This window comes from Janthinobacterium goodfellowi (assembly GCF_051380695.1).
Classification (GTDB): Bacteria; Pseudomonadota; Gammaproteobacteria; order Burkholderiales; family Burkholderiaceae_D; genus Janthinobacterium.
The window spans coordinates 1-55157 of the sequence record NZ_JBNYXN010000008.1; the positions used below are offsets into that span (position 1 = coordinate 1).

The 55157-nt window shown below is 63.2% G+C and carries 55 protein-coding genes and 1 rRNA gene; 34 read left to right on the forward strand and 22 right to left on the reverse strand.

Annotated elements, in window-relative coordinates:
- Positions 1-109, forward strand: a 5S ribosomal RNA gene (rrf, locus tag ACQ4WQ_RS24905); the annotation flags it as partial.
- Between the two features lie 61 nt (positions 110-170).
- Here rrf and ACQ4WQ_RS24910 read toward each other — a convergent pair.
- From ACQ4WQ_RS24910 to ACQ4WQ_RS24925, 4 genes are all read right to left on the reverse strand, one after another.
- Positions 171-515, reverse strand: a complete 345-nt coding sequence (locus ACQ4WQ_RS24910) for a DUF1840 domain-containing protein (protein ID WP_034749443.1) — start codon at positions 513-515, stop codon at positions 171-173.
- A 180-nt stretch (positions 516-695) separates the two neighbouring features.
- A complete protein-coding gene (locus tag ACQ4WQ_RS24915; RefSeq protein ID WP_436500777.1) occupies positions 696-1241 on the reverse strand; it encodes a hypothetical protein in 546 nt (181 codons plus the stop codon).
- Positions 1242-1305: 64 nt separating this feature from the next.
- Positions 1306-2826: a YifB family Mg chelatase-like AAA ATPase gene (locus ACQ4WQ_RS24920; protein WP_436500779.1), complete on the reverse strand. Its 1521-nt coding sequence runs from the start codon at positions 2824-2826 to the stop codon at positions 1306-1308.
- A gap of 120 nt (positions 2827-2946) precedes the next feature.
- Positions 2947-3201: an accessory factor UbiK family protein gene (locus ACQ4WQ_RS24925; protein WP_070289926.1), complete on the reverse strand. Its 255-nt coding sequence runs from the start codon at positions 3199-3201 to the stop codon at positions 2947-2949.
- Positions 3202-3470: 269 nt separating this feature from the next.
- Here ACQ4WQ_RS24925 and ACQ4WQ_RS24930 point away from each other — a divergent pair, with 269 nt between their 5' ends.
- From ACQ4WQ_RS24930 to ACQ4WQ_RS24990, 13 genes are all read left to right on the forward strand, one after another.
- A complete protein-coding gene (locus ACQ4WQ_RS24930; RefSeq protein WP_326458117.1) occupies positions 3471-4238 on the forward strand; it encodes a TorF family putative porin in 768 nt (255 codons plus the stop codon).
- A gap of 11 nt (positions 4239-4249) precedes the next feature.
- Positions 4250-4588, forward strand: coding sequence for a P-II family nitrogen regulator (locus ACQ4WQ_RS24935; protein ID WP_010393464.1), 339 nt, complete (start codon positions 4250-4252; stop codon positions 4586-4588).
- A gap of 11 nt (positions 4589-4599) precedes the next feature.
- On the forward strand, positions 4600-6138 hold the full coding sequence (locus tag ACQ4WQ_RS24940; protein WP_326458118.1) for an ammonium transporter: 1539 nt from the start codon (positions 4600-4602) through the stop codon (positions 6136-6138).
- A gap of 204 nt (positions 6139-6342) precedes the next feature.
- Positions 6343-7641 carry a glutamate--cysteine ligase gene (gene gshA, locus ACQ4WQ_RS24945; protein WP_077399358.1) on the forward strand — a complete coding sequence of 433 codons (1299 nt, stop codon included), beginning with the start codon at positions 6343-6345 and terminating at the stop codon, positions 7639-7641.
- Between the two features lie 96 nt (positions 7642-7737).
- Complete coding sequence (gshB, locus tag ACQ4WQ_RS24950; RefSeq protein ID WP_326458119.1) at positions 7738-8694, forward strand: glutathione synthase; 957 nt, start codon at positions 7738-7740, stop codon at positions 8692-8694.
- Between the two features lie 14 nt (positions 8695-8708).
- A complete protein-coding gene (locus ACQ4WQ_RS24955; RefSeq protein ID WP_035824452.1) occupies positions 8709-9113 on the forward strand; it encodes a PTS sugar transporter subunit IIA in 405 nt (134 codons plus the stop codon).
- A 92-nt stretch (positions 9114-9205) separates the two neighbouring features.
- A complete protein-coding gene (locus tag ACQ4WQ_RS24960; RefSeq protein WP_010393142.1) occupies positions 9206-9475 on the forward strand; it encodes an HPr family phosphocarrier protein in 270 nt (89 codons plus the stop codon).
- Between the two features lie 44 nt (positions 9476-9519).
- Complete coding sequence (gene ptsP, locus ACQ4WQ_RS24965; RefSeq protein ID WP_436500783.1) at positions 9520-11262, forward strand: phosphoenolpyruvate--protein phosphotransferase; 1743 nt, start codon at positions 9520-9522, stop codon at positions 11260-11262.
- 135 nt (positions 11263-11397) lie between these two features.
- On the forward strand, positions 11398-12597 hold the full coding sequence (gene metX / locus ACQ4WQ_RS24970) for a homoserine O-succinyltransferase MetX (protein WP_436500785.1): 1200 nt from the start codon (positions 11398-11400) through the stop codon (positions 12595-12597).
- Positions 12594-13205 (forward strand): methionine biosynthesis protein MetW, encoded by a 612-nt coding sequence (metW, locus tag ACQ4WQ_RS24975; protein WP_326458122.1) that lies wholly within the window; start codon positions 12594-12596, stop codon positions 13203-13205. The genes metX and metW overlap by 4 nt, the downstream gene beginning before the upstream one ends.
- Positions 13205-14464 carry an AmpG family muropeptide MFS transporter gene (locus tag ACQ4WQ_RS24980; protein ID WP_436500787.1) on the forward strand — a complete coding sequence of 420 codons (1260 nt, stop codon included), beginning with the start codon at positions 13205-13207 and terminating at the stop codon, positions 14462-14464. Before metW ends, ACQ4WQ_RS24980 begins: the two co-directional genes overlap by 1 nt.
- Complete coding sequence (locus tag ACQ4WQ_RS24985) at positions 14445-15347, forward strand: M48 family metallopeptidase (RefSeq protein ID WP_230506400.1); 903 nt, start codon at positions 14445-14447, stop codon at positions 15345-15347. The genes ACQ4WQ_RS24980 and ACQ4WQ_RS24985 overlap by 20 nt, the downstream gene beginning before the upstream one ends.
- A gap of 1 nt (position 15348) precedes the next feature.
- On the forward strand, positions 15349-16251 hold the full coding sequence (locus ACQ4WQ_RS24990) for an RluA family pseudouridine synthase (RefSeq protein ID WP_436500789.1): 903 nt from the start codon (positions 15349-15351) through the stop codon (positions 16249-16251).
- A 28-nt stretch (positions 16252-16279) separates the two neighbouring features.
- On the opposite strand, the gene ACQ4WQ_RS24995 is transcribed toward ACQ4WQ_RS24990, so the two are convergent.
- Positions 16280-17056, reverse strand: a complete 777-nt coding sequence (locus ACQ4WQ_RS24995) for an exodeoxyribonuclease III (protein WP_070222814.1) — start codon at positions 17054-17056, stop codon at positions 16280-16282.
- Between the two features lie 109 nt (positions 17057-17165).
- Between ACQ4WQ_RS24995 and pyrE the strand changes: the two genes are divergently transcribed.
- Entirely contained in the window at positions 17166-17828 is a 663-nt protein-coding gene (gene pyrE, locus ACQ4WQ_RS25000; RefSeq protein WP_076568256.1) for an orotate phosphoribosyltransferase, read from the forward strand.
- Between the two features lie 85 nt (positions 17829-17913).
- Here the strand turns inward: pyrE and ACQ4WQ_RS25005 are convergent, their stop codons facing one another.
- A complete protein-coding gene (locus tag ACQ4WQ_RS25005; RefSeq protein WP_436500792.1) occupies positions 17914-18162 on the reverse strand; it encodes a GNAT family N-acetyltransferase in 249 nt (82 codons plus the stop codon).
- The gene (locus tag ACQ4WQ_RS25010) at positions 18150-18893 is read right to left on the reverse strand and encodes a sulfite exporter TauE/SafE family protein (RefSeq protein WP_326458126.1); all 744 of its coding nucleotides are present in this window, start codon (positions 18891-18893) and stop codon (positions 18150-18152) included. Before ACQ4WQ_RS25010 ends, ACQ4WQ_RS25005 begins: the two co-directional genes overlap by 13 nt.
- A 125-nt stretch (positions 18894-19018) precedes the next feature.
- Here ACQ4WQ_RS25010 and ACQ4WQ_RS25015 point away from each other — a divergent pair, with 125 nt between their 5' ends.
- From ACQ4WQ_RS25015 to ACQ4WQ_RS25035, 5 genes are all read left to right on the forward strand, one after another.
- Positions 19019-19912 carry a LysR family transcriptional regulator gene (locus ACQ4WQ_RS25015; RefSeq protein ID WP_070222806.1) on the forward strand — a complete coding sequence of 298 codons (894 nt, stop codon included), beginning with the start codon at positions 19019-19021 and terminating at the stop codon, positions 19910-19912.
- A 21-nt stretch (positions 19913-19933) separates the two neighbouring features.
- Entirely contained in the window at positions 19934-20800 is an 867-nt protein-coding gene (locus ACQ4WQ_RS25020) for an alpha/beta fold hydrolase (RefSeq protein WP_436500794.1), read from the forward strand.
- A gap of 95 nt (positions 20801-20895) precedes the next feature.
- Complete coding sequence (locus tag ACQ4WQ_RS25025) at positions 20896-21087, forward strand: YqaE/Pmp3 family membrane protein (RefSeq protein WP_326458128.1); 192 nt, start codon at positions 20896-20898, stop codon at positions 21085-21087.
- 65 nt (positions 21088-21152) lie between these two features.
- Positions 21153-21617, forward strand: a complete 465-nt coding sequence (locus tag ACQ4WQ_RS25030; protein WP_436500797.1) for a carboxypeptidase regulatory-like domain-containing protein — start codon at positions 21153-21155, stop codon at positions 21615-21617.
- The gene (locus ACQ4WQ_RS25035) at positions 21617-21946 is read left to right on the forward strand and encodes a hypothetical protein (RefSeq protein ID WP_436501067.1); all 330 of its coding nucleotides are present in this window, start codon (positions 21617-21619) and stop codon (positions 21944-21946) included. Before ACQ4WQ_RS25030 ends, ACQ4WQ_RS25035 begins: the two co-directional genes overlap by 1 nt.
- Here the strand turns inward: ACQ4WQ_RS25035 and ACQ4WQ_RS25040 are convergent.
- From ACQ4WQ_RS25040 to gatC, 6 genes are all read right to left on the reverse strand, one after another.
- Positions 21939-22976 (reverse strand): oxidoreductase, encoded by a 1038-nt coding sequence (locus ACQ4WQ_RS25040; protein ID WP_436500799.1) that lies wholly within the window; start codon positions 22974-22976, stop codon positions 21939-21941. The genes ACQ4WQ_RS25035 and ACQ4WQ_RS25040 overlap by 8 nt on opposite strands.
- Before the next feature lie 86 nt (positions 22977-23062).
- Positions 23063-24310, reverse strand: coding sequence for a TonB family protein (locus ACQ4WQ_RS25045; RefSeq protein ID WP_436500801.1), 1248 nt, complete (start codon positions 24308-24310; stop codon positions 23063-23065).
- Entirely contained in the window at positions 24307-24690 is a 384-nt protein-coding gene (locus tag ACQ4WQ_RS25050; RefSeq protein ID WP_326458132.1) for a BlaI/MecI/CopY family transcriptional regulator, read from the reverse strand. Before ACQ4WQ_RS25050 ends, ACQ4WQ_RS25045 begins: the two co-directional genes overlap by 4 nt.
- Positions 24691-24880: 190 nt before the next feature.
- Entirely contained in the window at positions 24881-26356 is a 1476-nt protein-coding gene (gene gatB, locus ACQ4WQ_RS25055) for an Asp-tRNA(Asn)/Glu-tRNA(Gln) amidotransferase subunit GatB (protein ID WP_436501069.1), read from the reverse strand.
- 46 nt (positions 26357-26402) lie between these two features.
- Complete coding sequence (gatA, locus tag ACQ4WQ_RS25060; protein ID WP_436500803.1) at positions 26403-27887, reverse strand: Asp-tRNA(Asn)/Glu-tRNA(Gln) amidotransferase subunit GatA; 1485 nt, start codon at positions 27885-27887, stop codon at positions 26403-26405.
- Between the two features lie 53 nt (positions 27888-27940).
- Positions 27941-28243 carry an Asp-tRNA(Asn)/Glu-tRNA(Gln) amidotransferase subunit GatC gene (gene gatC, locus ACQ4WQ_RS25065; protein ID WP_070222787.1) on the reverse strand — a complete coding sequence of 101 codons (303 nt, stop codon included), beginning with the start codon at positions 28241-28243 and terminating at the stop codon, positions 27941-27943.
- Between the two features lie 351 nt (positions 28244-28594).
- Between gatC and ACQ4WQ_RS25070 the strand changes: the two genes are divergently transcribed.
- The 6 genes from ACQ4WQ_RS25070 to ACQ4WQ_RS25095 all read left to right on the forward strand — a co-directional run bounded on the left by ACQ4WQ_RS25070 (position 28595) and on the right by ACQ4WQ_RS25095 (position 35446).
- The gene (locus tag ACQ4WQ_RS25070) at positions 28595-29638 is read left to right on the forward strand and encodes a rod shape-determining protein (protein ID WP_010393186.1); all 1044 of its coding nucleotides are present in this window, start codon (positions 28595-28597) and stop codon (positions 29636-29638) included.
- 108 nt (positions 29639-29746) lie between these two features.
- Positions 29747-30787 carry a rod shape-determining protein MreC gene (gene mreC, locus ACQ4WQ_RS25075; RefSeq protein WP_326458135.1) on the forward strand — a complete coding sequence of 347 codons (1041 nt, stop codon included), beginning with the start codon at positions 29747-29749 and terminating at the stop codon, positions 30785-30787.
- Entirely contained in the window at positions 30784-31296 is a 513-nt protein-coding gene (gene mreD, locus ACQ4WQ_RS25080) for a rod shape-determining protein MreD (protein WP_326458136.1), read from the forward strand. Before mreC ends, mreD begins: the two co-directional genes overlap by 4 nt.
- 12 nt (positions 31297-31308) lie before the next feature.
- Positions 31309-33279, forward strand: a complete 1971-nt coding sequence (mrdA, locus tag ACQ4WQ_RS25085; protein WP_436500806.1) for a penicillin-binding protein 2 — start codon at positions 31309-31311, stop codon at positions 33277-33279.
- 8 nt (positions 33280-33287) lie between these two features.
- On the forward strand, positions 33288-34403 hold the full coding sequence (gene rodA / locus ACQ4WQ_RS25090; protein WP_230541617.1) for a rod shape-determining protein RodA: 1116 nt from the start codon (positions 33288-33290) through the stop codon (positions 34401-34403).
- Positions 34403-35446: a septal ring lytic transglycosylase RlpA family protein gene (locus ACQ4WQ_RS25095; RefSeq protein ID WP_436500808.1), complete on the forward strand. Its 1044-nt coding sequence runs from the start codon at positions 34403-34405 to the stop codon at positions 35444-35446. Before rodA ends, ACQ4WQ_RS25095 begins: the two co-directional genes overlap by 1 nt.
- Positions 35447-35509: 63 nt before the next feature.
- Here ACQ4WQ_RS25095 and ACQ4WQ_RS25100 read toward each other — a convergent pair whose 3' ends face one another.
- From ACQ4WQ_RS25100 to argS, 7 genes are read right to left on the reverse strand one after another with little or no spacing between them, the layout of a single operon-like run.
- Complete coding sequence (locus ACQ4WQ_RS25100) at positions 35510-36199, reverse strand: SPOR domain-containing protein (RefSeq protein WP_326458139.1); 690 nt, start codon at positions 36197-36199, stop codon at positions 35510-35512.
- A complete protein-coding gene (locus tag ACQ4WQ_RS25105; RefSeq protein WP_436500810.1) occupies positions 36193-36951 on the reverse strand; it encodes a type III pantothenate kinase in 759 nt (252 codons plus the stop codon). The genes ACQ4WQ_RS25100 and ACQ4WQ_RS25105 overlap by 7 nt, the downstream gene beginning before the upstream one ends.
- Before the next feature lie 4 nt (positions 36952-36955).
- On the reverse strand, positions 36956-37750 hold the full coding sequence (locus tag ACQ4WQ_RS25110; protein WP_436500812.1) for a biotin--[acetyl-CoA-carboxylase] ligase: 795 nt from the start codon (positions 37748-37750) through the stop codon (positions 36956-36958).
- Between the two features lie 10 nt (positions 37751-37760).
- Positions 37761-38522: an SDR family oxidoreductase gene (locus ACQ4WQ_RS25115; RefSeq protein ID WP_436500814.1), complete on the reverse strand. Its 762-nt coding sequence runs from the start codon at positions 38520-38522 to the stop codon at positions 37761-37763.
- A 37-nt stretch (positions 38523-38559) separates the two neighbouring features.
- Positions 38560-39231: a thiol:disulfide interchange protein DsbA/DsbL gene (locus ACQ4WQ_RS25120; protein WP_230506386.1), complete on the reverse strand. Its 672-nt coding sequence runs from the start codon at positions 39229-39231 to the stop codon at positions 38560-38562.
- Positions 39232-39240: 9 nt separating this feature from the next.
- Positions 39241-39951: an SPOR domain-containing protein gene (locus tag ACQ4WQ_RS25125; protein WP_436500816.1), complete on the reverse strand. Its 711-nt coding sequence runs from the start codon at positions 39949-39951 to the stop codon at positions 39241-39243.
- A gap of 20 nt (positions 39952-39971) precedes the next feature.
- Positions 39972-41681 carry an arginine--tRNA ligase gene (gene argS, locus ACQ4WQ_RS25130; protein ID WP_436500818.1) on the reverse strand — a complete coding sequence of 570 codons (1710 nt, stop codon included), beginning with the start codon at positions 41679-41681 and terminating at the stop codon, positions 39972-39974.
- Positions 41682-42057: 376 nt separating this feature from the next.
- Here argS and rsmB point away from each other — a divergent pair, with 376 nt between their 5' ends.
- From rsmB to ACQ4WQ_RS25170, 8 genes are all read left to right on the forward strand, one after another.
- Positions 42058-43485 (forward strand): 16S rRNA (cytosine(967)-C(5))-methyltransferase RsmB, encoded by a 1428-nt coding sequence (rsmB, locus tag ACQ4WQ_RS25135; protein WP_436500820.1) that lies wholly within the window; start codon positions 42058-42060, stop codon positions 43483-43485.
- Positions 43486-43582: 97 nt separating this feature from the next.
- Positions 43583-44089, forward strand: coding sequence for a DUF4390 domain-containing protein (locus tag ACQ4WQ_RS25140; RefSeq protein WP_226939765.1), 507 nt, complete (start codon positions 43583-43585; stop codon positions 44087-44089).
- Positions 44089-46383 (forward strand): sensor histidine kinase, encoded by a 2295-nt coding sequence (locus tag ACQ4WQ_RS25145; RefSeq protein ID WP_436500823.1) that lies wholly within the window; start codon positions 44089-44091, stop codon positions 46381-46383. Before ACQ4WQ_RS25140 ends, ACQ4WQ_RS25145 begins: the two co-directional genes overlap by 1 nt.
- A 98-nt stretch (positions 46384-46481) precedes the next feature.
- On the forward strand, positions 46482-47201 hold the full coding sequence (locus ACQ4WQ_RS25150) for a response regulator (RefSeq protein WP_034749318.1): 720 nt from the start codon (positions 46482-46484) through the stop codon (positions 47199-47201).
- Positions 47198-47599, forward strand: coding sequence for a GTPase (locus ACQ4WQ_RS25155; RefSeq protein ID WP_436500825.1), 402 nt, complete (start codon positions 47198-47200; stop codon positions 47597-47599). The genes ACQ4WQ_RS25150 and ACQ4WQ_RS25155 overlap by 4 nt, the downstream gene beginning before the upstream one ends.
- Before the next feature lie 156 nt (positions 47600-47755).
- Positions 47756-48013 (forward strand): BTH_I0359 family protein, encoded by a 258-nt coding sequence (locus ACQ4WQ_RS25160; protein ID WP_436500827.1) that lies wholly within the window; start codon positions 47756-47758, stop codon positions 48011-48013.
- Between the two features lie 86 nt (positions 48014-48099).
- On the forward strand, positions 48100-48879 hold the full coding sequence (locus ACQ4WQ_RS25165) for a class II glutamine amidotransferase (RefSeq protein WP_326458149.1): 780 nt from the start codon (positions 48100-48102) through the stop codon (positions 48877-48879).
- 137 nt (positions 48880-49016) lie between these two features.
- Complete coding sequence (locus ACQ4WQ_RS25170; protein WP_326458150.1) at positions 49017-50297, forward strand: EAL and HDOD domain-containing protein; 1281 nt, start codon at positions 49017-49019, stop codon at positions 50295-50297.
- 195 nt (positions 50298-50492) lie between these two features.
- Here ACQ4WQ_RS25170 and ACQ4WQ_RS25175 read toward each other — a convergent pair whose 3' ends face one another.
- Entirely contained in the window at positions 50493-50864 is a 372-nt protein-coding gene (locus tag ACQ4WQ_RS25175; protein ID WP_326458151.1) for an SPW repeat protein, read from the reverse strand.
- A gap of 121 nt (positions 50865-50985) precedes the next feature.
- Positions 50986-54780, reverse strand: a complete 3795-nt coding sequence (gene metH, locus ACQ4WQ_RS25180; protein WP_436500830.1) for a methionine synthase — start codon at positions 54778-54780, stop codon at positions 50986-50988.
- Between the last annotated feature and the right edge of the window lie 377 nt (positions 54781-55157).

The following is a 55157-nucleotide window of genomic DNA, read 5'->3' on the forward strand; positions in this document are numbered from 1 at the left end:
ATGACCATAGCAAGTTGGTCCCACCCCTTCCCATCCCGAACAGGACCGTGAAACAACTTTGCGCCGATGATAGTGCTGCAACCAGTGTGAAAGTAGGTTATCGTCAGGCTTGTTATATAAAAAAACCCCGCTAGGTGCGGGGTTTTTTTTCGTCTGCAGCATTCATCGGACTAGATGCCCCAGGTGATGCTTTCATTTTCCGCCTTGGCCGAGCGCAGCATTTCCATCAAGGGGTAGGCGCGCTGCGAGAAATGCACTTTTTGCGCGCGCGCATGGGCGCCCGTTTCGCCATCTTCCAAGGTCTCCGGGGTATGCGCATCGTGTTCGATGTCGTTTTCCGGATGCAGTTTGCTTTCCGCGACTTCTTTTTCCAGCAGGGCCAGGGCATCGCCCGCTTCCGCTGGCGTGATGACGCCGCGCGTGGGGTTCTTGTGCAGGATGTCGAGGATGCGCTGGGCATGTTCCTGGTACATCAGTACTTCTGGGGAGGATTTGGATTTGAATGAGATCAACATAAGCGCTTTCTGAAACTTGTTGTTAGTGTCGAAACAATATCACGACTTGAAATCTCGCACAGGCCGTCCGATTGCCCGGATTGCACATTTGCAAGCCGGATAGGGCCATCTGTTGGACAACGCACGCATTTACAAGAGCTTGCTCACCGTAAAAACACCCGTTTAAGCGATCGTTAAGTCTCAATCCAGTTTCACCGAGTCCATGAAGGTATCGATGGTGTCACGCGACAGCTTGCTTTCTTCACCGAGGATGATGATTTGGAAAATCCGTTTATCCTGCGCCACGAAACGGCCGACCAGCAAGACAGGCTTGCCTTGCTGCGTGCCCCTGGCCTCGATGCTGAGCGAACTGCGCTGGTGCGTTCCGGCCGCCGTGCTGCTGGCCGCCGATGCCGATTTTTCGCCGCGCACGCTGCCGTTGATATTTTTTAACAAGGCTGCCTGCATGGCGGGCAGGGCCGCTTGTGCCTGTTCTACACTGTCGAGCACGGCGCTGCCGATGGCGAAGGTATTGCCATCGACCTCGCTCGCCGTCATGGTCAGGCTGACTTTCTTGCCATCGAGATCGATCTCGCGTGTCAGCACGGCTGGCTTGCCTGGAAACAGGGCCGTGAACTGGGCGTCGGGGCTGCGATAGTCGCGCCAGTCGAATTTCGGACTGCAGGCGGACAAGACGCTGGCGGCCGCGAGCGTAGCCAGAAAGAGGGCAAGTGATGGTTTTTTCATCAGCAGATGGTAGCAGCGCCGCCAATCGCGCGCAATCGCGCACGTGCGGTGCTCACCGGCCGCCCTATATTTCCCGCAGCACGCGCCGGTACTGGATCGCTTCGGCGACGTGCGCTTGCGTGATGCCGGGGCTGCCCGCCAGGTCCGCGATGCTGCGCGCCACGCGCAGTACCCGATGATAGGTGCGCGCGGACCAGTGCAGGCGCGCCATGGCGCCATGCAGCAGCTGTTCGCCATGGGCTTCCAGGCGGCAATGCTGTTCGATTTCCGTACTGTTCAGGCGCTGGTTCGCTTTTCCCTGGCGTGCCAGCTGCAAGGCAAAGGCTGCTGCGACCCTCCTGGCGATGGCTTGCGTGCTTTCGCCGGCGCCGGCGTGCCGGCCCAGCGCCGCCGGCGGCATGGCGGCCACTTCGATCTGCAGGTCGATACGGTCGAGCAGCGGGCCGGACAGGCGACTGTGATAACGGAGCACGGCGTCCGGCGTGCAGCGGCACCGGCCGGAAGCGTGGCCCAGATAGCCGCACGGGCAGGGATTCATGGCGGCGATCAGCTGGAAGCGGGCCGGAAACTCGGCCTGGCGGGCCGCGCGCGAAATGCTGATGACGCCCGATTCCATGGGTTGGCGCAGCACATCGAGCACCCGGCGCTGGAATTCGGCGATTTCATCGAGAAACAGCACGCCGCAGTGGGCCAGCGAGATTTCTCCCGGGCGCGGCACGTTGCCGCCGCCCACCAGGGCCACACCGGACGCCGTCTGGTGCGGGGCACGGTAGGGGCGGCGTTTCCAGTGTTCCACCTTGAAGTGGCCGCCCAGCGAATGCACGGCGGCCGATTCCAGCGCTTCCTCGTCGCTCATGGGCGGCAGCACGCCGGGGAAGCGGCTGGCCAGCATGGTCTTGCCCGCACCCGGCGGCCCCACCATCAGGACGTTATGGCCGCCCGCGGCTGCCACTTCCAGCGCCCGCCGCGCCTGCTGCTGCCCTTGCACGTCGGCAAAGTCGGGATAGGCCAGAGCGTGCGCTGCCAGCCTGGGCTGGTGGCGCTGCAGGGCCGTGTGGCTGGCGTGCGCGGCAAAATGTGCGCAGACTTCGAGCAGGCTGTGGGCGGGATAGATGCAGGCATCGCGGACCAGCGCCGCCTCGTCCGCGTTCGCCTGCGGCAGGATGAAGGCGCGTGGCGCGCCCGCCCCGCTGCGCTGCATGGCGAAGGTCATGGCCAGCGCGCCGCGGATGGGGCGCAGCTGGCCCGACAGCGACAGTTCGCCGGCGAATTCATAGTGGTGTAATTGGTCGCCTGGCAACTGGCCGGAGGCGGCCAGGATGCCCAGGGCAATGGGCAGGTCGAAGCGGCCCGATTCCTTGGGCAGGTCCGCCGGCGCCAGGTTGGCCGTGATGCGCCGCGCCGGCATCTCGAAGCCGCAGTTTTGCAGCGCGGCACGGACGCGGTCGCGCGATTCCTTCACTTCCGTATCCGGCAGGCCGACTATGGTAAAGGAGGGCAAGCCATTGGCAAGGTGGACTTCGACACTTACCTCGGGCGCTTCCATGCCGGCCAGGGCGCGGCTTTTCAGGACGGCCAAGCTCATCAGACTCCCCCTGTGGCGCGGGCGCGCGCAGGATCAGTCTAGCGTTTGAAGCGCCGTCAGGTTTGAGGTATGCCAGCAAGGCCGTCAATAACAGGGCCTGGCTGGCGGGACCTTACAACCTTACACCTTGGCCTTGGGCTCGTTCAGGCGCGTTTCCAGTTCGATCAGGCGCAATTCCAGTGCATCCAGTTTGGCGCGGGTCTTGGCCAGCACTTGCGCCTGGATATCGAATTCCTCGCGCGTGACGAGGTCGAGGCGGGCAAAGCCTTGCGTCATCATCGACTTCACGTTTTTCTCGATATCCTTGGCCGGCGAGTTTTCGATGGCTTGGTGGATCTTGCCTTGCAAGTCGTTAAAGAAGGTATTCATGTCCATGGTCAGTCCTTTTATGGTGCGGCCTGTGCATCGCACCATTGCGGTGCACAGCGGCGTTAATCTGGTGCGAAACTGGGCAACTCATTGTGCTTCAGCAGTCCGTATCCGCATTCCTGGCCGTGTGCAGGGTATGTATGGACGGAAATGCACCTGTCAAGGTGGCAAGAGAGCTGGCACGTATTCTGCTAAAGAAGGTATGAACGCTTTGTGATCTCCAGCCAAGATTTTAAACCTCAACCGCTTTAAAAGTTCAATAAAAGGGAATCGCCATGAAGAATCTGTCCAAGAACATGACTTTAGCTGCCGCGTTGACACTGGCCATGACCGCTTTGTGCGGCAGCGCCATGGCCCAGGAGGCAGTGGCGGCGCCTGCTGCAGCCGAAGCCGTACCTGATAACGTGGTGAGCTACAACGTGGCGCTGACCAGCGATTACCGCTACCGTGGCGTGTCGCAAAGCCGTCTCGACCCTGCCATCAGCGGCGGCGCCGACTACACCCACAATCCGACGGGCCTGTATGTGGGAACCTGGTTGTCGAGCATCAAATGGATCAAGGACGGCGGCGGCGATACGAACCTGGAATGGGATATTTATGCCGGCAAGCGGGGCGAGATCAGCAAGGATTTCACCTATGACGTGGGCGGCCTGTATTACTTCTACCCATCGAATGGCTTGAGCACGAATGCGAACACCTTCGAGCTGTACGGCCAGCTCGGCTATGGCCCGGCCTACATCAAATATTCGCACTCGACGACCAATCTGTTTGGCGTGCCTGACAGCAAGAACAGCGGCTACCTCGATGTGGGCGCGAATATCGATATGTACGAAGGCTATCTGCTGAACCTGCATGTGGGCCGCCAGAAGGTCGAACATAACGATGCCCTCAGCTATACCGATTACAAGCTCGGTGTCACCAAGGATTTCGGCATGGCAACTGTTGCGCTGGCCTACGTCAAAGCCAATATCACGTCGCTGGCACCGAATGGCAAGAATCTGGCGAAATCCGGTCTCGTGCTGACCGTATCCAAAACCTTTTAAGCGAGACTGTCATGAAAATGATTACTGCAATCATTAAACCGTTCAAACTGGACGAAGTGCGCGAAGCCTTGTCGGCTATCAATGTGCAAGGCATTACCGTCACCGAAGTCAAAGGTTTCGGCCGTCAGAAAGGCCACACGGAACTCTACCGTGGCGCCGAGTATGTCGTTGATTTCTTGCCAAAAACCAAAATTGAAGCGGCCGTCGATGACGCGATTGTCGACCAGGCCATCGAAGCGATCGAAGGTGCCGCGCGTACCGGTAAAATCGGCGATGGCAAGATTTTCGTCTACAACCTGGAACAAGTCATCCGCATCCGTACCGGTGAAACCGGCAACGAAGCGCTCTAAGGGGAATATTGATGCGTAAAAATATAACAAAATTGCTCGCTGGGTTTGCCTGTCTGTGTGCGTTTGGCGTTGCCACGCCGAGCTTTGCCGATGCTCCCGCCAAGACGGAGGCGGCCACGACTGCCGCCGTCGCCACCCCCGCCGTCACGCCTGTGCCTGACGCAGCGGCTGCTCCTGCCGCCGCTCCGGCCCCGGCCGCTGCCGCGCCAGCCGCCGCGCCCGTCGCCAACAAGGGCGATACCAGCTTCATGATGATTTCCACCTTGCTGGTGATCTTGATGACCATCCCCGGCCTGGCCCTGTTCTACGGCGGCCTGGTGCGCTCGAAGAACATGCTGTCGGTGCTGATGCAAGTGTTCATGGTGTTCGCGCTGGTCATCGTGCTGTGGTGTATCTACGGCTACTCGATCGCCTTCACGGAAAAAACCGCCTTCTTCGGTGGCTTCGACCGCCTGTTCCTGAACGGTATCTGGGACCCGGCCAAGGGCACGTTTGCCGCCGCCGCCACCTTCAGCAAGGGCGTCGTCATTCCCGAGTTCGTCTTCGTGGCTTTCCAGGGCACGTTTGCCGCCATCACCTGCGCACTGATCGTCGGCGCCTTTGCCGAGCGCGCCAAGTTTGCCGCCGTGCTGGCCTTCGTCGTGCTGTGGTTCACGTTTGCCTACCTGCCAGCGGCCCACATGGTGTGGTTCTGGACCGGTCCTGACCTGATCACCAATGCCGCCACCTCGGCCAGCGAAGCCCTGAAAGCGGGCTGGATCTGGCAAAAAGGAGCGCTGGACTTCGCCGGCGGCACCGTGGTGCACATCAATGCCGCCGTCGCCGGCCTGGTGGGCGCGATCATGATCGGCAAGCGCGTCGGCTACGGCCGTGAATCGATGGCGCCGCACTCGCTGACGATGACCATGATCGGCGCCTCGCTGCTGTGGGTGGGCTGGTTCGGTTTCAATGCCGGTTCCTCGCTGGAAGCGGGCGACGTGGCGGCATTGGCTTTCGTCAACACCTTGCTGGCCACTGCCGCCGCCACCCTGTCGTGGGTATTTGGCGAATGGATCAGCAAAGGCAAGCCATCCATGCTCGGTGGCGCATCGGGCGCCGTGGCCGGCCTGGTGGCGATCACCCCGGCGGCCGGCTTTGTCGGCCCGATGGGCGGCCTGGTCATCGGCCTGCTGGCCGGCGTCATCTGCCTGTGGGGCGTGAATGGCTTGAAACGCCTGATCGGCGCCGACGATTCGCTCGACGTGTTCGGCGTGCATGGCGTAGGCGGCATCCTCGGTGCCTTGCTGACGGGCGTGTTTGCTGCACCACAATTGGGCGGCCAGGGCATCTTCGACTATGTCACCAACAAGATGTCGGCCGATCCGTACTCGATCGGCCACCAGGTGTGGGTGCAGGCGCAAGCGGTCGGCACCACCATCCTGTGGTCGGCCCTGGTCTCCCTCGTCGCCTATAAACTGGTCGACATCGTCATCGGCTTGCGCGTACCGGAAGAAGAAGAGCGCGAAGGTCTCGATATCACGAGCCATGGCGAGCAAGCGTATCATGGCTAAATAGCAATGATCTGGCATGCCAGCGCCCCGGCGCGGCATGTCCGGCCGGAAAAGGCGCCTCATTGAGGTGCCTTTTTTTCGTTGTGGGAATGGAAAAGGTCTTTAAAACAAGGCTTTTGCCCCGATTTGGGGTACTTACACGGTAATATAGTCGGCAGTTCTGTGTGCTTTTTTGAATACTGCACATAATTTAAGGATGTAACTATGGTTCCCCATCTCGTCACGGCCCTGACCGGACCGCTGCTCGACCTCGAAAAAAAGATTCTGGCCGCGACGCCGGCCATTGAGCGCTGGTTTCGCATGGAGTGGCAAGAGCACACGCCGCCCTTCTATTGCTCGGTAGACTTGCGTAACGCCGGCTACAAGCTGGCGCCCGTCGATACCAATCTGTTCCCTGGCGGTTTCCATAACCTGGCCACGGAAATGCTGCCCCTGTCCGTGCAGGCGGCCATGGCCGCCATCGACAAGTATTGCCCGGACGCCCGCAACCTGCTGATCGTGCCGGAATTGCACAACACCACGCCGCAGTACCTGCAGAACGTGGCGCGCCTGATGCAAATCTTCCGCCAGACGGGGCTGCACGTGCGCTTCGGTTCATGGTCGCCCGACATCACCCAGCCGACGCCATTGGCGTTGCCAGATGGCAACATGCTCGTCATCGAGCCGCTCGTGCGCCTGAACAATGGCCGCCGCCTGGGCTTGAAGGATTTCGACCCGTGCACGATTCTGCTGAATAACGACCTGTCGGACGGCATTCCCGATATCTTGCAAAATATTCATGAGCAAAGCCTGCTGCCGCCCTTGCACGCGGGCTGGGCCTTGCGCCGCAAGAGCAACCACTACACGGCCTACGATGAAGTGGTGAAAAAATTCGGCAAGATGATCGATGTCGACCCGTGGATGCTCAATCCCTTCCACGCCAAGTGCAGCGACGTCAATTTCCAGGAAGGCGAGGGCGAAGACGCGCTGGCCGCCAGCGTCGACGTGCTGCTGGCCAAGATCCGCAAGAAATACAAGGAATACGGCATCAAGGAAAAGCCGTTCGTCATCGTCAAGCCCGATGCGGGCACGTATGGCACTGGCATCATGACGGTGCGCGACGCCAGCGAAGTGCGCGACTTGTCGCGCAAGCAGCGCGACAAGATGTCCATCGTCAAGGACGGCAAGGTCGTCACCGATGTCATCATCCAGGAAGGCGTGCCAACCTTCGAGAGCATCAAGGATGCCGTGGCCGAACCCGTCGTCTACATGATCGACCGCTATGTGGTGGGCGGTTTCTACCGCGTGCACGCGGAAAAGGGTGTCGACCAGAACCTGAACGCGCCCGGCTCGCAGTACGTGCCGCTGGCGTTTGCCCAGCAGCATGCCGTGCCGGATTTGAAGGCAAAGCCGGGAACGGCCGCGCCGAACCGCTTCTATGTGTATGGCGTGGTGGCGCGCCTGGCCTTGCTGGCCGCGTCGCTGGAAATGGAGCGCACGGACCCGAATCCCGAGGTGTATTGATCGCTCCCTGCGGCTTGCCGGGCGCGGTGACCACTGTGCCTGGCGATCTCGGCTAGAATCAAGCATTCCTTATCAGGCTCCCCGATTGGACGCACCATGAAAATTGCATTCCTTGCCGACCCGCTGGCAGGCTTCAAGACTTACAAAGATTCCACCTTCGCCATGATGCGCGAGGCGGCCAAACGCGGCCACGCCGTGTATGCGTTCGAACAGAAGGACATGGCGCTGGAAGAGGGCATCGTCACGGCACGGGTCAACCACATCGAGCTGACCGGCGACGAACACGACTGGTACAAGGTCGTCTCCACCGAGGAAGTGCGCCTGTCGGCCCTGGACGCCATCATCGAGCGCAAGGACCCACCGTTCGACATGGAATACGTGTATGGCACGTATTTGCTGGAACTGGCGGAAAAGCAGGGCGCGCACGTCTTCAACAAGCCGTCCGCCATCCGCGACAACAATGAAAAGCTGGCCATTGCCCAGTTTTCCGAATTCACGTCGCCGACCCTGGTGACGTCGGATGAAGCGCGCCTGCGCGCCTTCCACGCCAAGCACCAGGACGTCATCTTCAAGCCGCTCGACGGCATGGGCGGCACGGGCATCTTCCGCGTCAAGGCCGATGGCCTGAACCTGGGCGCGATCATCGAGACCTTGAGCGAGAACGGCGCGCAGACCATCATGGCGCAGCGTTTCATCGCCGACATCGTCAAGGGCGACAAGCGCATCCTCGTCATCGGCGGCAAGCCGGTGCCGTTTTCGCTGGCGCGCATCCCGCAGGCGGGCGAAGTACGGGGCAACCTGGCGGCCGGCGGCACTGGCGTGGCGCAGCCGTTGACGGCGCGCGACCTGGAAATCGCAGAAAAGCTGGGCCCCATCCTGGCCGCGCGTGGCCTGATGCTGGTAGGATTGGACGTGATCGGCGACTATCTGACGGAAGTCAATGTCACCAGCCCGACTTGCTTCCAGGAAATCATGCAGCAGACGGGTTTTGATGTGGCTGCCATGTTTGTCGATGCCGTCGAGCATGGCGTTGCGCAAGCGCAGCAGCGCTAGAAGGTGGACTGACTATGGTAGGGATTTTGCTCATGACACATGCACCGCTGGGACAGGCTTTCATCGCCGCCTGCGCGCATGTGTTTCGCGGGCCAACGGAACGGTTTGAAGCCATCGACGTCGTCGCCGACCAGGACCTGGCGGAAGTGCAAAAGCTGGCGTCGGACGCCATCTGCCGCCTCGACGACGGCTCCGGCGTGCTGGTGATTACCGACGTGAAGGGCGGCACGCCGTCGAACTGCTGCAACAAGCTGGCCGATGCGGGCCGGGTGGAAGTCATCGCCGGCATCAGCCTGCCGATGCTGCTGCGCGCCATCACGTATCGCCGCGACACGCTCGACGTGGTGGTGGAGATGGCGCTGGCCGGTGCGCAAAGCGGCGCCGTGCGCGTCGATAACCGCATTCGCGTGGGCGAGTAAGGAAGTAGATGGCCGCCGCCCTGAAGGCGGCGGGTTTTATAGGCCAAGATTGTCATCAGCGTAGTGCATTCAGGGATAGAGACCATACAAAAATGATTCAAAAAGAACTCGAAATCATCAACAAGCTGGGACTGCACGCACGCGCCTCCGCCAAATTTACCCAGCTCGCCGCCAAGTTCAAGAGCGACGTCTGGCTGACCCGCAACGCGCGCCGCATCAACGCCAAGTCCATCATGGGCGTGATGATGCTGGCCGCCGGCAAGGGTGCGAAAGTGACCCTGGAAGCCGAGGGCGATGATGAGCAGGCATGTGTCGATGCGCTCACCGCCCTGATTAATGACAGGTTTGGCGAAGGCGAGTAATGCCCGCCGAACGCAGCCGCAGCCGCATTCCGACAGGTCAACCCATGGCATCTTTCACGCTCCACGGCATCCCGGTTTCCCGCGGCATCGCCATCGGCCGCGCACATCTGCTGGCGCCGGCCGCCCTTGACGTCAAACATTACCTGGTCGCCCAGGAACAGATCGAAGCCGAAGTCCAGCGCTTGCAAAGCGCCATCGCCGCCGTCCACAAGGAACTGCAAACCCTGTGGAACGAGCTGCCCAAGGATGCGCCCACGGAGCTGGGCGCCTTCATCGACGTGCATGCGCTGATCCTCTCCGACCCGATGATTTCCGAAGCGCCGCTCGACATCATCCGCAAGCGCCACTACAACGCCGAATGGGCGCTGCTGACGCAGATCGATGAATTGTCGGCGCAGTTCGACGAAATCGAAGATCCGTACCTGCGCGAACGCAAGGCCGACATCCAGCAGGTGGCCGAGCGCGTATTGAAAGTCTTGCTGGGCACGGAGCAGCTGCTGCCCAAGGCCGCGGCCGAAGACGAATTGATGGCGCAGATGATCGTCGTCGCCCACGATATCTCTCCGGCCGACATGCTGCAGTTCCGCGACCGCTCCTTCATCGGTTTCATTACCGACGTGGGCGGGCAGAACTCGCACACGGCCATCGTCGCGCGCAGCCTCGATATTCCCGCCGCCGTCGGCATGTCGCAGGCGTCGATGCTGATCGAGCAGGACGACTGGCTGATCATCGACGGCGATGCCGGCGTCGTCATCGCCAACCCCAGCGCGCTGGTGCTGGAACAGTACCGCGAGCGCCAGCTGGCCATGCAGCGCGCGCGCAAGAAGCTGGGCAAGCTGAAAAAGACGCCGGCCGTCACCAAGTGCGGCACGCCCGTCACCCTGCTGGCGAATATCGAATTGCCCGAGGATTGCGCGTTTGCGCTGGAGTCGGGCGCCAGCGGCGTGGGCCTGTTCCGCTCCGAATTCCTGTTCATGGGCCGCGCCCACAAGATTCCCACCGAGGACGAGCAATTCGAGGCTTACCGCAACACGGTGCAGTCGATGAAGGGAAAAGTCGTCACCATCCGCACGCTCGACATCGGCGCCGACAAGCCGCTCGACCAGTCCGACCATACGGCCTTGAATCCCGCCCTGGGCTTGCGCGCCATCCGTTACTGCCTGGCCGAGCCGCAGCTGTTCCTGACGCAGCTGCGGGCGATTTTGCGCGCCTCGGCCTTCGGCAAGGTACGCATCCTGATCCCCATGCTCGCGCACGCGTTCGAGATCGACCAGTCGCTGGCCATGATCGCGCAGGCGAAGGCCAGCCTGCGCGAGGAGGGCGTCAAGTTCGACGACGAGGTCGAAGTGGGCGCCATGATCGAAATTCCGGCCGCCGCGCTGGCCCTGCCCATGTTCGTCAAGCGCATGGACTTCCTGTCGATCGGCACGAACGATCTGATCCAGTACACCCTGGCCATCGACCGCGTCGATTACGAGGTGGCGCATTTGTACAATCCGCTGCATCCGGCCGTGCTGCAGCTGATCTCCATGACGATCGCGGCCGGCCACAAGGCGGGCATTGACGTGGCCGTGTGCGGCGAAATGGCGGGCGACGTGAAGCTCACGCGCTTGCTGCTGGGCATGGGGCTGCGCGAGTTTTCCATGCATCCGGCCCAGCTGTTGGCGGTCAAGCAAGAGATCCTCAACAGCGACCTGGGCCTGATTGCGCCACAAATGCGCAAAATTATGCGGTCGATGGAACCAAATGTGATCGCGGAAGCCGTACAACAGTTGCAGCTCATGTAAACTGTCACCTTATCGGCATCAGGACACATCGCGCGCGGCAAGAGGTGTCCTGATGCTAAAGTTGCAGCACCTATCATCGCGGTGCTGCATCGACCATGGCCCGTGGGGCCGCCTCCCTTTTATAAACCGACACACATGTCATCCATTGGAATCGTTTCGCCGCAAACCATGTATTTTGCGCAACCCCTGCAGCTGCAAAGCGGCGCATCGCTGCGGGACTATATGTTGATGTATGAAACCTACGGCACCCTGAACGCCGACAAATCGAACGCGGTGCTGGTCTGCCACGCCCTGAACGCCTCGCACCACGTGGCCGGCGTCTATGCGGACGAGCCGAAAAGCACGGGCTGGTGGGACAATATGGTGGGCCCCGGCAAGCCGCTCGACACGGACAAATTCTTCGTCATCGGCGTCAACAACCTCGGCTCCTGCTTCGGCTCGACGGGCCCCATGCACACCAATCCCGCCACCGGCAAGCCGTATGGCGCCGCCTTCCCCGTCGTGACGGTGGAAGACTGGGTCAGCGCCCAGGCGCGCCTGGCCGATGAACTGGGCATCATCCAGTTCGCCGCCGTGATGGGCGGATCGCTGGGCGGCATGCAGGCGCTGGCGTGGAGCATCATGTTCCCCGAGCGGCTGCGCCACTGCGTGGTGATCGCCTCGACGGCCAAGCTGTCGGCGCAAAACATCGCCTTCAACGACGTGGCGCGCCAGGCCATCCTGTCCGACCCCGATTACCGTGGCGGCGACTTCTATGCGCACGGCGTGGTGCCGAAGAACGGCTTGCGCGTGGCGCGCATGGTGGGCCACATCACGTATCTGTCGAACGACGACATGGCCGAGAAATTCGGCCGCAAGCTGCGCGACGCGGCGCAAACGGGCGACTACAAATTCGGCTTCGGCATCGATTTCGAGATCGAATCGTATCTGCGCTACCAGGGAGACAAGTTCTCCGAGTACTTCGACGCGAACACGTATTTATTGATCACCAAGGCGCTCGACTATTTCGACCCGGCGCGCGCGCATGGCGGCGACCTGGCCAAGGCCCTGTCGGGCACCAAGGCCAAGTTCTTCCTCGCCTCGTTCTCCACCGACTGGCGTTTTTCGCCCGAGCGCAGCCGCGAGATCGTCGAGGCGCTCGTGTGCAACCGCCGCCAGGTCACGTATGCCGAAATCGACGCGCCGCACGGCCACGACGCCTTCCTGCTGGAGGATCCGCGCTACATGAACATGGTGCGCGCCTATTATGGCCAGGTTTGGAACGACATCGGGGCGGGCGCGCCCGCCGCAGTACAGAACACCGCCGTCCGCCAGGGCGCCAAGGAGACCGCATGACTTTTGACGAATTGAGCGCGCTGCGCCCCGACCTGGCCTTCATCGCCCACTGGGTGCCGAACAACGCGCATGTGCTGGACGTGGGTTGCGGTGAAGGCGTGATGCTGCAGTATCTGCAAAGCGACAAGGAGTGCAGCGGCTACGGCATCGAGATCGCCGACGACAAGGTGCTGGCCAGCACCCTGCGCGGCGTGAACGTGATCCAGCAGGACATGGAAAAGGGCCTGGCCATTTTCGGCGACAACAGCTTCGACACGGTGCTGTGCCTGTCGTCGCTGCAGATGATGAAGCAGGTCGAGCCGCTGCTGCGCGACATCGTGCGCGTGGGTGCCGAGGCCATCGTTTCGTTCCCCAACTTCGCCTACTGGCCGCACCGCGTGTCGCTGCTGAAAGGGCGCATGCCCGTGTCGAAGTCGCTGCCTTACCAGTGGTACGACACGCCCAACGTGCGCTGCGCCACCATCAACGATTTCCGCGAGCTGGCCGAGGAATGCGGCCTGGAAGTGATCGAATGCGTGGCGCTGGCCGAAGGCAAGATGGTTTCCGTGCTGCCGAACCTGCGTGGCGACCTGGCCGTCTTCCGCCTGCGTAAAAAAGCGGTGCATTGATGAGCACAAGCCCGGCGCCTGGCTGGCGTTCCTATGCCAATGGCCGCATGCTGGCCGTGCTGGTGCTGGGCTTCAGTTCCGGCCTGCCCCTGTTCATCCTGCTGTACCTGCTGCAGGCATGGCTGGCCAAGTCGGGCTTGAACGTCAAGGCGCTGGGGCTGTTCGCCCTGGTGCAGTTCCCCTACATCTGGAAATTCCTGTGGGCGCCCCTGATGGACCGCTACCGCATCCTGGGACTGGGACGCCGGCGCGGCTGGATGGCGCTCACGCAAGTGGCGCTGTTCTTTTCCATCGGCGGCATGGGCATGCTGGACCCGCTCACGCAGATCGGCCTGATCGCGGCCGCTGCCGGCGGCGTGGCTTTTCTGTCGGCCAGCCAGGATATCGTCATCGACGCCTACCGGCGCGAAATCCTGTCCGACAACGAGCAGGGCCTGGGCGCGGCCGTCATCGTCAACGCCTATAAAGTGGCGGGCATGGTGCCGGGCGCGCTGTCGCTGATCCTGGCCGACCGCATGCCGTGGCAGCCCGTGTTCTGGATCACGGCCGCCTTCATGCTGCCGGGCCTCGTCTGCACCTTGCTGATCAAGGAGCCCACCGTGTACGGTTCGCCGCCGAAGACCATGCGCGAAGCGATCATCCTGCCATTCCAGGAATTCATCGCGCGCGATGGTTGGCGTAACGCAATGTGGATACTCGCCTTCGTATTACTCTACAAAATCGGCGACAGCATGGCCACGGCGCTGGCGACGAAGTTCTATCTGGACCTGGGTTTTTCCATGACGCAGATCGGCCTGGCCGCCAATACCACGGGTTTCTGGGCCAGCCTGGCCGGTGGCGTGGTCGGTGGCGTGTGGATGCTCAAGCTGGGCATCAACCGGGGCCTGTGGGTATTCGGCGCGCTGCAGGCGATCGCCATTCTCGGCTTTGCCTGGCTGGCGCAGGTGGGGCCGAACACTGTGTTGTTGAGTGCCGTGATCGGTTTTGAAGCGTTCGCCAGCCTGGGCCTGGGCGCGGCCGCCTTTGTCGCGTTCCTGTCGCGCAGCACGGACCCGCGCTACACGGCCACGCAATATGCCTTGTTTTCCAGCCTGAGCGCCGTGCCGCGCACCTTGATCAATGCCTCCGTGGGCTTTCTGGTCGCCGAGCTGGGCTGGTTCTCGTTTTTCATCGTGTGCTTCTTCCTGGCCTTCCCGGCCATGATGATGCTGCCTAAAATTGCTCCATGGAGGTCTGCCAATGGCACCAATATCCCTTAAACGTTACGCCATCCTGGCCAGCCTGTGCGCGGCCACCGCGCTGGCGCCCCTGTCCGCCCACGCCCAGCAGGCGACGGTCCAGGACGGCATCAAGGTGCGTCCCCTGTCGACGTCGCGCATCTTTGCCGGCGGCGCCGATTTCAATGCACAATCGAAGCAGCAATATGCGCAGCTGGTCAACGAGGCGAAGGAAAAAAATGCGCTGGTGCCCGACAGCGATCCGCAAGTGAAACGCCTGCGCGCCATCGCCCAGCGCATCATCCCGTTCGCCACGCGCTGGAACGAGGCGGCGGCCGACTGGAACTGGCAGGTCAACCTGCTCAATTCCGACCAGGTCAATGCGTTTTGCATGCCGGGCGGGCAGATCGCTTTTTACAGCGGCATCATCACCAAGCTCAATTTGACCGACGATGAAGTGGCCATCGTCATGGGGCATGAGATTTCGCATGCGCTGCGCGAACACTCGCAGGCGCAGGCGGGCAAGGGCAACCTGGCCGCCGTCGGCGCCAAGCTGGCCGGCGCCGGACTGTCGGCCTGGCTCGGCGTCGATCCGAGCATCACCAGCACCGCCACGAATATGGCGGCGCAGGGCGTGATGCTGAAGTTTTCGCGCGACGATGAGCGCGAAGCGGACCTGATCGGCATGGACCTGGCCGCGCGCGCCGGTTTCGACCCGCGCGCCGGCGTCATCCTGTGGCAGAAAATGGCGGCAGTGAGCAAGGGCGCACCGCCGGAATTCCTCTCGACGCACCCGTCGGGCAAGGACCGCATCTCGCAGATGAACAGCCACATGGCGCAAGTGCTGCCGCTGTACGCGCGCAGCAAGGGCGTCAGCGTGGACGCCTTGCCGCCATACCGCAGCACCGCCATCGCGCAGCGCTAGGATGCCGAAGCGTCACGCGGCCTCACCTTTGCCCATGCGCGACGGCGTGGCAGCCAGCTACCTGTGGCTGCCGGAAGGGCAGTGGCCGGACATGCTCACCTTCCTGGTCGAGCGCTACCCGCAGATCAGCGCCGCGCAATGGCGGGACCGCATGGCGCGCGGCGAAGTGGTCGATGGCGACGGCGCCGTGCTGGCGCCCGGCAGCGCATACAAGCGCGGCATGCGCATTTTTTACTACCGCGAGCTGGAGCGGGAAACGCCGATTCCCTTCCAGGAAGAGATCCTGTTCCAGGACGAGCATCTGATCGTCGTCGACAAGCCGCACTTCCTGCCCATGACGCCGGGCGGGCGCTTCGTGCAGGAGACCTTGCTGACGCGCCTGAAGAAACGGCTCGATAGCGCCGACCTCACGCCGATCCACCGCCTCGACCGCGAGACGGCCGGCGTGGTGATTTTTTCGCGCCAGATCGCCAGCCGGGGCGCCTACCAGTCGCTGTTCCAGCGCCGCGAGGTGCGCAAGACGTACGAGGCGCTGGCGCCCGTGCTGGCGGGACGCGATTTTCCATTTACCTACCGCAGCCGCATGGTCGAGGGCGCGCAGTTTTTCCTCATGCGCGAGGAGGCGGGCGAGCCGAACTCGGAAACCGTCATCGACGTGATCGAAGAGCGCGGCGATGTGGCCCTGTACCGGCTGCAGCCGCACACGGGGCGCAAGCACCAGCTGCGCGTGCACCTGGCTTCGCTAGGCATCCCCATCGTCAACGATGCGTTTTACCCGGTGGCCCTGCCGTGCAAGGAAGACGACATGTCGCAGCCCTTGCAGCTGCTGGCGCGCGCCATCGATTTCACGGACCCTTTGAGCGGCGAGCCGCGCCATTTCGAAAGCCGGCGCGTGCTGGCGTAAGCCGACACCAGCGCCGACGTGTCAAAGATCAGCCCTTGACCGTGTAATCGATGATCAAGGGCGCATGGTCGGAAAACCGCTCGTCCTTGTAGACGCTGACCGTATGCGCCTGGGCCGCGATGCCGGGGGTGGCGACGTGATAATCGATGCGCCAGCCCACGTTCTTCGCGTAGGCTTGCCCGCGGTTGCTCCACCACGTGTACTGGTCTTCGCGCTTGTCCAGGCCGCGGTGCACGTCGACGAAGCCCACTTCGTCGAAGACGCGCGTCAGCCACGCGCGTTCCTCGGGCAGGAAGCCGGAATTCTTCTTGTTGCCCTTCCAGTTCTTCAGGTCGATTTCGTGGTGGGCGATGTTCCAGTCGCCGCAGATGACCACTTCGCGGCCCAGCGCCTTCAATTCCAGCAGGTGCGGCAGGAACAGTTCCATGAAGCGGAACTTGGCTTCCTGGCGTTCCGGCCCGGACGAGCCGGAGGGGCAGTACACGGAAATGACGGACAGGTTGCCGAAATCGCAGCGCACGTAGCGGCCTTCGGCATCGAATTCGGGGCTGCCGAAACCGATATGCACGGCGTCCGGTTCCACCTTGCTGTACACGCCCGTGCCGGAATACCCCTTTTTCTCGGCATAGTGGAAATGGCCATGGTAGCCGTGCGGGTTGAGGAATTCCGGCGTCATGTCGGGCAGCTGCGCCTTCAATTCCTGCACGCAGATGAAATCGGCCGTCTGCGTGCCCATCCAGTTGAAAAAGCCTTTTTTGGCGGCGGAACGGATGCCGTTCAGGTTGGCGGAGATAATTTTTGGCATAGGTCGAAAGTGAAAAGGGCGCTGGACGGGGCCGGCGGGCGCGGCATGGCGATTGTCTCGCCGCTGCGCGCGGATTAAAATACAGGCACTTTTAAAAAATGAGGCTAATGTGAATAATTTACGCCAGCAGTTTATCGCGTTTTCAGTATCCAAGGGAGTCTTGCGGTTTGGCGAGTTCACCACCAAGGCCGGGCGCCAGTCGCCGTACTTCTTCAATGCGGGCCTGTTCCATGACGGCGCCACCCTGGCCGAGCTGGCGCAGTTCTATGCGCAGACCCTGCTCGACTCGGGCGTGGAATTCGACATGCTGTTCGGCCCCGCCTACAAGGGCATCACCCTGGCGTCGGCCACCGCCGTGGCGCTGGCTGGCAAGGGCCGCAACACCTCGTTCGCCTTCAACCGCAAGGAAGCCAAGGATCACGGCGAAGGCGGCACCATCGTCGGCGCCAAACTGCATGGCAAGGTTGTCATCATTGACGATGTGATCTCGGCCGGTACCTCGGTGCGCGAATCGGTGGACATGATCCGCGCCGCCGGCGCCGAGCCATGCGCCGTGCTGATCGCCCTGGACCGCATGGAGCGTTCGGGCCCGGACGGCCAGCTGTCGCCAAGTTCGGCGGTGCAGGAAGTGTCGAAACAGTATGGCATCCCCGTCATCTCGATCGGCAACCTGGACGACTTGTTCGGCTACCTGAACGGCGCGGGCGCCGATCCGGAACTGCTGAAGCACAAAGAGGCCGTTTCCGCCTACCGCGCGCGCTACGGGATTTAAAGCGCCCATGGCGGCGTTGCAGCGCGTTGCCGCATTAGCGTGCTGTCTGCCGCGCTGCGCCTTGCCCTGAGCACTTTAAATCGCACTACTTTTCCAGCAGCGCCCGCAGCCGCGGGTCGCTGCAGGCGGCGCTGGCCTGCGGATGGCATTGCAAGAGCCGCCGCAGCAGCGCGGCGCCGATGCCGCGCCGCCGGAACGGCGGTTTCACGAACAGCATGTTGACCGTAACCTCGTCCGCGCTCCTGCTGAAGTCGAGCATGGCCACCTGCTGGCCGTCGATCCATGCGCACAGCGCGCTGTCCCCTTGCCAGTCTATCCGCATCACGCCAGCCATGGTTTGACCGCCGCATGCAGGCCCAGGGCGAACAGGCCGATAAAAAAGCAGCGCTTGAATACCAGCTGCGCGATGCGGCCGCGCAGCCATTGACCGGCCAGCATGCCGGCCAGCGCCGGCAGCAGCGCATACGCGGATGCGCCGGCCGCGCCGAGGCTGAAGTCGCCGTGCAGAGCCAGGCTGGCCGCCAGCGCCACGGTCGAAGCCGTAAAGGCCAGGCCCAGTGCCTGCACCAGCGCGTCGCGCGCCAGGCCCAGTCCCTGCAGATACGGCACGGCGGGGATCACGAATACGCCCGTGGCGGCCGTCACCAGTCCCGTCGCCGCGCCCGCCAATGGCCCCAGCCACGCTTCGTGCCGCGCCGGCACGCGCAGCTGCAGCGAAAACAAGCCCGCCAGCGCATACAGCATCAGCGCCACGCCCAGCGCGACGACGGCCCAGGCGCCGCTGTCGGCCGGCAGCAGCGCGCCGCCCGCCAAGGTACCGGCCATGACGGCCGCCAGCATGGGCCACAGGCGCCGTAGCAGGGCGCGCAGCCCGGGGCCGGCCGCCAGTTGCCAGACATTCGTGACCATCGACGGCACGATCAACAGGGCCGCCGCCTGCACGGGCGGCATGACGAGGCTGAGCGTGCCCATGGCCACCGTCGGCAGACCCAATCCGACTACGCCCTTGACGAAGCCTGCGACGAGGAAGCTGGCGCCGACGGCCAGCAGGAATGACGTCTCCATTTTTTCTATTCCACAGTAAATTGCGTGAATTCTGCGCGCGCTGGGTGGTTTCGCCAAGGTGGATTATTTTGAGTCAGCCTCAGTAAAATACGAAGGCTGATAAGATGCTGAAAAGGGGAGCCGTCATGCGCTTTGATCTGGTCGATTTACAGCTGTTCGTCAACGTCGTGGAAGCGGGCAGCCTGACGGCGGGCGCCGCGCGCAGCCATCTCGCATTGGCCTCCAGCAGTGCGCGCGTGCGCGGCATGGAAGAGATGCTGGGCATGCCCTTGCTGCTGCGCGGCCGGCGTGGCGTGGAGCCGACGCCCGTGGGCCAGACCCTGCTGCATCACGCGCGCCTCGTCTTGCTGCAAATGGAGAAAATGCGTGGCGAACTCGGTGAATTTGCGCGCGGCTTGAAAGGGCAGTTGCGCCTGCTGTGCAATACGGCCGCGCTCAGCGAATTTTTGCCCGAGGCGCTAGGCGCTTTTCTCGACCGCCATCCGAACCTGACCATCGACCTGGAAGAGCGCCTCAGTTACGATATCGTCAAGGCCGTCTCGGAAGGGCTGGCCGACATGGGCATCGTGTCCGACTCGGTCGACATGCGCGGCTTGCAGACGTTTCTGTTCCGTCCCGACCGGCTGGTGGTGATCGCCGCGGCCGACGGCGTGCATCACCGCGCACTCGGACAGGATGGCGTCGTCGCGTTTTCCACGCTGCTGGATCACGATTTCATCGGCCTGGCCGACGACAGCGCGATGCAGCAGTACCTGGGCATGCATGCGGCGCGCCTGGGGCGCCCCTTGAAGGTGCGCGTGCGCCTGCGCAGCTTCGATGCCGTGTGCCGCATGGTGGCCAGCGGCGTGGGCATCAGCGTGGTGCCGCTGGCGGCGGCCAGCCGCTGCCAGCAGACGATGGCGCTGCGTTGCCTGGAATTATCCGATCCCTGGTCCGTACGCAATCTGACGATCTGCGTGCGCCAGTTCAGTGAATTACCCCTGTATGCGCGCCAGTTGATCGATCATCTGAAGGCGTGACAGGGCATGACAGGAGCAGCGATGCATTTTTCAGAAGACAAGATGGCCAGCCTGCTGTGCAGCGACCAGGTCGAGCGGCCCATCCACATCTGGCAGCCGGAGCATCCCCGCGCCGTGATTCTGGCGATCCACGGCGGCATGGCGCATGCGGGCGACTACGTCACGCCGGCGCTATACTTCCGCCAGCACGGCATCGCCACCGTCAGCTTCGACATGGTGGGCCACGATGGCAAGCGCAAGGTCGATATCCCCTCGTTCGACGCCTTCCTCGACGACGAAGAGCTGTTCCTCGCCTGGATCAAGCAGACGTATCCGGGCGTGCCCGTGTTCGTCATGGGCCACTCCATGGGCGGCCTGATCGCCACGCACCTGGGGCTATGGCGCTTTGCGGGCGACCCGGCCATCAAGGGATTTGTGATTTCATCGCCGTATTACGTGAATGCGATTCCCGTGCCGAAGGTGCTGCAGATGCTGTCGGGCTGGCTGGCGCAGCGCTTCCCGACGATGAAAGTGCCATTGGGCAACCTGACCATGCTGCTCACGCACGATCAAACCATCACCGCGCGCCATTTCCAGGACGAGCGCGACGGCATACGCGCCAGTGCGGCGTCGGTGCGCTTCGCCCATGCGCTGACGTCGGCGCAAAAGGCGCTGGCGGGCGGTTTGTCGGACTGGCGCTTCCCCCTGTTCGCCGTGGTGGCGGGCGACGACAAGCTGGCCGACAGCCGCGCCACGGAAAGCCTGCTGCGCAGCGTGCCCGATGGCTTGCTCGACTATCATTTTTATCCGGCCAATTATCACGAGAATTTCAATGAAGTGAACCGCGAGGCGATCTTTGCCGCCATCCTGGCCTGGATGGAAAAACTGCTGGCACCCGTGCAGGCGTGAGGGCCAGGTATCGTTATAATCGGATTAACTGCATTTACCGCCGGCGCATGCCGGCCCGGTCCCCGCGGCACAGGGGAATACTCAAGGAACGAACGATGCGCTTGCTGATTGCCCTGTTACTCCCGTGGCTGACCTTTTTCACGATCGGCCGTCCGATCGCCGGCATCATTTGCCTGATCCTGCAAATCACCGTGATCGGCTGGCTGCCGGCCACGATCTGGGCCGTGTATGCGCTGAGCCAGTACAAGACGGACCAGAAAATCGCCGACGCCATGCGCCGGCGCTAAGCGTGTTCTAAGGCTGGCCTAAGCTGCGCTTCCTATCTTGATTCAACCGACATGAGGAGAGTGAGATGGCATTAAACAGACGCGGTACCCTGGGCCTGGCGGCGGCGATGCTGGCCGCCGGGCTGTTGCTGGGAAGTGCGGCGCAGGCGCAAACCGACGGCGCACTGCCGCCCGTGCAGAAGAGCGGGGCGGTGGAGTACCTGAGCGGCGGCATCGGCCTCGATGAGTCGACGGCCATCAAGAGCGCCAGCCGGCATTGGCCCTTGAGTCTCGTGTTTTCCGTGCAGGCGGCGGGCAAGGCGGAATTTGCCTCCGACGTGAAGCTGGAAATACGCGATGCCAAGGGTAATCCGGTGCTGGACACGACGGCCAGCGGACCGTTCCTGCTGGCGAAACTGGCGCCGGGCAGCTACAGCCTGCGCGCCACCCTGGCCGGCAAGACGCTGGAACGCAAGGTGCAGATCAAGGCGGGCAGTTCCGCGCGCGTGGAGCTGGTCTGGCCGGCGGGAACGAACCAGGGCCGGCCTTGATGCCTGGCGACGGCAAGGCGCCCGAACTGGGCTTGTCGGCGCGTGGCTTGTCGGCGCATATCCTGCCAACGTCGGCGACGATGGTCGGCGTGTGCATGACGGTGCTGTCAATCGGGCATTTGGCGCCGCGCGGCGAGGTGCGCGTGGCCATCGACAAGCTGCTCGCCGTCGATGCCATCGTCTTTCTCGTCAGCGCCGTGCTCTCGTTCATGTCGCTGCGCCCCGGCCATTCGCGCTTGCGCTACGAATCGTGGGGCGAGCTGCTGTTCATCTGCGGCCTGGCCCTGCTGGCGCTGGGCGCCGTGGTGCTGGCCTTCGTCATCAACTGACCGCGAGCACGCGCCCTTCGGCGGCGCTTTGCAGCGCCAGTTCGATCAGGCGTATCGTCGCTGCCGCATCCTCGGCCGCCACCGGCGCCGGTGCGCCGTGGCGGATGGCGTCGGCCATGCCCTGGTAAAAATCCTGGTAGCGGCCCGCCTGCATTTCGAGGTGTTCGCAATGGCCGTCCGGCTGCGTGCCCAGGTGCAGCGCGCCGCGCACGGGGTCGACGCCCCAGCCGGGCTGGCCCGGCCTGCCGCCCGCCTTCAGGGCATCTTCCTGCGGGTCGAGGCCGAATTTCACGAAACTGCCCTTGTCGCCATGCACGGCGAAGCGCGCCGTCGGCGCCTTCACCAGGCAGCCCGCTTGCAGCACCACGCGCAGCCGGTCATAGTACAAAACGATGTGCATGTAGTCGACGGCTTGCGCGCCATCGCGCTGCAGGACGATATCGGCATACAGCTTTTCCGGCTTGCCGAACAGCTGCATGGCCTGGTCCAGCATGTGCGGGCCCAGGTCGTACAGCAAGCCGCCGCCCGGTGCGCCGGACTCGCGCCAGCGCTGGCGGATCTCGGGGCGGAAACGGTCGAAATGCGATTCGACGCTGGCGATGCGCCCCAGGGTGCCTTGCGCCAGCAGCGCTTTCAGGGTCAGGAAGTCGCCATCCCAGCGCCGGTTGTGATACACGCTGAGTACCAGCTGGCGCTCTTTCGCCAGCGCGATCAGGCTCTGCGCCTCGGTGCTGGAAATGGTGAATGGCTTGTCGACCACCACGTGCTTGCCCGCTTGCAGGGCCGCTTGCGCCAGGCTGAAATGCGCCTCGTTGGGCGCGGCGATGACGACCAGCTCGATGGACGGATCGGCAAACAGCTGCGCGGGCTCCGCATACACGGTGGCGTGCGGCCAATCCTTGTGCACGAGCTCGGGCTTGCTGGAGGCGACGGCCGTTAATTCCAGGGCATCGATGGTGGACAGGACGGGAGCGTGGAAGGTGGAGCCGGCAAAGCCGTAGCCGACCAGGCCGGTTTTGATCTTGTTCATGGCGGATTCACAGGTGCGTGGAAGAATCCATGATCATACCCGCAAGCGGGCGGCAGCTCCGCTGTTGCGATGCTGCCGCTGATACATTAGTTCAGGCTCCAGACGTATTGCACCTTGACGCTGGCGCTGACAGGCTTGCCGCCAGCGAGGGCCGGCTTGAACGTGCATTTGGCAATGCCGCTGCGCGCCGCCTCGTCGAGGGCCGGATGGCCGCTGCTCTTGACCACGCTCGAGTTCAATACCTTGCCACTGGCATTCACGTCGAAGGACATGGTGACCGTGCCCTCTTCCTTCGCCTGCAGCGATGCGGCCGGCCAGGCCGGTTTGCCGCACACGCCAAAGTCGATGATGGGGCGGCGCTCCAGCACGGGTGCGCTGTCGGCGGCGACGGCCTGGCCGTAGATGCCAAGGCAGGCACCGGCCAATGCCAGCAGCGGTACGGCCGCCTTCCAGTTCAGGGTTTGCGGTGCGGGGCGCAGCAATCGTTTGATACGTGACATAAGATCTCCTCCGTTGGCCGCCTGGGCCAGGTGGTGGGTTGAGAACTGGAGACGTTCCAGTTCCGAGAGTGCAAGAGCCAGACGCCGCGGTTCGCCCAGTTGTCTTGCTGCGAAATCATCTGCAATGTGTTCGCGTTCGAGGCGCACGCCGCGTGAAATCCACCAGACGGCAGGGTGGAAGAACAGCAGCGCCTCGATGGCGTTTTGCAGCAGGTTGATCAGATAATCGTGGCGCCGGATGTGCGCCAGTTCATGCGCCAGCAGCGCATCGAGCAGGTGCGGCGGCATGCCGGTGAGCAGCGCCGCGGGCACCAGCACCATAGGGCGCCAGATGCCGGCCGTGAGCGGGCTGGCGATGTTGTCGAGCACGCGCAGCCGCACGGGACGCGCCACGCCGGCATCGTGCGCCATGCGCGACAGCCTTGTCTGCAGTTGTGCATGCGTGGCGCCCGTGTTCCTGGCGCTGCGCTCTATCCACAGCATGCCCAGCGCCATGCGCACGGCCAGCACGGCGGCGCACAAGGCCCACACGCCGACGACGGCGCGCAGCAGCAGATCCAGGTCGGGCAGGCTGTCGGGCGCCAGCAGGGCGGCGGGCAGCAAGGCGCTGGAGTACAGGGCGCCAGTGGCATCGGCCCCGGCCAGACGCAGATACAAGCCCGCCGCCGGCCACGCCAGGCAGGCCAGCAGGGCGCCGCAACCGACGGCGTAGCGTGCCTCGGGACGCGCATTGCGCAAGGCGGCCCATGCCAGCGCGGTGGCGCAGCCGATCAGCAAGCCTTGCCACAGGAAGTGCAGCAGGGTCCAGCCCAGCGCCGGCACGAAGCCGCTCATGACTGATCGTCCTTGAGCATTTTTTCGATTTCCGCGCGTTCGGCGCGCGACACGCCCGTGCGCAGCGCCGCCAGCACCAGCGCCTTGGCCGAACCGGCAAAGGCTTTCTGCATCAATTCCTTGAGCAAATTCGTCTGCAGGCTGTCCTGGGCCTGGGCCGGCGCATACACGTGCGAGCGCTGGCTTTCGTCGCGGATCAGCAAGCCTTTGGTGTGCATGATCTGCATCAGGCGCAGCACGGTGCCATACGTGATGGCCGGCTTGGCCAGCGCCATCGCCTCGTGCACCTGCTTGGCCGTGGCGGCGCCCAGCGGCCACAGTGTCTGCAGCAGATCGAGTTCGGCTGCCGTCGGTTTCGGGATGTCGTGCGTCTTGGCCATGCGGTTTTCCTCTTGCCTGAAATTCAATAGGGCTAGATTAAACCTTATAGACAAAAATGTATACTTTAATTTTCGCAGGCCTTCAAGCAGCATTCATAGCAGGGGAAAAGTCTAGACAAGGCTGTTTATAAATGCGGTCGATGGGCAAAAAAAAAGACGCCGCAGCGTCTTTTTTTGGGGCGAGTGAAAATTATCCCGCCAGCTTGGCCTTCAGCAGTTCCGTCAGCTGGGCCGGGTTGGCCTTGCCCTTGGACGCCTTCATGGCCTGGCCGATCAGTGCATTGATCGCCGCTTCCTTGCCGGCGCGGTACTGTTCCACCGACTTGGCGTTGGCCGCCAGCACTTCATCGACGATGGCTTCGAGCGCGCCCGAGTCCGAGATCTGCTTCAAGCCCTTGGCGTCGATGATGGCGTCAACCAGGTGCTCGTCGTTCGATTTCGCTTCCCACATGCCGGCGAAGACTTCCTTTGCCGCCTTGTTCGAGATCGTGCCGTCGGCGATGCGCTTGAGCATGGCGGCCAGTTGCGCGGCGGAGACGGGGGCGTCGTCCAGGTCCACGCCTTCGCGGTTCAGGGTCGACGCTACGTCGCCCATCAGCCAGTTGGCGGCGGCCTTGGCGTTTTCCTTGCCGGCCTTCTCGACCACGGCGACGAAGTAGGTGGCCATGGCTTTCGATTGCGTCAGCACCAGCGCATCGTAGTCCGGCAGCGCGTATTCGCTGATAAAGCGGGCGCGCATGGCGGCCGGCAGTTCCGGCATCGACGCCTTGACCGTATCGATCCACGCTTGCGAGATGACCAGCGGCGGGAGGTCAGGGTCCGGGAAGTAGCGGTAGTCCTGGGCGTCTTCCTTGCTGCGCATTTCGCGCGTTTCCTTGCGGTCCGGATCGTACAGGCGCGTGGCCTGCACGACCTTGCCGCCGTCTTCGATCAGTTCGATCTGGCGGCGCACTTCGACGTGCACGGCTTCCTCGATGAAGCGGAAGGAGTTCAGGTTCTTGATTTCGCAGCGGGTGCCGAATTCCTTCTGGCCGACGGGACGCACGGAGACGTTGACGTCGCAGCGGAACGAGCCTTCCTGCATGTTGCCGTCGCAAACGCCCAGCCACATGACCAGCGAGTGCAGGGCCTTGGCGTAGGCCACGGCTTCGGCGGCGCTGCGGATTTCCGGCTCCGAGACGATTTCCAGCAGCGGCGTGCCGGCGCGGTTCAAGTCGATGCCGCTCATGCCCGCGTAGTCTTCGTGCAGGGATTTGCCCGCGTCTTCTTCCAGGTGGGCGCGCGTCAGGTTCACCGTCTTGGTGACGAATTCGCCATCCTTTTCGTAGCCGAAGGTCAGGGCGCCGCCGATGACGACGGGGTCTTCGAACTGGCTGATCTGGTAGCCCTTGGGCGAATCGGGATAAAAATAGTTTTTACGGGCAAAGACCGAGTGCGGCGCGACGGTGGCGCCGACGGCCAGGCCGAAACGGATTGCGCGGTCGACGGCTTGCTTGTTCATCACCGGCAGCACGCCCGGCAGCGCCAGGTCGACGGGGCTCGCCTGCGTGTTGGCTTCGGCGCCGTACTTGATCGGCGAACCGCTGAAAATTTTGGATTCGGTCGTGAGCTGCACGTGGTTCTCAAGACCGATGACGACTTCCCATTGCATAGTGTTCTCGCTTATTTTTTGGTGGCGCCGCCTGGGCGGCGCGAATTTTTTCTTAATTTTCTTAAATGCCGTCAGGGCTGCGCGTATGCCAGTCCGTCACTTGCTGGAACTGGTGGGCTACGTTCAGCAGCTTCGCTTCGCCGAAATAATTGCCGATGATTTGCAGGCCGACGGGGCGCTTGCTGTTTTTTTCGCCTGCGCCGAAGCCGCACGGTATCGACATGCCGGGCAGGCCGGCCAGGCTGGTCGACAGGGTGTAGATGTCGGCCAGGTAGTTCGCCACCGGGTCGTCCGTCTTGTCGCCCAGGTCCCAGGCGACGGTCGGCGCGACGGGGCCCATGATGACGTCGCAGACGGCGTTCGGGCCATTTAATACGGCGTCGAAATCCTGCGCGATCAGGCGGCGGATCTTTTGCGCCTTCAGGTAGTAGGCGTCGTAGTAGCCGTGGCACAGCACATAGGTGCCGACCATGATGCGGCGCTGCACTTCCGGGCCGAAGCCCTGGGCGCGCGACTTCTTGTACATGTCCTGCAAGTCCTTGTACTCGGCGGCGCGGTGGCCGTAGCGCACGCCGTCGTAGCGCGACAGGTTCGACGACGCTTCGGCAGGCGCGATCATGTAATAGGCGGGAATCGACAGGGCCGTGTTGGGCAGCGAGATGTCGACCAGGGTGGCGCCCAGCTTTTCATACTGCGCCAGCGCGCCGCGCACGGCCGCTTCCACGTCCTTGGCCAGGCCCTCGCCGAAGTACTCGCGCGGCACGCCGATGCGCAAGCCAGTGAGGGGTTGCTCCAGGTCGCGCGAAAAATCTTCCGCCACGCCGCCTTGTTCCGGGGACAGGCTGGTCGAGTCGCGTTCGTCGAAGCCGGCCATGGCGGTGAGCAGCAGGGCGCAGTCTTCGGCCGAGCGGGCCATCGGGCCGCCCTGGTCCAGCGACGAGGCAAAGGCGATCATGCCGAAGCGCGAGACGCGGCCATACGTCGGCTTGATGCCGGTGATGCCGCAAAAAGCGGCTGGCTGGCGGATCGAGCCGCCCGTATCGGTGCCGGTGGCCGCTGGCGCCAGGCCGGCCGCGACGGCGGCGGCCGAACCGCCGGACGAGCCGCCCGGCACGGCTGTTTTATCCCACGGGTTCCGCACGGCGCCGAAGGCCGAGTTCTCGTTGCCGGAACCCATGGCGAATTCATCGCAATTGACCTTGCCCAGGGTGACCATGCCGGCGGCCTGGAATTTTTCCACCACGGTGGCGTCAAACGGGCTGGCGTAGTTGGCCAGCATTTTCGAGCCGGCCGTCGTGCGCCAGCCTTTCGTGACGAACAAGTCCTTGTGCGCGATCGGCACGCCCGTCAACGGCGTGGCCGTGCCGGCGGCGATGCGCGCGTCGGCGTCGGCAGCTTGCGCCAGGGTCAGGGCACGGTCGACGTGCAGGAAGGCGTTCGAGTTGTCCGCTTCGATGCGGTCGAGGAAATGCGTCGCCAGTGCAACGGCGGAAATTTCCTTGTTCTGCAAAAGCGTGGACAGCTGTTTGATGGATTTTGTATGCATGGCGTTTCTATTGTGATATTCGGCAAGAAGGCGGGAACGGCGCAACGGCGTGTTTATTCGATAACCTTGGGAACGAGATAGAGTCCATCCTGTACCTTCGGTGCCACGGCCTGGTAGGCGTCGCGGCGATTCTGTTCCGTGGCGACGTCTTCGCGCAGGCGCAGGGCGATATTGTCCATGTGGGCGGCCAGCGGGTGGCTCAGGGGCGCCACGCCATCGGTATTGACGGCTTGCATTTGTTCCGCCAGTGCGAAAATCTTGTTCAATTGGGCCAAAGACGTGACGGCCTGGTCGTCGGCCATTTCAAGTTGGGCCAGGTGGGCGATGCGTTTTACGTCGGAGAGTGTCAGGGACATGGCGAATGGCGCGGAGTGCCGCGCATTAGTATTAAGTTGGCGTTTTGATAAAACGCGGGTATTTACTGCTATTTTGCTCACAAAAATCGAGGAATGCCGCGTAACTCGCGGCTGCAAGAGTCGCACTTTTCCATGGTTTTTGAGCAAATCGCATTCAAATTATAAGGTAGAATGGCGGGTTAATGCGTTGCCGGCGCTGATGGACCGCTGCCGCAGCATAGAAAAGATTGCGCAAGCGCCAAGCGAAACCCGGAAAAATCGCCTTCATGGATTTTCAGGGTGCCTGAAAGCGCCCGCTTTGAAACTCCCCATAAACAGCTTTTGCGCAGCTCGATGCGCTACAGGACACTCATGTTTGGTTTTTTACGCAGGTATATCTCCACCGATCTGGCCATTGACTTGGGCACGGCCAACACCCTTATTTATGTACGCGGCCTCGGTATCGTCCTGGACGAGCCATCCGTCGTCGCCATCCGCCAGGAAGGCGGTCCGAATGGCAAGAAGACCATTCAGGCAGTCGGCAAGGAAGCCAAGCAGATGCTGGGCAAGGTGCCGGGCAATATCGAAGCGATTCGTCCGATGAAAGATGGCGTGATCGCCGACTTCACCGTGACCGAGCAGATGCTCAAGCAATTCATCCGCATGGTGCACGACTCGAAATTCTTCCGTCCATCGCCGCGCATCATCATTTGCGTGCCGTGCGGTTCGACCCAGGTCGAACGCCGCGCGATCCGCGAATCGGCCCTGGGCGCCGGCGCCTCGCAGGTGTACCTGATCGAAGAACCGATGGCAGCGGCCATCGGCGCGGGCTTGCCCGTGTCGGAAGCGACCGGCTCGATGGTGGTCGACATCGGCGGCGGCACGACGGAAGTGGGCATCATCTCGCTGGGCGGCATGGTCTACAAGGGTTCCGTGCGCGTGGGTGGCGACAAGTTCGACGAAGCCATCGTCAACTACATCCGCCGCAACTACGGCATGCTGATCGGCGAACAGACGGCCGAAGCCATCAAGAAGGCCATCGGTTCGGCCTTCCCCGGTTCGGAAGTGAAGGAAATGGAAGTCAAGGGCCGCAACCTGTCCGAAGGCATCCCCCGTTCGTTCACCATTTCCAGCAACGAGATCCTCGAAGCGCTGACCGACCCGCTGAACAACATCGTCTCGGCCGTGAAAAACGCGCTGGAACAGACGCCGCCGGAACTGGGCGCCGACATCGCCGAAAAAGGCATGATGCTGACGGGCGGCGGCGCGCTGCTGCGCGACCTGGACCGCCTGCTGATGGAGGAAACCGGCCTGCCGGTGCTGGTGGCCGAGGACCCGCTCACCTGCGTGGTGCGCGGTTCCGGGATGGCACTGGAACGTATGGACAAGCTCGGCTCGATCTTCTCCTACGAATAATCTGACAGAAGGGCCGGAAACCATTCCGGCCTTTTTTTGGTTTTGGCGCCGGCGTTTGACCGGGGCCTGCACGTTGGCGCACTGCGCCTGGCCTGATTATTGGAAGTCATGGAATACAGTCCTCCGCCACTTTTCAAACAAGGCGCCTCCGCCCGCGTCAAGATGATGGTGTTCGCCGGCATTTCTATCGCCCTGCTGCTGGTCGATTCGCGCATGCACGCGCTGACGGCCGTGCGCCAGGCCGTCGGCACCGTGCTGTATCCGGTGCAGATGGCGGCCCTGGTGCCGCGCGACGTGGCGCTGGGCGTCGGCAACTACTTTTCTTCGCTGTCCGCCCTGGAAAAACAGGTGCGCGACCTGAAGCACGAACAGATCGCCTCGGCGCAGATCCTGCAGCAGGCGCAGCTCAACATCGTTGAAAACAACCACTTGCGCAAGCTGATGGAAGCGCGCGAGCGCGTGCCCGTCAAGACCCTGATGGCCGAAGTGCTGTATGACACGCGCGACTCGGCCTCGCGCAAGATCGTGCTGGACCGGGGCATCCAGAACGGCGTGGAACTGGGCCGCCCCGTGATCGACAACCTGGGCGTGGTGGGGCAGGTCACGCGCGTGTTCCCGTTCACCTCCGAAGTAACCCTCTTGACCGATGAAGAACAGGCCATTCCCGTGCAGCTGCTGCGCAATGGCGTGCGCAGCGTGGCCATCGGGCGCGGCAAGTCCGGCACCATGGAGCTGCGCTTCACGGCCCCCAGCGCCGACATCCAGATCGGCGACATCGTCATCACCTCGGGCCTCGACGGCCTGTACCCGGCCGGCCTGGCCGTGGCGCGCGTGACCCTGGTCGAGCGCAATGCGCATGGCCCGTTCGGCCGCGTCGTGTGCCAGCCGCTGGCCGGCATCGAACGCAACACCCAATTGCTCATTTTGATGACGTCGCCCGAGATTCCGCCGCGCCCGCCCGCCGAAGATGTCAAGACGGGCCGCAAGATCGCCGGCAAGATGGCGCCGATCAAGGACCCCGCCAAGGAGGCTGCCGCCGCGCCCGCGCCGGCCGCGAAACCGCCCGCCACCCCCGTGCCGAAACCGGCCGCGCCGGCAACGCCTGTACCAGCACCTGCCGCCGTGCCACCGAAGGAAGCGACACGATGAACCGCCCGCATTACATCCTGCTGCCGGTCAGCCCCGTGTTCATCGGTTTTTCCCTGCTGTGCGCTTTTCTGCTGAACCTGCTGCCATGGGGGCAGTTCGTCGGCGTGCCCGATTTCGTCGCCCTGGTGCTGGTCTTCTGGGGCATTCACCAGCCGCGCAAGGTCGGTATCGGCGTCGCGTTCTTCATGGGCCTGATGATGGACGTGCACGACTCGACCCTGCTGGGCGAGAATGCGCTGGCCTATACCTTGCTGTCGTATTTCGCCATCATGATGCACCGGCGCGTGCTGTGGTTCCCCATCCTGACGCAGGCGCTGCACGTGCTGCCGCTGCTGCTGCTGACGCAGGCGCTGCAATTGCTGACGCGGCTGATCGTCTCTGGCCGTTTCCCCGGCTGGCTCAATTTCATCGAGAGCTTCGTCGCCGTCGCCCTGTGGCCTTTCGTGACGTGGATCCTGCTGGCGCCGCAGCGCCGTGCCGTGGACCGCGACCATAACCGGCCGATCTGACGGGCGCCTGCCATGACCGAACTGAAAAATACCGAGCGCGAACTGCATTTTTTCCGCATGCGCCTGACCATCCTGGGCGCGCTCGTCTTCGTCTGCTTTTCGCTGCTGCTGGCGCGCTTCATCTGGCTGCAGGTGATCAAGCACGAGGACTATGCGACCAAGGCCGAAGACAACCGCATCGCCGTGGTGCCCATCGTGCCCACGCGCGGCCTGATCCTCGACCGCAACGGCGTGGTATTGGCGCGCAATTACTCGGCCTACACGCTGGAGATCACGCCGTCGAAATTGAGCGCCAGCCTCGATTCGGTGATCGACGAGCTGTCGACCCTGGTGCAGATCGACATCAAGGACCGCCGCCGCTTCAAGAAGCTGCTGGAAGAATCGAAGAACTTCGTCAGCGTGCCGCTGCGCACGCGCCTGACGGACGAGGAAGTGGCGCGCTTCACGGCGCAGCGTTTCCGCTTCCCCGGCGTGGAAGTGCAGGCGCGCCTGTTCCGCCAGTATCCGATGGGCGAAATCGCCTCGCACGTGGTGGGCTTCATCGGCCGCATCAACCGCAATGAAGCCAAGGCGCTGGAAGAGGGCGAGGACGCGGCCAACTACAACGGCACCGACCATATCGGCAAGGAAGGCCTGGAAAAGAGCTATGAAAAGCAGCTGCATGGCATCACCGGCTACGAGGAAGTGGAAGTGTCGGCCGGCGGGCGCGCCATGCGCACCCTGTCGCGCACGGCGGCCACCCCCGGCAACAACCTGATCCTGTCGATCGACATCGAACTGCAGAAGGTGGTCGAGGAAGCATTCGGCGAATGGCGCGGCGCGGCCGTGGCGATCGACCCGGCCACGGGCGACATCCTGGCCTACGTCTCCAAGCCAGGCTACGATCCCAACCTGTTCGTCGACGGCATCGACCAGCAAAGCTGGAACGAACTCAATACCTCGCTCGACCGGCCGATGGTCAACCGGCCCCTGTCGGGCACCTACGCGCCCGGCTCGACCTTCAAGCCCTTCATGGCGCTGGCCGCGCTGGAACTGGGCAAGCGCACGCCGAGCCAGTCGATTTCCGATCCCGGCTTCTTCATCCTCGGCGGCCATACCTTCCGCGACGACAAGGTGGGCGGCCATGGCACGGTGGACATGCACAAGTCCATCGTCGTCTCGTGCAACACCTATTACTATCAGCTGGGCCGCGACATGGGCATCGACGCCATCCACGACTTCATGAAGCCGTTCGGCTTCGGCCAGCTGACGGGCATCGACCTGAATAACGAAAAGACGGGCGTGCTGCCGTCGACGGAATGGAAGCGCAACCGCTTCAAGACGCCGCAGCAGAAGAAATGGGTGGGCGGCGACACGATTTCGGTGAGTAACGGCTCCGGCTATAATTCCTACACGCCGCTGCAGATCGCCCACGCGACGGCCAACCTGGCCAATAACGGCGTGGTGATGAAGCCGCATCTGGTGAAGATCATCGAAGACGCGGCCACGCGCGCGCGCACCCTGACGGTGCCGAAGGAAAGCTACCGCATCGCGCTCAAGCAGGAAAACATCGACATCATCAAGCGCGCCATGGTGGGCGTGACCAGCGAGCAGGGCGGCACGGCCGCGCGCATCTTCACCGGCGTGCAGTACACGGTGGGCGGCAAGACGGGCACGGCGCAGGTGGTGGGCATCAAGAAAAACGAGAAGTACAATGCCAAGCTGCTGGCCGAACGCCTGCGCGACAACGCCCTGTTTACGGCCTTCGCGCCGGCCGACAAGCCGCGCATCGCGATCGCCATCGTGGTGGAAAACGCGGGCTTCGGCGCCGGCGTGGCCGCGCCGATCGCGCGCAAGGCGCTCGACTACTACCTGCTGGGCAAGCGCCCGAGCGACAAGGAAAAGGACACCACCAAGGTGCCCAAGGAAGATGTCGACGAAGTGCGCACCCTGGAAGAAATCACCGACGAGCAGGCCGCCCCGGCGCCGCCTGCCAGGCAATAAGGAAGCACATGCCCATTAACGAGAGGCGCTCGCTGTGGCGGCGCGCCAAACCCTACCTGGCGGTATTCGATCCGCCGCTGATGATCATCATCCTGATGCTGCTGTGCACCAGCCTGCTGACCCTGTATTCGGCCAGCATCGGCATCCCCGGCAAGATCGAGGACCACCTGCGCAACATCCTGCTGTGCTTTTTCGTCATGTGGGTGGCGGCCAACGTGACGCCGCAGATGATGATGCGCATCGCCGTGCCGGCGTACACGGTATCGGTGATCTTGCTGGTGGCCGTGGCGCTGTTCGGCACCATCAAGCTCGGTGCGCGGCGCTGGCTGCATATCGGCGTGATCGACATCCAGCCGTCCGAATTCCTGAAGATCGCCACGCCGCTGATGCTGGCCTGGTTCTTCCAGCATAATGCGGGCGCCCTGCGCTGGAAGTCGTTCCTGATGGCGGCCGTGCTGCTGCTGGTGCCCGTCTACCTGATCGCGCGCCAGCCCGACCTGGGCACGGCGCTGCTGGTGGTGGCGGCCGGCTTTACCGTCATCTTCCTGGCCGGTCTGTCGTGGAAGGTGCTGGCCGGCTTGCTGATCACCTTTGTTTCCTGCCTGCCGATCGCCTGGTCGCACCTGCATGATTACCAGCGCGACCGCGTGATGATGCTGATCGATCCGACCAAGGACCCGCTGGGCAAGGGCTTCCATATCATCCAGTCCATCATCGCCATCGGGTCCGGCGGCATGACGGGCAAGGGCTGGACGCACGGCACGCAGGCCCACCTGGAATTCGTTCCGGAGCGCACCACCGACTTCATCTTCGCCGTGTATTCGGAGGAGTTCGGCCTGGTGGGTAATCTGATTCTGATGCTGATGTATTTACTGCTGGTGGGACGGGGCATGATGATCGCCGCCAACGCCCCCAGTTTTTTCACTCGCCTGCTGGCAGGAGCGATAACTATGATTTTCTTTACGTATGCGTTTGTCAACATGGGCATGGTCAGCGGCATCGTGCCGGTGGTCGGCGTCCCCCTGCCATTCCTCAGCTATGGCGGCACCGCGCTGCTGACCCTGGGCGTGGCCACCGGTATCCTGATGAGTATTCAGCGCCACCGCAAGCTGGTGCAGACCTGATGCGGGCGCCTGTCGATACCTTCGCCATGCGCGGGCTGAGCCTGGCGGCCTTGCTGGCCCTGGCCGCCTGCGGCACCGCGCCGCACAAGCCCGCATCGAACAACGTGCCGCTGCCGTCGGGCGGCAAGGTCAAGGTGCCCGTGCGCCAGGACCCCACCTTGCCGGCATTGCCGGCGGCCGGCTCCGGGCGCGGCGGCTACTACAAGGACGACGGCCCGGGCGACAATCCGCCGGCCAACCTGCGCGACGTGCCCGACGCGGAAGTGCGCAACGAGCCGTATTCGACGCGCTCGAACCGCCCGTATGTCGTCTTCGGCAAGACGTACACGCCGATCACCGACAACGAGCCATTCAAGCAGACGGGGACCGGCACCTGGTATGGCAAGAAATTCCATGGCCAGCGCACCTCGTCGGGCGAAATCTACGATATGTACAAGATGACGGCGGCCCATCCGACCTTGCCGATTCCATCGTATGCGCGCGTGACAAGCATCGACAGCGGCGAGCAGGTGATCGTGCGCATCAACGACCGCGGCCCGTTCCACGCCACGCGGGTGATCGACGTGTCCTACACGGCGGCGCTGAAACTGGGCTTCCTCGGCAAGGGCAGCCACCAGGTGGTCGTCGAACGCCTGCTGCCGGCCGATATCGACGCCATCCTCGCTGCCCGCGCGGCGCCCAAGCCGGTGCCGTCGGTGGTGGCCATCTCCATCGATACGCCTGTGGAAACGGGCGCCGTGGTGCAGCCGGAAGTGTCGTCGCAGATGCTGCCCGTCGATGCGACGGTGGCCATGCCTGCTCCGGCGGCGCTGGCCAGCGGCTTTTATTTGCAGCTGGGTGCCTACTCGCGCGCCGACAATGCGGAAACGGGCCGTTCGCGCCTGGCGCCGTACGCGGCAGCGCTCGGGACCCTGGGCGTGGTGCAGGCCGGTAACCTGTTCCGCCTGTACGGCGGACCGTTCTCCAGCCGCGCCGAGGCGGCACGGGCGGCGGCGAATTTGCCGGAATCGACGGGTATCAAGCCCATCGTCATTGAGAGGTAAGCGAGCGATGAGCGTAGGTCGGATCAGGCGCCAAGCGCCGTAATCCGACACGATTGTCAGGTGTCATTTACAGGAGCGCAGTTCCTGCTCTTCGAACTGCTTCGTGATCTCGGCCAGCCGCGCGCGCGTGGCGGCGTCGAGGTCGCGGAACTGGTAGGCGAATTGCTTGCTGGCGCTGTAGCGCGGCGCGACGCGGGCGCTGTGCACGCCCTGCTTGTTGAGCGATGCCAGCTGGCTTTGCGCGCTCGTTTCCGACTTGAATACACCCAGTGAAATGCCCCAGCGCAGCGGGCTGCTTTCGTTCATGATGAAGTAATTCGTCACGCCCAGCTGCTTCAATTCGCCGGCCTTGCGGTCGGCACCTTCCTTGCTGCCTTGCGGCGGGATGTACACCATGTAGCTGGAAATGTCCTGGCCGGCCACGTTGCGGCGCGACTGGCGGTCGCCCAGGTCCAGCGCGGCCACTTGCGCCTCGAAACGGCGGCCATCGGCCAGCAGGAAATTGCCCACTTCCGTGCACGCATACGATGGCGGCGGCGCTGGCGTTTCCGCGGCGACGGGCGCAGGCGCTGTGGCCACGGCCGGTGCGGTCGCCTGCTCCTGCGTCAGCAAGGTGAGCTTGCCCGCCTGCAGCTGGTTTTTCAGGCGTGCCGGTTCGCGCGTCTCGCTGCGAAAACTTCCCAGATAACCCTGGCCGATGGCCAGCACCAGCAGGTTGACGCCGGCCAGCAGCCAGAAGACGAATTTCAGCATACGTGGTTTCCTTGTGTTCCTGCCGCCCCGGCGCGCGCGGCCGTCTGCAGGCCGATCATGACGATATTATCGACCAGATGCAGCGGCACCGCCAGCGCCAGGGCCGGTGCGATGCGCGGTGCGGCGCCGCCCGACAGCAGGCAGGCGCTGGCGCCGTGCATGCGTACGGCCCGTTCGATGGCGCCCGCCTGCGCCGCCAGGCAGCCGGAGAGGATGGCGTCGTCCGTATTGTCGGCAAAGCCGGCCGGCAGCGCGGCGTCGCTGGCGATTTGCGGCAGCTGCGCCGTGTTGCGCGCCAGCGAACTGGCCATCAGTCCCAGTCCCGGCAAGATCATCCCGCCGAGGAAAACGCCGTCGGCCGTGATGGCGTCGATGGTGGTGGCGGTGCCGCAATTGGCGACGATGACGGCCTGGCCAGGCGCCAGCGCGTGCGCGCCGATGGCGGCGGCAAAGCGGTCGCAGCCCAGCTGCGACGGCGCGCGGTAGCCATTCGTCAGTCCGGCCAGCTGCGGCAGCGAGGCAAAATCGCTGGGGGCTACCGGCAGCATGGAGCGCAGGCGCGTGCCGATGACCGCGCCGGCCACGTTCGACAGCAGCGCTTCGCTGATGGCGAGTGGCGCCCACTGCGCGGCCAGGGTGTCGATCTGCGCATGCGCGACGGCGCCGCTGGCCAGCCAGCCGCCGGCGGCACTGTCGGCAGCCACGAGCGCCCATTTGATGCGCGTATTGCCGGCGTCGATCAGCAGCAGCATGCGCTTACTCCCCGACCAGGCGCAAGGACACGTCGCCGGACATGACTTCCTGCAGGCCGCCATCGGTGCGCAGCAGCAGGCGGCCCAGCAGATCCACGCCGGCCGCCACGCCTTGCTGCAGCAACTGGCCGTTGTCGAGGATTTTCACGTGCTGGCCCTGCCAGGCGTGCAGCAGGTTCCAGCGTTCCGTAAACGGCGCAAAGCCCGTGTCGTCGAATTCGGCCAGCACGCCGGCCAGGCGGCTCAGGAGCGCCGCCACCAGGGTGTTGCGCTCCATCTGCGCCAGCCAGGGCACGGCCGAGACGCTGCGCCCGATCTGCCGTTCCAGCGCATCGGGCATCAAGAGATTGATGCCGCAGCCGATGACGGCCCACACGCCCCCGTCCTGCGCCTGCTGCGTCTCGACGAGGATGCCGGCCAGCTTGTGGCCATCCTTGAGCAGGTCGTTCGGCCATTTCAGTTGCACCGGCACGCCCAGCGCCGTCATGCTTTCGGCCAGCGCCACGCCGACGGCCAGCGGCAGGCCGACCAGCTGGTGCAGCGGCCCCTTGAAGCGCCAGGCCAGCGAGAACATCAGGCTGGCGTCCGCCTGCGACACCCAGGGCCGTCCGGCGCGCCCCCGTCCGGCCGTCTGCTGGCCGGCGATGCGCAGGGTGGGGCCGGCCAGGGTGGCGCAGCGCGCCAGCAGGTCGGCGTTGGTCGATCCCGTTTCGTCGACCACTTCGATGGCCACGTGGGAGGCGCCCGTGGCGCAATGGGCGGCAATGGCCGCGCTGTTCAAGTCTGAGTGCTTCGTCATGGTGATTGGTTCAGTTGCGCGCCTTGTGCGGCGCGTTGGCGAAGGCCCGGTCGTAGACGGCATTGGGCAGCGCGCGCAGCAGCTTGGCGACGACGCCCATCTGCCACGGGATCACGCGGTAGCTGTCGCCGTCGGCGATGGCGCGCGCGGCGCGCACGGCGAATTTTTCGGCCGGCATCAGGAAGGGCATGCGGTAGGCGTTATGGCGCGTCATCGGCGTGTCGATGTAGCCGGGCGTGATGGTGACGACCTTGATGCCCGCCGGTTTCAATTCCAGGCGCAGCGATTCGCAGTAGCTGATGACGGCCGCCTTCGAGGCGCTGTAGGCTTCGGCGCCGGGCAGGCCGCGGATGCCGGCCACGCTGCCGATGCCCACCAGGCGTCCGCTGCCCTGGCTTTTCATGGCGGCGATGAAGGGGGCGAAAGTGGCGACGGTGGCCGTGACGTTGATGGCGATGAGGCGCGCGAAGGCGTCGAGGTCTTCCGCGTGTTCGCTCAAGGTACCGTAGGACACGCCGGCGCTGGCGATGACGACGTCGATGCGGCCGGCATGGGCGATGAAGTCCTGTGCTGCGCCTTTCAGGGCGGCGTGGTCGCACACATCGACGGCGTAGGCGCGGTGGCGTTCAGGGTGGGGCAGGGAAGCGATCAGTTGCTGCAGCGCGTCGCCGCGGCGGGCCAGCAAGCCCAGTTGGGCGCCCTGGCGCGCGTACTGCAGCGCCAGGGCGGCGCCCAGTCCGCTCGACGCGCCCGTGATGAAAACGCTGTGCATCAGGCGATGCCCGGGCGCGCCAGGGAAGTGGCCATGCTTATTTCTTTTCCGCTTTGGCTTTCGCGACCAGCACGTCCATCACGGTGAGCGCCTGGGCGTTCAGTTGTTCTTCGTTCTTGGCCGACTTGCTGCCCTGATCGGCTTGCGAAGGCGAGGTGATGTAGCGGCCGTCGATGGCGATCATGGGCCAGAACGTCACGTTATAGCCCTGCATCATGGCGTCCGCGCGGCGCACGCGGGCCGAGACGCCCATCGAACGGTAGGTGTCGATGAATTTCTGGCGATCCACGCCCTGCTTGGCGACGAAGTCGAAGACGGCGTCGTCGGTGTTCAGGCGGTTGCGCTCCACGTGCATGGCGTGGAAGACGCCGGTATGCAGCTTGTCGACCAGGCCCATGGCTTGCAGGGTGAAGAACAAACGCTGCTGCGGCGCCACGCTCTCGTCGCGCGACACGTGCACGCGCTTGAAGACGATGTTGTCGCCCTGTTTCTTGACCCAGGCTGCCAGCTGCGGCTCGAGCACGTTGCAGTGCGGGCAGTAATAGGCGAAGAATTCCGTCACTTCGATTTTCTTGCCCGATTCCGTCGCCTGCGGCGCGGGCAGGGTTTCGTATTCGACGCCGTTCTTCGGCTCGGCCGGCGAGGCGGAGGCGCCCAGGGCGATGCTGCACAGGGCGGCGGCGAACAGGATTTTCTTCAGAAAACGCATGCTGATTCCTTATTTTTGATTGCGGACGACGGCGACATCGATGCCGTTTTCGGACAGTTTGGTGCGCGCGCGATTCATCGCTTCGAGCTGGTTGAACGGCCCGATGCGCACGCGGTGCAGCACGCCGGCATCGGTGCTGCGGTCGCTGATGGCCGCTTCGAAGCCGAGCAGCGCCAGTTTGCCGCGCGTGCTTTCGGCGTCCGACATGTCATGGAAGGCGCCGGCCTGCAGATAATAAATCCATTTGTCGCTGGCTGCATCGGACTTGGCCTCGGCTTTCACGTCGGCCTTGGCTTGCGGCGCGGGCGCTGCCGCCGGCGTTTTCGGCGCCGGCTTGTCCTTCAATGTACCGATCAATTCCTGCAGCGCGTCCGGCGGCGGGGCCTTCGGCTGCTGCGCGGGTGCTGGCGCCGGCGCCGGTGCGGCTGGCTGCGTCGGCGTGACGATCTCGCGCGGCTCCTTGGAGAAGTCGCGCGCCGCTTCCTTGGCCGCTTCCTTGTTGCCGTACATCGGCTTGTTCGGGTCGGCGATCTGGCCGGCCGTCGGTTCGGCCGATTTGCCGGCCTTGCCCGACTTGTCGGTGAAGGGCGAGGCGCCCTTGGTGATCACCAGGGCGACCACCACGGCGATGCCCAGGCCGATGACCAGGCCGATGATGATGCCGACCAGGGTGTTGCCCTGCTGGCGCCGGGTCGAAGAGAAGCGGGAAGCATGATTCATTGACGATTAGACCTTCGCGATTACATTTTGTTTGGCGCGGACACGCCGATCAGTGCCAGGCCGTTGCGCAATACCTGGCGCGCGGCGATGACGAGGGCCAGGCGGGCCATCTTGACGGCTTCGTCCTCGACCAGCACTTTTTCGGCGAAGTAGAAGCTGTGCAGGTTGGCGGCCAGGTCGCGCAGGTAGAAGGCGACCTGGTGCGGACCCAGTTCCGCTTGCGCGCGCGCCAGCATTTCCGGGTAGGCGGCAAGGGTCGCCAGCAGGGTCGCTTCGGTCGGCGCCGTCAGCGGGGACAAGTCCACGCCGGCGACCGTGCTTGCATCGCCGCCCCAGTTTTCCAGGATGCGGCAGATGCGCGCATGCGCGTACTGCACGTAATAGACGGGGTTTTCATCGGTGGTTTTCAGCGCCACGTCGACGTCGAAGACGAATTCCGTGTCGGCCTTGCGCGAGATCAGGAAGAAGCGCACGGCGTCGCGGCCCTTGGCGATGTCGCCGCCGCCCGACCATTCGATCAGGTCGCGCACGGTCACGTAGGAGCCGGCGCGCTTGGAGATCTTGACTTCCTCGCCGTCCTTCATGACGGTGACCATCTTGTGCAGCACGTAGTCGGGGTAGCCTTGCGGGATGCCCATGTCGACGGCCTGCAGGCCGGCGCGCACGCGCGCGATGGTGCCGTGGTGGTCGCTGCCCTGGATATTGATGGCCTGCACGAAACCGCGCTGCCATTTCACCAGGTGATAGGCGACGTCGGGCACGAAATACGTGTAGGTGCCGTCCGTCTTGCGCATGACGCGGTCCTTGTCGTCGCCGAAGTCGGTCGTGCGCAGCCACAGCGCGCCATCCTGTTCATACGTGTGGCCGGCCTTGATCAAGGTGTCGACGGCGCTGTTGACCTTGCCGTCCGCGTACAGCGACGATTCGAGGTAGTAATTGTCGAACTTCACGCCGAAGGCCAGCAAGTCGATGTCCTGCTCGTTGCGCAGGTAGGTGACGGCGAAGGGGCGGATCGAATCGATGTCTTCCACGTTGCCGTTGGCCGTGGCTGGCAAGCCATCGCTGGCCGATACCGTCTTGCCGGCCTTGAAGTCGTTGGCGATGTCGGCGATGTAGTCGCCGTTGTAGGCGGACTCGGGCCATTCGGCGTCGCCCGGCTTGAAGCCGCGCGCGCGCGCCTGCACGGAATTGGCCAGGGTCTGGATCTGCACGCCCGCGTCGTTGTAATAGAACTCGCGCGTCACCTGGTAGCCTTGCGCGTCGAACAGCGAGGACAGGGCGTCGCCCAGGGCCGCCTGGCGGCCGTGGCCCACGTGCAGCGGACCGGTCGGGTTGGCCGAGACGAATTCCAGGATGACTTGCTTGCCGGCACCTGCCGTGCTGCGGCCATAGCTGTCGGCCTCGCTCAAGATGGTTTTCACCACGGCCTGCTTGGCGGCGGCGGAGACGCGCACGTTGATGAAGCCGGGGCCGGCGATTTCCACTGCCTCGATCAGGCCCTTGCCAGCCGGGTTGGCCAGCACGGCCGTCACGATGGTTTGCGCCAGTTCGCGCGGGTTCTGTTTCAGCTGCTTGGCCAGTTGCATGGCGATATTGCAGGCGACGTCGCCATGCGATGCATCGCGTGGTCGCTCGAGCACCACGGATGGCGTCAGCGAAGTGCCGGCCAGGACGGGAGCGAGGGCGGCCTGGAACAGGGCGATGATTTCTTGTTTCTGTTGGGCGAGCATGAGCAGGATGGCGGTGGAACCGCGTTAAGAATGAATAGAATGAATCGAAAAGCAAAACGGACGGCAAGTACCCAAGCCGCCCAGACTGCGTTAATTATACTGGTTTGCCGCCGGGAACAATACGCTTGCCGGCAAGCTTCCCGTGGCGGCGCATTTCACGATATTATCAGGACAGCATGCCCATGTTGGTGCGCGAAAACATCAGCGTGGTGCATTCTGCTTGTATATATGCAGTTTTTTGCCGCAATTTACATGTATCGCTGCAATCGCTTGGGCCAGAGGGCGCCACAAACGCTACAATCGACCCTTTATTGATGACGCGCGGCCGCGCCTTTGCCACCATGCAGCCCGCCGCGCGCAGCCACACCGGATAACTATGAACAAGCGCCCCACGCTGAAATTGAAAACCAAGCCGGCGCCAGGCCAGGCTCCTGCCCCTGCCGCACCGAAATTGCGTCCCAGCTATCATCCCGACCTGAAACCGGTCTTGCAGCCAGGCTTCCAACCCGATCTGCGCGCCGACTCGCTGGCGTTTTGCCTGCTGGGCGCGGCCAATGCCGTGGCGCAAGTGCGCACGGGCACGGCCCTGCCGCAGGCGCTGGCCAAGGTGTTTGCGCAATCGAACGCCAGCCCGCAGGCGCGCGGCGCCATCCAGGATATTTCCTACCGCACCATGCGCCAGCTGGGCCGCAGCGAAACGCTGGTCGGCCTGATGACGTCGAAGGCGCCGGAGCCGCCGATGCTTGCTGCCCTGCTGTGCTGCGCGCTGTCCTTGATGTCGGCCGAGCCGGGCGAGCAGCCGTACGAAGAATTCACGGTGGTCGACCAGGCTGTCACGGTGGCCACCTCGCATCCTGACCTGGCGCATGCCAAGGGCATGGTCAACGCCGTCTTGCGCCGCTTCTTGCGCGAGCGCAAATCGTTGCTGGAAGCGGCCCTGCAGCAACCTTTGGCGCAATGGAATTATCCGCAGTGGTGGATCGATTCGCTGCGCCTGGCCTATCCGCGCGACTGGCAAGCCATTTTGACGGCCGGCAATGCCGTACCGCCATTGACGTTGCGCGTGAATCGCCGCAAGAGCACGGTCGAAGCCTACCTGGCCGTGTTGCAGGAAGCGGGTATCGCCGCGCGTCAGGTGGGACCGTTTGCCGTGCGCCTCGATAAGCCGATCGGCGTGGCGCTGATCCCCGGCTTCGAGCAGGGCGTCGTCTCCGTGCAGGATGCTGGCGCCCAGTTGGCCGCACCGCTGCTGGATTTGCAGGACGGCATGCGCGTGTTGGACGCCTGCGCGGCACCGGGCGGCAAGACCTGCCACATCCTCGAGCTGGCCGACGTGCACGTGACGGCCATCGATGCGGACGCCAAGCGCCTGCCGCGCATCGCGGAAAACCTCGAGCGCCTGGGCCTGGACGCCACGCTGAAGGCGCAGGACGCGCAATCGAGCGCCTGGTGGGACGGCCAGCAGTACGACCGCATCCTGGCCGACGTGCCGTGCACGGCCTCGGGCATCGTGCGCCGCCATCCCGACATCCGCTGGTTGCGCCGCAAGGGTGACGCGTTCCAACTTGCAACACTTTCATCCAAAATTCTGGACAACCTGTGGCAGATGCTGCGCCCCGATGGTAAATTGCTGTTCGTGACTTGTTCATTGTGGCCGCAAGAGTCCGAGGCACAGGCGGCGGCATTTGCGGTGCGCAATAATGCGACCCGATTGACAGCGCCTGGCCAGCTGTTGCCAACTGGCAGCGCGGAGCAGGACCACGACGGTTTGTTCTATGCGCTATTCCAAAAAAATGCGGCTTGAGCGATTCGTCGAACCTTTTCCTACGGACACTATCGGCACACTTGTGACAACACGACTCTTCCGACTCCTGGCCCTGTTGCTGATGCTGGCATGTAGCATGCCACGCGCGCATGCTGCCGACATGGTCGAGATCACCCGTGCCTACATCGAGGCTAGCGAAGAGGGCTACAAGCTGGCCGCCACGTATTCCTTCGAGCTCAATCACGACCTCGATGATGCGGTACAACATGGCGTGCCGCTGTATTTCACGACGGAAATTGAACTGACCCGGCCCCGCTGGTACTGGTTCGATGAAAAAGCCATCGTGGCGCGCCAGACCAGCAAGCTGTCGTACAACGTGCTCACGCGCCAGTATCATGTGTCGGGCGGCGGCTTGCAGCAAAGCTTCCCCACGCTCGACGACGCGCTGTTCCTGATCCGCCGTCCCAGCCGCTGGCTGGTGGCGCGGCGCGGCGAGCTGAAAGTGGGGCAGACATATAACGTCACCTTGCGCATGGGCATGGACCGCGACTACCTACCCAAGCCGATACAGGTCAATGCCTTCAATAACAGCGACTGGCGCCTGGCTTCGAATAAAAAAACCTTCTTGTATACGGCGGAGTAGTGAGTCAAGCATTGCGCTATCTGCTGGTGGTGGGCGGCGGCATAGTCAGTATCCTGCTGTTCCTGCTGGCGTCGGCTTCCGATAATTCCGGCTTTTTCGACCGTTACTACACCTGGCTGCTGGGCCTGAACGCGGCCGTGGCCGTGTCGCTGCTGGCGCTGGTGGGCATTTCCCTGGCCCGCCTGTACGCGCGCTACAAGAGCGGCAAGTTCGGCTCCAAGCTGATGACGCGCCTGGTGATGCTGTTCGCCGCCGTCGGCATCCTGCCGGGCCTGGTGATTTTCCTCGTTTCCGTGCAATTCGTCTCCCACTCCATCGAATCCTGGTTCAACGTCAAGATCGAAGCGGCGCTGGAATCGGGGATTGAGCTGGGCCGCGCCGGCCTCGATGCGGCCCTGGTCGAGCTCGACCACCGGGGCCACAAGGCGGTCGAGGAACTGGGCGCCGATCCGGTGGCCGGTCCGGCGGTGCTGACCAGCCTGCTGCGCGAAGAGGGCATGCAAAACGTCATGCTCGTCAGCGGCGACGGTGTGCTGCTGGCCAGCGCCGGGCCGCACAGCGCGGCCGACTTGCCGACGCCGGCCATGCTGGTGCAGGCAGCCTTGCCGGCCGGCTATGCCTCCGCAGAGGGCGGGCTGGAGCTGCATGACGATGGCACGGAGTCGGGCGGCGGCGGTTTCCGCTCGGGCCTGCCGGCGTCGCTGGAAACGGCGGCCAGCCTGCGCCTGCGCGTGCTGGTGGCCGTGCCGGGGCCCTCCGTCTCGCCCCGCTACCTGCAACTGCTGCAGGCGGTGCCGCCCAAGCTGGCGACGAATGGCGAAGTGCTGCGCGCCGCCTACAGCGAATACAAGGAACGTTTCGTCGCGCGCGTGGGATTGCGCAAGATGTACATGGAAATCCTCACCTTGACCTTGCTGCTGGCCATCTTTGGCGCCATCGGCAGCGCTTTCCTGATCGCCGGCAACCTGGCCCAACCGCTGCTGCTGCTGGCGGAGGGCACGCGCGCCGTGGCCGAGGGTGACCTGTCGCCGCGTCCCATCGTCGCCACCAAGGATGAACTGGGTACCCTGACGCAATCGTTCAACATCATGACGCGCCAGCTGCTCGATGCGCGCACGGCCGTGGAAAGCAACCGCGCCGCGCTGCAAAACGCCAAGGCCCACCTGGAATCGGTGCTGGCGAACATGTCGGCCGGCGTGATGGTGCTCGACGGCGATTTCAAGCTGGTCACCTGCAACGAGTCGGTCGAGCGCATCCTCCAGCATTCGGGCATGAGCATGGTGGGCCAGCCGCTGGCACATATTGCTGGAATGGAAGAGTTTGGCGGCACCATCATCAGTGCCTTCACGGCGCAAAGCGCGCAATCGGCGTCGGGCCGGCAGCAGCGCCTGCACTGGCAGCGGCAAATCGAGATTCCGCGCCGCCTGGGCAGCAGTGCCGACGAGCATGACATCACCTTGCTGGCGCGCGGCTCGCGCCTGCCGCTGGAGTCGGGCAGCGGCTACATCGTCGTGTTCGATGATATTTCCGACGTCATTTCCGCGCAGCGCTCGATCGCCTGGGGCGAGGTGGCGCGCCGCCTGGCGCATGAAATCAAGAATCCGCTCACGCCCATCCAGCTGTCGGCCGAGCGCTTGCAGATGAAGCTCGAAGACAAGCTGGAGCCGCGCGACGCCGAACTGCTCAGCCGCGCCACCACCACCATCGTCAAGCAGGTCGATGCGATGAAGCGCATGGTTGACGACTTCCGCGACTATGCGCGCACGCCGCCGGCCGTGCTCGTGCCCTTGCGCCTGAACGAGCTGATCGAAGAGATATTGAACCTGTACCTGCGCGGCGACGATGGCGACATCATCCACCCGCTGCTGGCGCCGAATCTGCCGATGGTGATGGGCGATCCGACCCAGTTGCGCCAGGTGATCCATAACCTGCTGCAGAACGCGCAGGATGCCATGGCCGACTTGCCGCCGGACTCGCCGCATCCGCGGATTGACGTAAGGACGGAAGCAATTCATTATCGCAGTGCGGACGGCGGCGTGAATATCGCCGTACGGCTGGCCATCACCGACAATGGTCCTGGTTTTGCGCCAAAAATCCTGGCGCGGGCCTTCGAGCCCTATGTGACCTCGAAGGCGCGCGGCACGGGATTGGGCCTGGCGATGGTCAAGAAAATTATCGATGAACACGGCGGACGCATCGATATCGAGAACCGGGTCGACGGCAATGGCGCTTCGGTGGTCATTTTGCTGTTAAAGTTAGCTCCCGACACTCCTGCCCAGGAATTCCTGGCGTGAGGGTCTGGTTTAGTATTTAAAACACTAATAAAATCATAGTTGTCCGCCGCGTACATCTTGTGCGCGACGGCCGGCGAAATGAGGAAGGCAAGACACGAATGGCAAACATACTCGTAGTGGATGATGAAATGGGTATCCGTGAGTTGCTCTCGGAAATTTTGGGCGACGAAGGACATGCTATCCAGCTGGCCGAAAATGCGCAGCAGGCGCGCGAAGCGCGTGCCGCCGGTGCGCCGGATCTGGTATTGCTGGATATCTGGATGCCCGACACGGATGGCGTCACCTTGCTCAAGGAGTGGCAGCGCGATGGCTTGCTGACCATGCCGGTGATCATGATGTCGGGTCACGCCACCATCGATACGGCAGTCGAGGCGACGCGTATCGGCGCCATGAACTTCCTGGAAAAACCGATTGCCCTGCAAAAACTGCTGAAGGCAGTCCAGCAAGGCTTGACACGGGCACAGGAAACCGTGCGCGCGCCGAGCGTGGCGCCGCGTCCGGTGGCACCCGTGGTGGCCGAGGAAAGCAGCCATCCCGTGCCCAGCTTTGGCGGCAGCGCGCCGCAACAGCTGATGGTGCGCCCAGGCATCGCCGTACCGGCGGTGGCCGAAGGCCATGGCTACAACCTGTCATTCGACTTGCCGCTGCGCGAGGCGCGCGACGCCTTCGAGCGCATGTATTTCGAACACCACCTGGGCCGCGAAGGCGGCAGCATGACCCGCGTGGCGGAAAAAACGGGCCTGGAACGCACCCATTTGTACCGCAAGCTGAAACAGCTGGGTGTCGAACCGGGCAAGCTGGCCAAGAAAGGCCTGTGACGGCAGCCGTGCGGCGTCCAACGCCGCTGACCCTGGTCAGCGGTGGTCGCGCCGCCGAGCGCGAGGCGGCCATCGCGCAAGCCTTGCAGCCTGGCCAGCCGGCCGCCGTGATCCTCGAAGGCCTCGCTGACGGCAATGCCATCCTGGCCGACCTGGCCGAGCAAATTCCCCCTTCTCCATCGTTTCCATTGCAACTGTTGCGCATCGCGCCCGGTTGCCTGTGCTGCAGCGGCAATCTCGTATTGCGTGTAACATTAAATCGTCTGCTGCGCCATCCGCCCGCGCGCCTGTTCATCAGCCTGGCCGACGCCTCGCACATTGAACAGCTGCGCACCTGGCTGACGGCCAGTCCCTACGATGTCCTGCTGGCGCTGGAACCCGACCTGCTTGTTTCCTGAACGTGGTTGCCTGACGGTATTACCGCAGTCGCAGTTTGCATCTCGTTACAACTCTGTAGCCCGCAGGGTGGCCTGGCCGCTTGAAATGGCGGCGTGGGAACCCCACCTCTGTCCTGAAACCGCAAGAGTTTCTCTTGCTTGAGCGAAGGATGCAAAATGAACCTGATCTATAACAGCGAACAATACAGCGTCGTGGAATTCGGCGTCGATGGCGACCTGGATGCCCTGCGCTTCGGCGGTTATGAAATCGTCGACAAGGGCGGCAAGCGCGAGACTTTCATCGCGGGAATCCTCGCGCAAAACTTCCGCCGCGACGTCACGGAACTGATTGCCAGCGAACCCAGCATGGAAGAGATCGATGAATTTTTGGGCAGCTATGATTCCCTCATGAGCCAGCCGGTCCTGTTGCACTGATTCTGGCTGTCTGATGGCGATCGCCACCATACCAATCCGCAAGGCGGCATGGTATGGTGGGCATGTTATCCCGCTGCAAACAGACCATGTGCCAACTTCTCGGAATGAATTGCAATGTCCCTACGGACATTGTCTTTAGTTTTACCGGCTTCGCCATGCGCGGCGGCCATACCGATACCCACCATGACGGCTGGGGCATCGCCTTCTTCGAGGGTGCCGGCGTGCGCCATTTCGTCGACCACCAGGCGGCCATCGCTTCGCCCGTGGCCGAACTGATCAAACGCTACCCCATCAAGTCGCGCAATGTCATCGCGCATATCCGCAAGGCGACCCAGGGCCAGGTGGCGCTGGAAAATTGCCACCCGTTCGTGCGCGAACTGTGGGGCCGCTACTGGGTCTTTGCCCATAATGGCGACTTGAAGCAATTCAACCCCGTGCTGACGGGCAGTTACCGCCCCGTCGGCTGCACGGACAGCGAACGGGCCTTCTGCTACCTGCTGCAGGAATTGCACGCGCGCTTTGGCGACGCCCCGCCGGCCTTGCCGCAACTGCATGCCGCGCTGGCGGAATTGTTGCCCAGCATCGCGGCCCACGGCACGTTCAACATGATGCTGTCGAGCGGCGAGGCGCTGTTTGCCCATTGCTCGACCAGCTTGCACTATCTGGTGCGACAACATCCGTTTCCAACTGCTAAACTCTCCGATGAAGACCTGAGCGTGGACTTTTCCCAGGTGACGACGCCCCAGGACAGAGTTGCCGTGATCGTTACCCAGCCGCTGACGACGAATGAGCAATGGACGGCGTTTGCGCCCGGCGAATTGAAATTATTTGTCGACGGCGTGGTGCAAGACACGCCAGCGGTCTAATTTGTTGACGACAATACGCTGGATTGCTGCCAAAATACCCACAGCGCGGGCGAAATTCAGCTAAAGTATTGTCAATAGTGAACCTTGATGCGGGCGCCGCGCGGCCGGTGTCACTCGACGTGATTGATGAAGAGTTAATGATCGATATTTCCAGCAACGACATCACCCCGAAACCCTTGCGCGTGCGCGAGTTCTATCTGGGTCGACAACCTATCCTCGACCGCAACCAGGCCCTGTTCGGCTATGAGTTGCTATTCCGCAACGCTCCGGTCGGCCCCGCCAACATTACCAGCGACCTGTCCGCCACGGCATCCGTGATCGCCCACGCCTCCCAGCTGGGCATGGAAAAGGTCATCGGCGATGCGCTCGGTTTCGTCAATGTCGATGCCGACGTGATCATGAGCGACATCTTCGTGTTCCTGCCGCGTGAAAAAGTGGTGCTGGAAATCGTCGAATCGATGCCCGTCACGCCGGAAGTGCGCGCGCGCATCAGCGAACTGGTGGGTCACGGCTTTACTTTCGCGCTGGAAAACGTCGTCTCCGATACGGCGCAAGTGCAGGAACTGTTACCGCTGGTGCAATACGTCAAGATGGACATGAGCACGGTCGATCCGAAAGTGCTGGCAGCGCTGGCACCCCGTTTCAAGCAGGAAAACAAGAAACTGGTGGCGGAAAAGGTCGAGACGCGCGAAGAATTCAAGTCGGGCCTGGACCTGGGCTTCGATTATTTCCAGGGTTATTACTTTGCCAAGCCCGCCATCATGACGGGCAAGAAGCTGTCGCCGTCGCAACTGGCCGTCATGGAACTGATGACGCTGGTGACGTCCGACGCCGACAACATGGAGATCGAGCGCGCCATCAAGCGCGACGTGTCGCTGGCCCTGAACCTGCTGCGCCTAGTCAATACGCCGGCCGTGGGCGCGCGCCAGCGCATCGATTCGCTGAGCCAGGCCGTGACCGTGCTGGGCCGCCGGCAGTTGCAGCGCTGGCTGCAGATCATGCTGTACGCGGAACCAAGCAAGCGCGGCCATAGCATGACGCCGCTGCTGATGCTGGCCACCACGCGCGGCCGCCTGCTGGAACTGCTGGCGCATAAACTGCGCCCGAACCATGCCCATTCAGCCGATATCGCCTTTACGGTCGGCATCATGTCGCTGATGGATACCCTGTTCGGCGTGCCGATGTCGGAAATCCTCAGCCAGATCGAAGTCATCGACGAAGTGGCCGAAGCGCTGCTGTCGCGCGAAGGCTTCTACGGCGACCTGCTGCGCCTGGCCGAATGCATCGAGCGCATCGAAGACATGGAAGGCGAGATCGTGCCGACCTTGCGCGACCTGGCCATGTCGCCGGACGACCTGGTGGAGCTGGAAATGGCCGCCTACGAATGGAGCGATAACGTTGTCAGGTATGCTTTGTAATGGCGCCTGACCTGAGCTACTGCGCGTCGGTATAGGCGGCCTGCGATGCTCACCGTACTTTAGTACGGTTGCGCTTCTTAGCCACCTCTCCCTTCCGCTCGCTACGCTCATGCCAGGCGCTGTGACGTCGCGTATCAGCTGTGTTGTTCATAAAAGCCCTGCACGGCGTCGCCGTGACAGGGCTTTTTTACGCCGCTACGCTGCCGCGCCGGGCCAGTGCTTGTGCAGTTCGGGGTCGGTGCGCAGTTCCCACAGGGCCAGCACGACGACGGCGATACCGACGATCAGCTCGTTCCACATGACGACGCGCTGATCGGCCAGCCGCAGTACCCACGGCGACACGGCCACCCAGACGCCCACCAGCAGGTTGACGACGACGGCCCAGAAATAGGTCTTGTACAGATCGAAGGCGGCCAGCACGGCGACGACCAGGCCCGAGATAAAGGCGTTGATCATCTGCGGCGAGCCTTCAGGGTAGGAAAAGGCCCAGGGCGAGACGAGCAGCCACAGGCCCAGCAACAGGATCACCTGATCCTGCCAGCGTTTCAGTTTGAAGTTGGTTGCCATATTACCTCCTTGCCAGTTGGGGAACGGGCCGGAGCGGGCATGCAGCATGCCAGCCGGCATACTGCGTTAGTGCGCTTCGGCGCGCGATAAGTTCCGCGCGCCTTGTGCTTATATTATGGCACTACGACAGATTCGGCGCCAGCCAGCGTTCCACGTCCTCGATGCTGGCGCCACGGCGCTTGGCCATGTCTTCCACCTGGTCCATGCCGATCTTGCCGACGACGAAGTATTTCGACTCCGGATGGGCAAAATAGAAGCCGGACACGGCCGCGCCGGGGAACATGGCATACGATTCCGTCAGCTGCATGCCGATTTCCTCGGCCTGCATGACCTCGAACATCTGTTTCTTGACCGTGTGCTCGGGGCAGGCCGGGTAGCCGGGCGCCGGGCGGATGCCGACATATTTCTCGGCGATCATGTCGTCGTTGCCCAGATGCTCGTCCGGCACATAGCCCCACAAATCCTTGCGCACGCGCTCATGCAGGTATTCGGCAAACGCCTCGGCCAGACGGTCCGCCAGCGACTTCAACATGATGGACGAGTAATCGTCGTGCGCATCCTCGAAGCGTTTTTCATACTTTTCGATGCCCAGGCCGGACGTCACGGCAAACATGCCGATGTAATCCTTCACGCCCGATGCCTTTGGCGCAATGAAGTCGGCCAGGCACTGGTTCGGACGCTGCACGCCGTCGACCACGGGCTTGACACCTTGCTGGCGCATGCCGTAGTACGTGAACGCCACGGTACTGCGCGTATCGTCCGTGTACACCTCGATATCGTCGTCATTGACGCTATTCGCCGGCAGCAGGGACACGACGCCGTTGGCCGTCAGCCAGCGCCCGTCGATGAGTTTTTTCAGCAAGGCCTGGCCTTCCGCATAGACCTTGGTGGCTGCGTCGCCCACCACTTCATCCGTCAAGATGGCGGGGAAGGGGCCGGCCAGGTCCCAGGTCTGGAAGAACGGGCCCCAGTCGATATAGTTGGCCAGGGTAGCCAGGTCGACATTCTTGAACACGCGGCGGCCGATGAACTTCGGCTTCACGGGCGTGCAGGCGCCATCGAAGGGCACGACCATCTTGTTGGCACGGGCTTGCGCCAGCGGCAATATGGGCAGGGCCTTCTTGTTGGCATGTTGCTCGCGGATGCGCGCGTAGTCGAGCTCGATGTCTTCCACGTATTTGTCGCGCTGTTCCGGCGTCAGCAATGATTGCGCCACGGACACGGAGCGCGAAGCGTCCGGCACGTAGATGACGGGACCTTCGTAGTTGTGCGCGATTTTCACGGCCGTGTGGGCGCGGCTGGTGGTGGCGCCGCCGATCAAGAGGGGAATCTTAAGCATGCGGAAATGTTCGTCGCGCTGCATTTCCTTGGCGACATACGCCATTTCTTCCAGCGATGGCGTGATCAGGCCCGAGAGACCGATGATGTCGGCGTTTTCCACCTTGGCGCGCGCGAGGATTTCCGAGCACGGCACCATCACGCCCATGTTCACCACTTCGAAGTTATTGCATTGCAAGACTACCGTGACGATATTCTTGCCGATGTCATGCACGTCGCCTTTCACGGTCGCCATGATGATCTTGCCTTTCGGCTTGGCGACGATGCCCGTGCGCTGCTCTTCCAGCAGTTTTTCTTCCTCGATGAACGGAATCAGATGGGCCACGGCCTGCTTCATCACGCGCGCCGATTTCACCACTTGCGGCAGGAACATTTTACCCTGGCCAAACAGGTCGCCGACCACGTCCATGCCGGCCATCAAGGGGCCTTCGATCACGTGGATGGGGCGCCCGCCATTGTGCAGCAGCTGCTGGCGCGCTTCTTCCGTGTCTTCCACGATGAATTGCGTGATGCCGTGCACCAGCGCGTGCGACAGGCGTTCCTGTACCGTGCCTTCGCGCCAGGCCAGGGTTTGCGCCTCGGCCTTGCCGCCCGCCTTCAGGGTGCCGGCAAATTCGATCATGCGTTCGGTCGAGTCTTCGCGGCGGTTCAGCACCACGTCTTCCACGCGCTCGCGCAATTCCGGGTCCAGATTGTCGTACACGCCCACCATGCCGGCGTTGACGATGCCCATGGTCATGCCCGCCTTGATGGCGTGGTACAGGAAGACGGTATGGATGGCTTCGCGGGCGGGATCGTTGCCGCGGAAACTGAACGACACGTTCGATACGCCGCCCGAGATCTTCGCGTACGGCAAGTTTTCCTTGATCCAGCGCGTGGCGTTGATGAAATCGACGGCGTAGTTGTTGTGCTCTTCGATGCCGGTGGCGACGGCAAAGATGTTCGGGTCGAAAATGATGTCTTCGGGCGGGAAGTCCAGCGCATCGATCAGCAAGTGATAGGCGCGCGCGCAAATCTCGATCTTGCGCTCGAAGGTGTCGGCTTGCCCTTTTTCATCGAAAGCCATGACGATCACGGCCGCGCCATAGCGGCGGCACAGTTTCGCCTGGCGCAGGAATTCTTCCTCGCCTTCCTTCATGGAAATCGAGTTGACGATGGCCTTGCCCTGCACGCATTTCAAACCCGCTTCGATGACCGACCATTTCGACGAGTCGACCATGATGGGCACGCGCGAAATATCGGGTTCCGAGGCGATCAGGTTCAGGAAACGCGTCATGGCGGCCAGCGAATCGAGCATCGCCTCGTCCATATTGATGTCGATCACTTGCGCGCCGTTTTCCACTTGCTGGCGGGCAACGGACAAGGCTTCGTCGTATTGCTCGTTGAGAATCATGCGCGCGAACGCTTTGGAGCCCGTGACGTTGGTGCGCTCGCCCACGTTGACGAACAGCGACTCGTCGTTGACGACGAACGGTTCCAGGCCCGCGAGGCGCAAGTCGTGCGATGGGGCCGGCACCGTGCGCGGCGTGTTTTTCGACAGCAATGCGCCGATGGCGGCGATGTGCTCGGGCGTGGTGCCGCAGCAGCCGCCCGCCATGTTCAAAAAGCCCGCGTCGGCGAATTCGCGCAGCAAGGCGGAGGTGTCGGCCGGCAATTCGTCGAAGCCCGTGTCGCTCATGGGGTTGGGCAAGCCCGCGTTCGGGTAGATGCAGACGAAGGTGTCGGCGATCTTGGCCAGCTCTTCCGCGTACGGGCGCATCAGGGCGGCGCCCAGCGCGCAGTTCAGGCCGATGGTCAGCGGTTTCGCGTGGCGCACGGAATTCCAGAAGGCGGGCACGGTCTGGCCCGACAGGATACGGCCCGAGGCGTCCGTGACGGTGCCGGAAATCATCAGCGGCAGGCGCACGACGGTCGGATTCTGCTCGTAGTACAGGTCGATGGCGAACAGGGCCGCCTTGCAGTTCAACGTATCAAAGATGGTTTCCACCAGCAGTACGTCGGCGCCGCCTTCCACCAGGCCCTGCGTCTGCTGCAGGTAGGCGGCCACCAGCTGGTCGAAACTGACGTTGCGCGCGGCCGGGTCGTTGACGTCGGGCGAGATCGACGCCGTCTTCGGCGTGGGTCCCAGGGCGCCGGCGACGAAGCGCGGCTTGTCCGGGGTGGAATACTTGTCGCAGGCGGCGCGCGCCAGTTTTGCCGCCTGGACGTTCATTTCATAGGCCAGGTGGGCCATGTGGTAATCGTCCTGCGCGATCGTCGTGGCGCCGAAGGTATTCGTTTCGATCAGGTCGGCGCCGGCCGCCAGGTAGCGCTCGTGGATTTCCTGGATGATGTGCGGCTGCGTCAGGGTCAGCAGCTCATTGTTGCCCTTGACGAACAGTTCGCGCGCGCCGCTGTCGGCCGGCGCGGCGAAATCGATGAAGCGGCCGGCAGGACCGCCACGGTAGGCTTCTTCGTCGAGCTTGTACTGCTGGATGATCGTGCCCATGGCGCCGTCGAGGATCATGATCCGCTGCGCCAGGATGGCGCGCAAGGTGGCTTCGGTCGGGGACATGGCGGGGATCACGGTATCGTTCATTTCATGCTTTCAATAGGCAAACGGGCGGCGGCGCGGCGACAAGACTGTACGGGGCGGTTGCGGGCCAGCAGGATCAGCTGACGGAGAGTGCCGGCCGGGTAGGGCAGGCAGAAGGTGGCAATCGCCTGATTTCACCGGGTCTAAAATTATACGGCATCAGGCTGCTTTGGTTTTAAGCAAAAGCGGCCGTTCGCCCCACGGCAGGCCTTCTTGCAACACATCGCCTTGCCCCGCCCCCGCTGCTGAAAATTACATTCCTGAAAATCTTACTCAAAACGTTAATTCTTCCGCCAAAATTGGCAGGAAGGCACGACGTCTAGGCTGTGGAAAAATTTCCACATTATTTGCGCTATCTCAAGATATTTTTAATGAATTGA

Excerpts from the sequence above, each read along its gene's own strand:
- ACQ4WQ_RS24910 (WP_034749443.1), bottom strand. The coding sequence starts at position 515 with ATGTTGATCTCATTCAAATCCAAATCCTCCCCAGAAGTACTGATGTAC.
- ACQ4WQ_RS24915 (WP_436500777.1), bottom strand. The coding sequence starts at position 1,241 with ATGAAAAAACCATCACTTGCCCTCTTTCTGGCTACGCTCGCGGCCGCC.
- ACQ4WQ_RS24920 (WP_436500779.1), bottom strand. The coding sequence starts at position 2,826 with ATGAGCTTGGCCGTCCTGAAAAGCCGCGCCCTGGCCGGCATGGAAGCG.
- ACQ4WQ_RS24925 (WP_070289926.1), bottom strand. The coding sequence starts at position 3,201 with ATGGACATGAATACCTTCTTTAACGACTTGCAAGGCAAGATCCACCAA.
- ACQ4WQ_RS24930 (WP_326458117.1), top strand. The coding sequence starts at position 3,471 with ATGAAGAATCTGTCCAAGAACATGACTTTAGCTGCCGCGTTGACACTG.
- ACQ4WQ_RS24935 (WP_010393464.1), top strand. The coding sequence starts at position 4,250 with ATGAAAATGATTACTGCAATCATTAAACCGTTCAAACTGGACGAAGTG.
- ACQ4WQ_RS24940 (WP_326458118.1), top strand. The coding sequence starts at position 4,600 with ATGCGTAAAAATATAACAAAATTGCTCGCTGGGTTTGCCTGTCTGTGT.
- gshA (WP_077399358.1), top strand. The coding sequence starts at position 6,343 with ATGGTTCCCCATCTCGTCACGGCCCTGACCGGACCGCTGCTCGACCTC.
- gshB (WP_326458119.1), top strand. The coding sequence starts at position 7,738 with ATGAAAATTGCATTCCTTGCCGACCCGCTGGCAGGCTTCAAGACTTAC.
- ACQ4WQ_RS24955 (WP_035824452.1), top strand. The coding sequence starts at position 8,709 with ATGGTAGGGATTTTGCTCATGACACATGCACCGCTGGGACAGGCTTTC.
- ACQ4WQ_RS24960 (WP_010393142.1), top strand. The coding sequence starts at position 9,206 with ATGATTCAAAAAGAACTCGAAATCATCAACAAGCTGGGACTGCACGCA.
- ptsP (WP_436500783.1), top strand. The coding sequence starts at position 9,520 with ATGGCATCTTTCACGCTCCACGGCATCCCGGTTTCCCGCGGCATCGCC.
- metX (WP_436500785.1), top strand. The coding sequence starts at position 11,398 with ATGTCATCCATTGGAATCGTTTCGCCGCAAACCATGTATTTTGCGCAA.
- metW (WP_326458122.1), top strand. The coding sequence starts at position 12,594 with ATGACTTTTGACGAATTGAGCGCGCTGCGCCCCGACCTGGCCTTCATC.
- ACQ4WQ_RS24980 (WP_436500787.1), top strand. The coding sequence starts at position 13,205 with ATGAGCACAAGCCCGGCGCCTGGCTGGCGTTCCTATGCCAATGGCCGC.
- ACQ4WQ_RS24985 (WP_230506400.1), top strand. The coding sequence starts at position 14,445 with ATGGCACCAATATCCCTTAAACGTTACGCCATCCTGGCCAGCCTGTGC.
- ACQ4WQ_RS24990 (WP_436500789.1), top strand. The coding sequence starts at position 15,349 with ATGCCGAAGCGTCACGCGGCCTCACCTTTGCCCATGCGCGACGGCGTG.
- ACQ4WQ_RS24995 (WP_070222814.1), bottom strand. The coding sequence starts at position 17,056 with ATGCCAAAAATTATCTCCGCCAACCTGAACGGCATCCGTTCCGCCGCC.
- ACQ4WQ_RS25005 (WP_436500792.1), bottom strand. The coding sequence starts at position 18,162 with ATGGCTGGCGTGATGCGGATAGACTGGCAAGGGGACAGCGCGCTGTGC.
- ACQ4WQ_RS25010 (WP_326458126.1), bottom strand. The coding sequence starts at position 18,893 with ATGGAGACGTCATTCCTGCTGGCCGTCGGCGCCAGCTTCCTCGTCGCA.
- ACQ4WQ_RS25015 (WP_070222806.1), top strand. The coding sequence starts at position 19,019 with ATGCGCTTTGATCTGGTCGATTTACAGCTGTTCGTCAACGTCGTGGAA.
- ACQ4WQ_RS25020 (WP_436500794.1), top strand. The coding sequence starts at position 19,934 with ATGCATTTTTCAGAAGACAAGATGGCCAGCCTGCTGTGCAGCGACCAG.
- ACQ4WQ_RS25025 (WP_326458128.1), top strand. The coding sequence starts at position 20,896 with ATGCGCTTGCTGATTGCCCTGTTACTCCCGTGGCTGACCTTTTTCACG.
- ACQ4WQ_RS25030 (WP_436500797.1), top strand. The coding sequence starts at position 21,153 with ATGGCATTAAACAGACGCGGTACCCTGGGCCTGGCGGCGGCGATGCTG.
- ACQ4WQ_RS25035 (WP_436501067.1), top strand. The coding sequence starts at position 21,617 with ATGCCTGGCGACGGCAAGGCGCCCGAACTGGGCTTGTCGGCGCGTGGC.
- ACQ4WQ_RS25040 (WP_436500799.1), bottom strand. The coding sequence starts at position 22,976 with ATGAACAAGATCAAAACCGGCCTGGTCGGCTACGGCTTTGCCGGCTCC.
- ACQ4WQ_RS25045 (WP_436500801.1), bottom strand. The coding sequence starts at position 24,310 with ATGAGCGGCTTCGTGCCGGCGCTGGGCTGGACCCTGCTGCACTTCCTG.
- ACQ4WQ_RS25050 (WP_326458132.1), bottom strand. The coding sequence starts at position 24,690 with ATGGCCAAGACGCACGACATCCCGAAACCGACGGCAGCCGAACTCGAT.
- gatA (WP_436500803.1), bottom strand. The coding sequence starts at position 27,887 with ATGCATACAAAATCCATCAAACAGCTGTCCACGCTTTTGCAGAACAAG.
- gatC (WP_070222787.1), bottom strand. The coding sequence starts at position 28,243 with ATGTCCCTGACACTCTCCGACGTAAAACGCATCGCCCACCTGGCCCAA.
- ACQ4WQ_RS25070 (WP_010393186.1), top strand. The coding sequence starts at position 28,595 with ATGTTTGGTTTTTTACGCAGGTATATCTCCACCGATCTGGCCATTGAC.
- mreC (WP_326458135.1), top strand. The coding sequence starts at position 29,747 with ATGGAATACAGTCCTCCGCCACTTTTCAAACAAGGCGCCTCCGCCCGC.
- mreD (WP_326458136.1), top strand. The coding sequence starts at position 30,784 with ATGAACCGCCCGCATTACATCCTGCTGCCGGTCAGCCCCGTGTTCATC.
- mrdA (WP_436500806.1), top strand. The coding sequence starts at position 31,309 with ATGACCGAACTGAAAAATACCGAGCGCGAACTGCATTTTTTCCGCATG.
- rodA (WP_230541617.1), top strand. The coding sequence starts at position 33,288 with ATGCCCATTAACGAGAGGCGCTCGCTGTGGCGGCGCGCCAAACCCTAC.
- ACQ4WQ_RS25095 (WP_436500808.1), top strand. The coding sequence starts at position 34,403 with ATGCGGGCGCCTGTCGATACCTTCGCCATGCGCGGGCTGAGCCTGGCG.
- ACQ4WQ_RS25100 (WP_326458139.1), bottom strand. The coding sequence starts at position 36,199 with ATGCTGAAATTCGTCTTCTGGCTGCTGGCCGGCGTCAACCTGCTGGTG.
- ACQ4WQ_RS25105 (WP_436500810.1), bottom strand. The coding sequence starts at position 36,951 with ATGCTGCTGCTGATCGACGCCGGCAATACGCGCATCAAATGGGCGCTC.
- ACQ4WQ_RS25110 (WP_436500812.1), bottom strand. The coding sequence starts at position 37,750 with ATGACGAAGCACTCAGACTTGAACAGCGCGGCCATTGCCGCCCATTGC.
- ACQ4WQ_RS25115 (WP_436500814.1), bottom strand. The coding sequence starts at position 38,522 with ATGCACAGCGTTTTCATCACGGGCGCGTCGAGCGGACTGGGCGCCGCC.
- ACQ4WQ_RS25120 (WP_230506386.1), bottom strand. The coding sequence starts at position 39,231 with ATGCGTTTTCTGAAGAAAATCCTGTTCGCCGCCGCCCTGTGCAGCATC.
- ACQ4WQ_RS25125 (WP_436500816.1), bottom strand. The coding sequence starts at position 39,951 with ATGAATCATGCTTCCCGCTTCTCTTCGACCCGGCGCCAGCAGGGCAAC.
- argS (WP_436500818.1), bottom strand. The coding sequence starts at position 41,681 with ATGCTCGCCCAACAGAAACAAGAAATCATCGCCCTGTTCCAGGCCGCC.
- rsmB (WP_436500820.1), top strand. The coding sequence starts at position 42,058 with ATGAACAAGCGCCCCACGCTGAAATTGAAAACCAAGCCGGCGCCAGGC.
- ACQ4WQ_RS25140 (WP_226939765.1), top strand. The coding sequence starts at position 43,583 with ATGCCACGCGCGCATGCTGCCGACATGGTCGAGATCACCCGTGCCTAC.
- ACQ4WQ_RS25150 (WP_034749318.1), top strand. The coding sequence starts at position 46,482 with ATGGCAAACATACTCGTAGTGGATGATGAAATGGGTATCCGTGAGTTG.
- ACQ4WQ_RS25160 (WP_436500827.1), top strand. The coding sequence starts at position 47,756 with ATGAACCTGATCTATAACAGCGAACAATACAGCGTCGTGGAATTCGGC.
- ACQ4WQ_RS25165 (WP_326458149.1), top strand. The coding sequence starts at position 48,100 with ATGTGCCAACTTCTCGGAATGAATTGCAATGTCCCTACGGACATTGTC.
- ACQ4WQ_RS25170 (WP_326458150.1), top strand. The coding sequence starts at position 49,017 with ATGATCGATATTTCCAGCAACGACATCACCCCGAAACCCTTGCGCGTG.
- ACQ4WQ_RS25175 (WP_326458151.1), bottom strand. The coding sequence starts at position 50,864 with ATGGCAACCAACTTCAAACTGAAACGCTGGCAGGATCAGGTGATCCTG.
- metH (WP_436500830.1), bottom strand. The coding sequence starts at position 54,780 with ATGAACGATACCGTGATCCCCGCCATGTCCCCGACCGAAGCCACCTTG.